We start from the raw sequence: 57,671 nt of genomic DNA on the forward strand, positions 1-57,671 counted from the left end.
CGACAGCCATGCCGACGACCCCGCCGTACGCGTGGTGGTGCTGACCGGCAGCGGCCGCAGCTTCTGCGCTGGCGCCGACCTGGCCGAATGGGCAGCCGCCGAAGCGGCGGGCACCCTGGAAAGCTACGGCTGGACCGAAACTGCCCATGCCCTGATGCTGCGCCTGCACAGCCTCGACAAACCCACCATCGCCGCCATCAACGGCACCGCCGTGGGCGGTGGCATGGACCTCAGCCTGTGCTGCGACCTGCGCATCGCCGCCGCCTCGGCGCGCTTCAAGGCCGGCTACACCAGCATGGGCTACAGCCCCGATGCCGGCGCCAGCTGGCACCTGCCCCGGCTGATCGGCAGCGAGCAGGCCAAGCGCCTGCTGTTCCTCGACGAGCTGTGGGGCGCCGATCGAGCCCTGGCCGCCGGGTTGGTCAGCGAAGTCTGCGCCGACGAGCAGTTGCCTGCCGTTACCGCCGAACTGGCCGGGCGCCTGGCCAATGGCCCGACCTTCGCCTATGCGCAGACCAAGCGGCTGATACGCGACGGTGCCCGGCGCACGCTGGCTGAACAGCTGGAAGCCGAGCGCCACGCCGGCCTGCTGTGTGGCCGCAGCCAGGATGGCGCCGAGGCCCTGCAAGCCTCGGTGGAACGTCGCGCCCCCCGTTTTACCGGCCAGTAATCCGATACCCGACCCTCATCAGGACCTTCGCAGATGAATTTCCAACTGACCCAAGAACAAGAAATGTTGGTGGAAGCGGTACGCAGCTTTGTTGCCAAGGAGCTGCTGCCCCATGAGGAAGCGGTGGACCGCGCCGACGCCGTGTCACCCGAGCTGGCCGCGCAGATCCGTGGCAAGGCCATCGCTGCCGGGTTCTATGCCTTCAACATGCCCGAGGAAGTGGGAGGGGGCGGCCTGGACTACCTGTCCCAGGCGCTGATCGAACGTGAGCTGTCCAAGGTGTCCTGGGCGCTGCATGTCTTCGTTGCACGGCCGTCGAAAATCCTCATGGCCTGCAAGGACGAACAGATCAACGACTACCTGCTGCCGTGCGTGCAGGGCGAGAAGGTCGACTGCTTCGCCCTCACCGAACCGGGCGCCGGCTCTGATGCCAACGCCATCAAGACCCGCGCCGTGCGCCAGGGCGATGACTTTGTCATCAACGGCAGCAAGCACTTCATCAGCCACGCGGGCCACGCCGATTTCGCCATTGTCTTCGCTGTCACCGACACCTATGAGCACAACGGGCGCAAGCGCAATGCGGTCACCGCCTTGCTGGTCGACCGGGGTACGCCGGGCATGACCATCCGCCGTGGTCCCAAGTGCGTGAGCAACCGTGGTTATCACACCTACGAGCTGTTCTTCGACGACTGCCGGGTGCCGGCCAGCAAGGTGCTGGGCGAAGTGGGCAAGGGCTGGGAAGTGGCCAACGCCTGGCTTACCGCCGGCCGGGTGATGGTCGCCGCCAACTGCGTGGGCCAGGCCCAGCGCGCCCTCGACCTGTCGCTGCAATGGGCCGCCGACCGCAAGCAGTTCGGCCAGGCCATCGGCAGCTATCAGGGGGTGTCGTTCAAGCTGGCCGACATGGCCACGCAGATCCGCGCGGCCGAGATGCTCACCCTGCACACCGCCTGGAAGATGGACCAGGGCAACATGACCGACGGTGAGGCCGGCATGGCCAAGCTGTTTGCCAGCGAGGTGCTGGGCAAGGTCGCCGACGAAGCGGTGCAGATCTTCGGTGGCATGGGCCTGATGGATGAAGGGCCGGTTGAGCGCATCTGGCGCAACGCGCGTATCGAGCGCATCTGGGAGGGCACTTCGGAAATCCAGCGGCATATCATCGCCCGCGAACTGCTGCGCCCGCTGCTGCGCTGAGCGCCAGGAGAACACCCATGTCGCAATCGATTCGTGACAACCTCAAGCGCCTGCTGGCGCCCCGACACCTGGCCTTCGTCGGCGGGCGCAGCATGGCGCGGGCGCTCAAGCGCTGCGCCGAAGGTGGCTTTGCCGGTGAGCTGTGGCTGGTCAACCCGCAGCATGAAAGCCTCGAAGGCATCCCCTGCGTGGCACGGGTGGCCGACTTGCCCTACGCCCCGGACGCGGTGTTCATCGCCACCAACCGTGAGCTGACCTTGCAGTGCGTTGCCGAGCTGGCTGCACGTGGCGCCGGTGGCGCCATCTGCTACGCCTCGGGCTTTGCCGAAAGCGGTGAGGAGGGCTGCCAGTTGCAGCAACGCCTGCTCGACGTCGCCGGCAACATGGCCTTGCTCGGCCCCAACTGCTATGGCTTGCTCGACTACCTGCACGGTGCCGCCCTGTGGCCGGTGGCGCATGGTGGCCAGCAGGTGGAGAAGGGGGTGGCGATCCTCACGCAAAGTGGCAACTTCGCCTATAACCTGTCCATGAGCGACCGCTCCCTGCCGGTGGCCTACATGGCCTCGGTCGGCAACCAGGCGCAACTGGGTGTGGCCGAGCTGATGGATGTGCTGCTCGACGACCCACGGGTAACCGCCATCGGCCTGCACCTAGAAGGCCTGAAGAACGTGCCGGGCTTCGCCCGCGCCGCTTGCAAGGCGCTGCAGCAGGGCACGCCGATCATTGCATTGAAGACGGGCGTTTCGCAGATCGGCGCTGAACTGGCGCTCAGCCACACCAGCTCGTTGTCCGGCTCCGATGCGTTGTACGACAGCCTGTTCCAGCGCCTGGGCGTGATCCGCGTCAGCGGCCCGGTGAGCTTTGTCGAAACGCTCAAGGCCGCAGCCTGCGGACGCTTGCCGGCAGATGGCGAGCTGATTGCGCTGGCCTGCTCAGGCGGCGATGCCGGGCTGATTGCCGACTATGCCGAACGCAACCAGTTGCAACTGCCGAAGCTCGCGCAAGGGCAGGTGGCGGCACTGGCCGAGGTGTTGCCGGGCTATGCCAACCTGGTCAACCCACTGGACTTCACCACTGCCATCTGGGGCGATGAAGCCGCCCTGCAACGCATGCTCGACAACACCCTGAGCGGCGCCGCAGGCGCGGCGATGCTGGTGCTGGACTACCCGGCGGCGTTCACCGGCGAGCGCAAGGAATGTGACCTGCTGCTGGGGCTGTACTGCGATGCCGTTGAACGCCACGGCAAGATCGGCTTCGTCACCTCGGCTTTCCCGGAACTGTTGCCTGCCAGTGCGCGTGAGCGCCTGCATGCGCGGGGCATCGCAGCCCTGCAGGGCGTGGAAGATGGCCTGGCGGCCTGGGGGCGCATCGTCGCTTACCAAAGGAACCGCCTGCGGTTGCTGGACCAGGGCGAGGCTGCGCGGGTACCGCTGTGCCCGCAGGCCCTCACGGGCGAAAGCCGACTGTTGGATGAATGGCAATCCAAGCAGGCCCTGCGCGCCTTCGGCCTGCCCGTGCCTGCGGGCGTGCTGAGTACGCCCGAACGCGCCGTGGCAGACGCCGCCCGCGTGGGTTACCCCTTGGTACTGAAGGCGGTCAGCGCGCAGCTGCCACACAAGACCGAAGCTGGCGCTGTGGCGTTGAACCTGCGTGATGCCCGCGCCCTGGAAGCTGCACTGGTGCAGATGCGCCAGTGCATCGCTGACTACGCCCCGCAGGTTGCGTTTGATCAGGTACTGCTCGAGCCCATGGCCGAGCCGCCCTTGGCCGAGCTCATAGTGGGCATCAAGCGTGAAAACGACTTTGCCCTGGCCTTGGTGATCGGTGCCGGCGGTGTGCTGGTCGAACTGCTCAAGGACAGTGTCAGCCTGTTGCTGCCCACTACCGACAGCGCCATCCGGGCAGCGCTACTGAGCCTGCGCAGTGCCAGCCTGCTGCAAGGCTTCCGTGGCCGTCCGGCCGCCAACCTCGATGCCTTGGTCTCGGCCATCCGCGCGGTGGCCGATTACGCCTGCGAAAACGCCGGGCAGTTGCTGGAGCTGGATGTGAACCCATTGATGGTCGGTGCCCTCGGCACCACCGCGGTCGACGCGTTGATCCGCCTCGGCCAGGCGCAAGGAGAACGACATGAATGACCTTACCCTGACGGCCGGCCAGGCGCTGGTGCGGTTGTTGGCCAACTACGGCGTGGAGACCGTGTTCGGCATCCCCGGCGTGCACACCCTGGAGCTGTACCGTGGCCTGCCGGGCAGCGGCATTCGCCATGTATTGACCCGCCACGAGCAGGGCGCCGGCTTCATGGCCGACGGCTATGCGCGGGTCAGTGGCAAGCCGGGGGTGTGCTTCGTCATTACCGGCCCAGGCGTGACCAACGTCGCCACCCCCATCGGCCAAGCCTATGCCGACTCGGTGCCGATGCTGGTGATTTCCAGCGTCAACCACACCGCCAGCCTGGGCAAGGGCTGGGGCTGCCTGCACGAAACCCAGGACCAGCGCGCCATGACTGCGCCCATCACGGCGTTTTCTGCGGTGGCCCTGCAGGGCGACGACTTGCCCGAGCTGATCGCGCGCGCCTGGGCAGTGTTCGACAGCGAACGACCGCGCCCGGTGCATATTTCGGTGCCCCTGGACGTGCTGGCGGCATCGGTCAGTCGGGACTGGAGCGGTGAGGTGGTACGCCGTCCCGGGCGTGGCCAGCCGTGCCGCGAAACCCTCGAGCAGGCTGCCCTGAAGCTTGCCGCCGCCCAGCGGCCGATGCTCATTGCCGGGGGTGGCGCGTTGCACGCGGCTGAGCAGTTGCAGCAACTCAGTACACGGCTGGCAGCGCCTCTGTTCACCAGCGTGGCCGGCAAGGGCTTGCTGCCACCAGACGCGCCACTCAATGCCGGCGCCAGCCTGTGCGTCGAACCCGGCTGGCAACTGATCAGCCAGGCTGATGTGGTGCTTGCCGTAGGCACCGAAATGGCCGACACCGACTTCTGGCGTGAGCGCCTGCCGATCCGCGGCGAGCTGCTGCGCGTCGACATCGACCCGCGCAAGTTCAACGATTTCTACCCCTGTGCCATTGCCCTGCAGGGCGATGCCCGGCAAACCTTGGACGGTTTGCTCGAACACCTGCCCGCACTTCAGCGTGACCCGGCCCAGGCCAGCGCGGCGGTGGCCACCCTGCGCCAGGCCATCCGCAATGGGCATGCCCCGTTGCAGGCCACGCACCAGGCCATTCTGGACCGTATCGCCGCCGTACTGCCTGACGATGCCTTCATCAGCAGCGACATGACCCAGCTGGCCTATACCGGCAACTACGCCTTCGCCAGCCGGGCGCCACGTAGCTGGCTGCACCCCACCGGTTACGGCACCCTCGGCTACGGCCTGCCGGCTGGCATCGGTGGCATGTTCGCCAGCGACCACCGCCCCGGCCTGGTACTGGTGGGTGATGGCGGCTTCCTGTACACCGCGCAGGAACTGGCCACTGCCGTCGAGGAGCTGCACCGGCCGCTGGTGGTGTTGCTTTGGAACAATGACGCCCTCGGCCAGATCCGCGACGATATGCTCGGCCTGGATATCGAGCCGGTCGGCGTGCTACCGCGCAACCCGGACTTCATCGGCCTGGCCCGCGCCTTCGGTTGCACAACGCACCAGCCACGCGACCTGGACGCGCTGCAGGCCGACCTGGCCAGCGGCTTCGCCACCGCCGGCGTGACGTTCATCGAACTCAAACACACCTGCGTCTGTTAAGGCGCGCACTACGACAAGAACACGAGTAATCACCATGCCCTTTCGCCGTACCCTTCTGGCTGCATCCCTGGCACTTTTGATCACCGGACAGGCCCCCCTGTATGCGGCACCCCCGTTGTCGATGGACAACGGCACCAGCACCCTGACCGTGCAGAACAGCAACGCCTGGGTCGAGGTCAGTGCCAGCGCCCTGCAACACAATATCCGCACCCTGCAGGCCGAGCTGGCCGGCAAGTCCAGGCTGTGCGCCGTGCTCAAGGCCGATGCCTATGGCCATGGTATCGGTCTGGTGATGCCGTCGATCATCGCCCAAGGCGTGCCCTGCGTGGCGGTGGCCAGCAACGAGGAGGCCCGGGTGGTCCGCGCCAGTGGCTTCACCGGGCAACTGGTGCGGGTACGCCTGGCCAGCCTCAGCGAGCTGGAAGATGGCTTGCAGTACGACATGGAAGAGCTGGTGGGCAGCGCGGAATTTGCCCGCCAGGCCGATGCCATCGCCGCGCGCCATGGCAAGACCCTGCGCATCCATCTGGCGCTCAACTCCAGCGGCATGAGCCGCAACGGGGTGGAGATGGCCACCTGGTCCGGCCGTGGCGAAGCGCTGCAGATCACCGACCAGAAGCACCTCAAGCTGGTCGCGCTGATGACCCACTTCGCCGTGGAAGACAAGGACGATGTACGCAAGGGCCTGGCGGCCTTCAACGAGCAGACCGACTGGTTGATCAAGCACGCGAAGCTCGACCGCAGCAAGCTCACCCTGCACGCCGCCAACTCGTTCGCTACGCTGGAGGTGCCGGAAGCGCGCCTGGACATGGTACGAACAGGGGGCGCGCTGTTCGGTGACACCGTGCCGGCGCGCACCGAGTACAAACGTGCGATGCAGTTCAAATCGCACGTGGCGGCGGTGCACAGCTACCCGGCCGGCAACACCGTGGGCTATGACCGCACCTTCACCCTGGCCCGTGATTCGCGGCTGGCCAACATTACGGTCGGGTACTCCGATGGCTACCGCCGGGTATTCACCAACAAGGGCCATGTGCTGATCAACGGCCACCGTGTGCCGGTCGTGGGCAAGGTGTCGATGAACACGCTGATGGTCGATGTCACCGACTTCCCTGATGTGAAGGGGGGTAACGAAGTGGTGCTGTTCGGCAAGCAGGCCGGGGGCGAAATCACCCAGGCCGAGATGGAAGAAATCAACGGCGCGTTGCTCGCCGATCTGTACACCGTATGGGGCAATTCCAACCCGAAGATCCTCGTCGACTGAAATTGCCATTGAAAGGAGATTGCCATGCGCTACGCCAAGCTCACCCAACGCATCGCCGGCGACGGCGCTGCGGCCTGGGACATCCACTACCGCGCCCTGGCGCTGCAGGCCGAGGGCAAGGACATCCTGCTGCTGTCGGTGGGTGACCCGGACTTCGACACTCCCGCGCCTATTGTCGAGGCGGCCATCGACAGCCTGCGCGCTGGCCATACCCATTACGCCGATGTACGCGGCAAGCTGGCGCTGCGCCAGGCCATCGCCAACCGTCACCGGCAACGCAGCGGCCAGGCGGTGAGCGCTGACCAGGTGACGGTGCTGGCGGGGGCCCAGTGCGCGTTGTACTGCGTGGCCCAGTGCATACTCGACCCAGGCGATGAGGTGATCGTTGCCGAACCGATGTATGTCACCTACGAGGCCGTGTTTGGCGCCTGCGGCGCCAAGGTGGTGCCGGTGCCGGTCAAGCCCGAGAATGGCTTTCGCGTTTGCCCGCGTGACGTCGCCGAGCGCATTACCCCGCGCACCCGCGCGCTGGCGCTGAACAGCCCGCACAACCCTTCAGGGGCGAGCCTGCCGCGCGCCACCTGGGAGGCGCTGGCCGAACTGTGCGTTGCCCATGATCTGTGGCTGATCTCTGACGAGGTCTACAGCGAGCTGCTGTATGAAGGCGAGCATGTCAGCCCCGGCAGCCTGCCGGGCATGGCCGAGCGCACTGCAACGTTGAACAGCCTGTCCAAGTCGCATGCCATGACCGGCTGGCGCATGGGGTGGGTGGTCGGCTCGACAGCACTGGCCACGCATCTGGAAAACCTCGCCCTGTGCATGCTCTACGGCTTGCCGGACTTCGTCCAGGATGCCGCCGTGGTGGCGCTGGAGCAGCCGTTGCCCGAGCTGGACGCCATGCGCGAAGCCTACCGCGAGCGGCGCGATCTGGTGTGCGAGCAGCTGGCCGGCTGCCCGGGCCTCAAGGCATTGAAGCCCGATGGTGGCATGTTCGTGATGGTCGACATCCGTGAAACCGGCCTTAGCGCACAGGCTTTCGCCGACTACCTGTTGGACAGCCAAGGCGTGTCGGTGCTCGCCGGCGAGGCATTCGGCCCGAGCGCTGCCGGGCATATCCGCCTGGGCCTGGTGCTGGGCAATGAGGCGCTGGCCGATGCCTGCCAGCGCATCGCCCGCTGCGCCGGCGAACTGATGCGCGGGCAGACGGATGCGTGAGCACACCGTCCAGCGTACGCGCCGCCCGGGCCAGGAGGAAGGCGCGCGCTGCTGAACCACTGCGGCAAGATAACCTGTTTTGTGTGAGGAGAATGCTTGTGAATGTACTGATCGTCCACGCTCACCCCGAGCCGCAATCGTTCACGGCTGCCCTGCGTGACCAGGCTGTGGATACCTTTCGCGCCCAAGGCCATCAGGTGCAGGTCAGCGACTTGTACGCCATGGGCTGGAACCCGGTGGCCAGTGCCGATGACTTTACCCAGCGCGAGAACCCCGAGTACCTCGTGTATGCGCTGGAGCAGCGTCAGGGCGTCAAGCGCGGTGCCATTGCCGCAGACATCCAGCAGGAGCTGGACAAGTTGTTGTGGGCCGATTTGCTGGTGTTGAACTTCCCGATTTTCTGGTTCTCGGCCCCGGCCATGCTCAAGGGCTGGATCGACCGGGTGCTGGTGTCGGGGGTGTGCTATGGCGGCAAGCGCTTCTACGACCAGGGCGGGTTGGCCGGCAAGAGGGCGCTGGTGACCGTGACCCTGGGCGGGCGCGAGCACATGTTTGGCGACGGCGCGATTCACGGGCCGCTGGAGGACATGCTGCGGCCGATCCTGCGGGGCACGCTGGCCTATGTCGGGTTCGAGGTGCTGCCGCCGTTCGTGGCGTGGCATGTGCCGTACATCAGTGCTGATGCGCGGCAGGACTTTCTGCAGCAATACCGGCAGCGTCTGGAGCAGCTCTCGGACGACCAGCCACTGGTGTTCCCGCGCCTGGCGCAGTTCGATGAAGCGTTGTACCCGCTGACGTGACCTTTCTCCTGTACTAAACACTGGGGCCGCGTTGCGGCCCTTTCGCGACACAAGGCCGCTCCCACAGGATTGCCGCCAGCTTCGAAGGCTGCGCCGTCCTCCCACAGGATTACCACCAGCTTCGAAGGCTGCGCCGTCCTTGTGGGAGCGGCCTTGTGTCGCGAAAGGGCTGCAAAGCAGCCCCAACATTTTGTCAGCATACGATGTTCTGCAAACCTTCCAGCGCCACCTGCCAAAAAACGACCACCCACACATTCGGGGTATGTCACCCCTGGGCGAATCCACCGATAGTGAACCCATCGGCTCGATCCGGAGCACTCACACGATGGAGTTGCCATGCGCAAGGTACTGAAGGTGATTGGCGGTCTGCTGCTGGCGTCTGGCGCCAGCCTGGCCCAGGCGGCAGAGGTGGACAGCGGTAACACGTTACGGTTGTACAACTGGACCGACTACATCGGTGAAACCACCCTGGCCGACTTCGAGAAGGCCACCGGCATCAAGGTCATCTACGACACCTTCGATGGCTACGAAACCGTGCAGACCAAGCTGCTCACCGGCCGTTCCGGCTACGACCTGGTCATGCTCAACGCCTCGCTGGTCCCCCCGCTGATCAGCGCCGGTGTGTTCCAGGCACTGGACAAGCAGCAACTGCCCAGTTGGCACAACCTCGACCAGCAGGTGGTGAACGACCTGCAGGGCTACGACCCTGGCCTGAAGTATTCGGCGCCCTACACCTGGGGCAGCTCGGGGGTCACCTACAACGTCGACAAGATCACCGCACGCATGCCCGACGCGCCGATCGGTTCGCTGGCCATGCTGTTCGACCCCAAGATCGTCTCGCGCTTCGCCGACTGCGGTGTCACCCTGATGGACGCGCCCACCGAGGTCATCCCGCTGGCCTTGCAGTACCTGGGCAAGGATCCGCGCAGCGCATCGCCGGCCGACCTCAAGGCGGCCGAACAATTATTGCTGGGCATCCGCCCTTACATACGCAAGTTCGATTCGGTGAATTACCTCACCAGCCTGCCCAATGGTGATGTCTGCCTGGCGCTGACCTGGTCCGGTGACTATGCCACCGCCCAGGCCCGCGCAGTGGAAGCGAAGAAGGACATCAAACTGTCGTTCTTCATCCCCAGGGAAGGTTCGCTGATCTGGTTCGACAACCTGTACATCCCCAAGGATGCGCCGCACGCGGCCAACGCCCACCGCTTCATCGAGTTTCTGCTGCAGCCGCAGACCATGGCCAAGGTCACCGACTACATCCATTACGCCAACAGCAACGCTGCCGCTACCGCGCTGGTGCGTGATGACATTCGCCAGGACCCGGCCATCTACCCCGACGCACCCACCCGCGAACGCCTGTTCGCGCAGAAAACCCAGAGCCCGAAGGACATGCGCGCCATCACCCGGGTCTGGAGCACGGTCAAGACCGGTTTCTGAACACTGCCCAAAAATTCTCGCCAAGGAGCTGCCCATGGCCACCCCAAGCAAAGCATTCGCCATTGCCCACGACCCACTGGTGGAAGCCGACAAGGCCCACTACATGCACGGCTACCATGTGTTCGACGAGCACCGCGAGCAAGGTGCGTTGAACATCGTCGCCGGTGAAGGCGCCTACATTCGCGACACCCACGGCAACCGTTTCCTTGATGCCGTCGGCGGCATGTGGTGCACCAACATCGGCCTGGGCCGCGAGGAAATGGCCCTGGCCATCGCAGACCAGGTGCGCCAGCTGGCGTATTCCAACCCGTTCTCCGACATGGCCAACGACGTGGCCATCGAACTGTGCCAGAAGCTTGCGCAGCTGGCGCCGGGCGACTTGAACCATGTGTTCCTCACCACCGGCGGCTCGACCGCTGTCGACACCGCCTACCGGCTGATCCAGTACTACCAGAACTGCCGAGGCAAGCCGCACAAGAAGCACATCATCGCCCGTTACAACGCTTACCATGGCTCCACCACCCTGACCATGTCGATTGGCAACAAGGCCGCCGACCGGGTGCCGGAGTTCGATTACCACCACGACCTGATCCACCACGTCTCCAACCCCAACCCGTACCGCGCGCCAGACGACATGGACGAGGCGGAGTTCCTCGACTTCCTGGTGGCCGAGTTCGAGGACAAGATCCTCTCGCTGGGTGCCGACAACGTGGCGGCATTCTTCGCCGAGCCGATCATGGGCTCGGGCGGGGTGATCATTCCGCCCGAGGGGTACTTCCAGCGCATGTGGCAGCTGTGCCAGACCTACGACATCCTGTTCGTCGCCGACGAAGTGGTGACCTCGTTCGGGCGCCTGGGCACCTTCTTCGCCAGCGAGGAACTGTTTGGCGTCATCCCTGACATCATCACCACCGCCAAAGGCCTGACCTCGGCGTACCTGCCGCTGGGTGCGTGTATTTTTTCCGAGCGCATCTGGCAAGTGATTGCCGAGCCGGGCAAGGGCCGTTGCTTCACCCACGGTTTTACCTACAGCGGCCACCCGGTGTGCTGCACGGCGGCGCTGAAGAACATCGAGATCATCGAGCGCGAGCAACTGCTCGATCATGTCAAGGACGTGGGGGGTTACCTTGAGCAACGCTTGCAGAGCCTGCGCGACCTGCCGCTGGTGGGGGATGTGCGCTGCATGAAGCTGATGGCCTGTGTCGAGTTCGTCGCCAACAAGGCCAGCAAGGCGCTGTTCGCCGATGAGGTGAACATCGGCGAGCGCATCCACAGCAAGGCGCAGGAAAAAGGGCTGCTGGTGCGCCCGATCATGCACCTGAACGTGATGTCGCCACCGTTGATCATCACCCATGCGCAGGTGGACGAGATCGTCGAGACCCTGCGCCAGTGCATCCTCGAAACCGCGCGTGAACTCACGGCGCTTGGCCTGTACCAAGGCCGATGAACCTGGCGCAAAGGGCTGTGCGCGGGCGTGCCTGGCAGGCTAGACTGCCGGGCATGACCCAGGCCTCCCCCGATACCCCGCTTACCCTCACAATGGGCGCGCTGCAGCAGTGGCACGCGGCGTTGCAGCGCGCCCTGGCCCATGGCGAAACCCCCGAGGCGCTGGAGTATGTGGCCGCTGCCATCGGCCAGTTGGTGCAGGTGGAGTCGATGATGATCAGCCTTGAGTGCCAGGGGCGGGCGCCGCAGTTGCTGTACCAGCAAGGCATCCCCGAACGGCATCGGGCCGCCGTGCTGGAGCGCTATTTCAGCGCCGGCTACCTGCTGGACCCCTTCTGCCTTGCCGTGCAAAGCGGCCTGGCCGAAGGCTTCTACCACCTGCAGGAAATCGCCCCCGACAACTTCTTCGACAGTGACTACTACAAGGCCTATTACCTGGGTACAGGTTGCAGTGAAGACAGCTACTACATCGTTGACCTCAGCGCAGGCCGCAAGCTGTCGCTGAGCCTGTTCCAGGGCTGCAGCGGCACGCGCCTGAACGCCGGGCAGGTCGACCTGTTGCGTGCGCTGGAGCCGATGGTACGCGAACTGCTGGGGCGCTATGCCCGGTACAACCTGGAACCGGGCGCTGCATCAACCGAGCGCGGCAGCCTGCAGGCAGCGTTCGACAGCTTTGGCTGCCAGGTGCTGACCGACCGCGAGCGGGAAGTGGCGCACATGATCCTGCGCGGGCACTCGGTGAAATCTACTGCGCTGGAGTTGGGTATCTCGCCGGAGACCGTGCGCATGCACCGCAAGAACCTGTACATGAAGCTTGAGATCAACTCGCAATCGGAGTTGTTTGCACGGTTCATCGACTGGTTACGCGGTGATCATTTGCCGATGATTTCTGATTGACTGTCTTGAGCCCTGGCGATTCACGTGTCGCAGCATGAAACAGCTCAATGGGAGCATCCCTATACCGATGGGTATACGGGGCAGGCATAGGCAATAGGGCAGGGCTATACAGCCCCTGTGGGCACGGTGTGTTCATATTGCCTGTTGCTCGATCAACGCCAGGCACCGCTGCACGATCGGGCTTACATCACCTTTGCGCCGGCTGAGGATGATCGGGCTGACGGCGCCGCTATCAAGCAGGCCGACATACTCGATATCGGGACGGTGCTGCTGCTGTACCGATGCTGGCACCAGGGTCACCCCGACGCCAACCGCTACCAGGCCGATGGCGGTCTGCAGTTCGTTGGCCCACTGGCTGACACGAATGCTCATGCCGTGGTGGGCGAACAGCGCCAGCACGTGGTCGGCATAGCTGGGCCGGGGATTGGCCGGGTAGAGGATGAACGCTTCGCCAGCCAGCTGGGCCAGACTGAGCGGGCTGCCCGCCAGGGGGTGGCCCTTGGGCAGCACGGCCACCAGCGGGTCCTCGCACAGCACCTGCTGGTGAATCACCGGGTCGTCGATGCGAATGCGGCCGAAGCCAATGTCGATACGCCCGCTTTTCAGCGCCTCCACCTGTTGCAGTGTGGTCATCTCGTTCAGGCCCAGTTCCAGCTCGCTGTCCTGGCGAAGTTCGCGGATCAGCTCCGGCAGCACGGTGTACAGGGTAGAGGGCGCAAAACCGATGCCCAGCCACTGGCGCTGGCCCTGGCCGATGCGGCGGGTGTTGTCGCTGATGTTCTGCAACTGCTGCAGCACGGTGCAGGTCTGTTCGTAGAAGAAACGGCCGGCCTCGGTCAGCCGCAGCGGACGTTCGCGAACCACCAGCAGGGTGCCGAGCTGGTCCTCCAGCTGGCTGATCTGCCGGCTCAGGGGTGGCTGGGCGATGTGCAGCAGCTCGGCGGCGCGGGTGAAGTTCAGGGTCTCGGCCAAGACTTTGAAGTAACGCAGGTGGCGCAGCTCCATCAGACCTCCAGGGTATGGTGGGAGATTCATTTGATATTGGACGGTCGTCAGGGTCTCGCGCAATCCTTCAACAATCAAGTAAACGCATCACTCGGGCCTACGACTGTAAGCCCGACCTGACGGGACCTGGCAACAATGACAAGCGCGCTGATTGAACACATAGATGCAATTATCGTCGATCTCCCGACCATTCGCCCGCACAAGCTGGCGATGCACACCATGCAGCAGCAGACCCTGGTGGTATTGCGACTGCGCTGCAGCGATGGCGTGGAAGGCATCGGTGAAGCCACCACCATCGGTGGCCTGGCGTATGGCTACGAAAGCCCCGAAGGCATCAAGGCCAACATCGACGCGTACCTCGCCCCGGCGCTGATCGGCCTGCCGGCAGATAACATCAATGCCGCCATGCTCAAGCTGGACAAGCTGGCCAAGGGCAACACCTTCGCCAAGTCCGGCATCGAAAGCGCCTTGCTCGACGCCCAGGGCAAACGCCTGGGCCTGCCGGTCAGCGAACTGCTGGGTGGCCGCGTACGTGACAGCCTGGAGGTGGCCTGGACCCTGGCCAGCGGCGACACCGCCCGCGACATCGCCGAAGCCCAGCACATGCTGGACATTCGCCGGCACCGCGTGTTCAAGCTGAAAATCGGCGCCAACCCGGTGGCCCAGGACCTCAAGCACGTGGTCGCGATCAAGCGCGAGCTGGGTGACAGCGCCAGCGTGCGGGTCGACGTCAACCAGTACTGGGACGAGTCCCAGGCCCTCCGCGCCTGCCAGGTATTGGGCGACAACGGCATCGACCTGATCGAGCAGCCGATTTCGCGCATCAACCGCGCTGGCCAGGTGCGCCTGAACCAGCGCAGCCCGGCACCGATCATGGCCGATGAGTCGATCGAAAGCGTCGAGGACGCCTTCAGCCTGGCCGCCGACGGCGCCGCCAGCATCTTCGCCCTGAAAATCGCCAAGAATGGTGGCCCGCGCGCGGTGCTGCGCACTGCACAGATCGCCGAGGCCGCTGGCATCGCCTTGTACGGCGGCACCATGCTCGAAGGTTCGATCGGCACCCTGGCTTCGGCCCATGCATTCCTCACCCTGCGCCAGCTCACCTGGGGTACAGAGCTGTTCGGGCCGCTGCTGCTGACCGAGGAGATCGTCAACGAACCGCCGCAATACCGCGACTTCCAGCTGCACATCCCCCACACCCCCGGCCTGGGCCTGACGTTGGACGAACAGCGCCTGGCGCGCTTCGCCCGTCGCTGATCAGCAAGCAAGGAGATAATCATGTTGTTCCACGTGAAGATGACCGTGAAGCTGCCGGTCGACATGGACCCGGCCAAGGCCGCCCAGCTCAAGGCCGATGAAAAGGAACTGGCCCAGCGCCTGCAGCGCGAAGGCACCTGGCGCCACCTGTGGCGCATTGCCGGGCATTACGCCAACTACAGCGTGTTCGATGTGCCCAGCGTCGAGGCGTTGCATGACACGTTGATGCAGCTGCCGCTGTTCCCGTACATGGATATCGAGGTCGACGGCCTGTGTCGGCATCCCTCGTCTATTCACAGCGACGATCGCTGATTCGCACCTGTATGCCTGACAAGAACAATACGAGGTAAGCACGATGACCGTGAAAATTTCCCACACTGCCGACATTCAAGCCTTCTTCAACCGGGTAGCTGGCCTGGACCATGCCGAAGGAAACCCGCGCTTCAAGCAGATCATTCTGCGTGTGCTGCAAGACACCGCTCGCTTGGTCGAAGACCTGGAAATCACCGAGGACGAGTTCTGGCACGCAGTCGACTACCTCAACCGCCTGGGCGGCCGTAATGAGGCAGGCCTGCTGGCTGCTGGCCTGGGTATCGAGCACTTCCTCGACCTGCTGCAGGATGCCAAGGATGCCGAAGCCGGCCTTGGCGGCGGCACCCCGCGCACCATCGAAGGCCCGTTGTACGTTGCCGGGGCGCCGCTGGCCCAGGGCGAAGCGCGCATGGACGACGGCACTGACCCAGGCGTGGTGATGTTCCTTCAGGGCCAGGTGTTCGATGCCGACGGCAAGCCGTTGGCCGGTGCCACCGTCGACCTGTGGCACGCCAATACCCAGGGCACCTATTCGTACTTCGATTCGACCCAGTCCGAGTTCAACCTGCGTCGGCGTATCATCACCGATGCCGAGGGCCGTTACCGCGCGCGCTCGATCGTGCCGTCCGGGTATGGCTGCGACCCGCAGGGCCCAACCCAGGAATGCCTGGACCTGCTCGGCCGCCACGGCCAGCGCCCGGCGCACGTGCACTTCTTCATCTCGGCACCGGGGCACCGCCACCTGACCACGCAGATCAACTTTGCTGGCGACAAGTACCTGTGGGACGACTTTGCCTATGCCACCCGCGACGGGCTGATCGGCGAACTGCGTTTTGTCGAGGATGCGGCGGCGGCGCGCGACCGCGGCGTGCAAGGCGAGCGCTTTGCCGAGCTGTCATTCGACTTCCGCTTGCAGGGTGCCAAGTCGCCTGACGCCGAGACGCGAAGCCATCGGCCGCGGGCGTTGCAGGAGGGCTGAGTTCGAGGTTTTGTCACTGTGATTTTGCCTGGGGCTTTCCGTGCGGGGAGGCCTCGGGCTTTTTGTCGCCAGGGGCGGGTGATCTAGAATCGTCTTTTTGTTCAGGCCCCCACACCATGCTCCCCATCGCGCTGCTGCCAACCACCATCGACCAGGCGTCGCTGATCCGCAATCTCTACCAGTTCTATTGCTACGAGTCCTCCGACTGGGAGCAGGAAGACGTCGAGGCGGACGGCCGTTTCTACATCCACGAGGAGCACCTGCAACGCTACTGGCAGGACGACGGCTGGGGCGCGTATCTGGTGCTGGTGGACGGCTTCATCGCCGGCTTCGTGCTGGTCGAGCGCAGCGAGCTGCCTGGCATCGTTGCGCAGGAGCTTGCCGACCTGTTCATCTTGAAGAAGTACCGTCGCCAGGGCATCGGCCGAGCGGTGGCGTTGCAGTTGCTGGGGGGCGAGGGTGACTGGCTGCTGCGTTGCTACGCACAGGATCTGCCCGCCGTGGCTTTCTGCAATGCCGTGCTGGCGAGCCTGCCGCGGCCGGCGCAGGCTATCGCCCTGGGGGATGAGCCGGACTTGCTCAACTTCCTGGTGACCGGCACCCGCCATTGAGGGCGGGGCGCTTTCGTTCGTCCAGATAAGGGATAGCGCCATTTTTGTGATGTGCTTCACAAAATGCTCACGAGCGGCATAATGCCATCATCGCTTTCCAAGACCCGGCCGCCGCTTGCCGGGGTCCCTTTTCATGCGCTTCGAAGGTTCAGGTAAAGTTCATGTCGCTCGCAGCAAACCCCGACATCATGTACCGGCTGTTGATCCAGAGCGTGGTGGATTATGCCATCTACCTGCTCACCCCTGAAGGTATCGTCGCCAACTGGAACCCCGGCGCCCAGCGCGCCAAGGGGTACCGTGCCGAGGAAATCGTCGGCCAGCACTACTCGCTGTTCTACACCGATGCCGAGCGCGCAGCCGGGTTGCCGGCATTCAACCTGGAGCAGGCGCGCAGCACCGGACGCTTTGAGGAAACGGGTGCACGGCTGCGCAAGGACGGCACGGCCTTCCACGCCCATGTGGTCATCGAAGCGGTTTACGACGATGCCGGGCAACTGGTGGGTTTCGCCAAGGTCACCCGCGACATTTCCGAACGCCACCGCCAGGAGCTCGAATTGCTGCAGGCCAAAGAGCTGGCCGAGCAGTACAGCCAGGAAATGGCCAAGCTGTCGCAGTTTCTCGATTCGGTCATTGCCAACATTCCCGCGAGCGTCATCGTCCAGGACCTAGAAAGCCAGCGCATCCTGTTGGCCAATCAGCAGGCCGAACGCCTGTTCGGCGGGCCTCAGCACAGCATGATCGGCCAGTTGCCCAAGGAATGCCTGGCACCGGCTGCCGGTGACTACCTGGAGCAGCAATTCGTGCGGGGTGCCCGCAGTACCAAGGGGCATGCCGCCGAAACCCGCGTCGACACCGCCCGCGGCCCACGCACACTGCGTAGCCGTACCCTGCTCAGTCAAAACCGCGAAGGGCAGGCCGATTACGTGTTGTTCGTGGCCGAAGACGCCACCGAAGAGCTGGCCGCCCATGCGCAGATCCACCACATGGCGCACCATGACGCGCTCACCGGGTTGCCCAACCGTACGCTGTTCCACGAACGGCTGCGCCAGGCCCTGTTGCGCGGCAGCGAAAACACCAAGCTGACCGCTGCCCTGTGCCTGGACCTGGACAACTTCAAGAACATCAACGACTCCCTTGGCCATGCCTTTGGTGACAAGCTGCTACGCGAGTTGGGCAAGCGTCTGCGCCGCGAACTGCGTGAGCACGACACCTTGGCCCGCCTGGGTGGCGACGAGTTCGCCGTGGTGCTGACGGGCCTGGAGGGGCGGGATGCCGCGTGCAATACCGCGCAGCGCCTGATCAAGGCCATCAGCCCGCCGTTCCGGATCGAAGGGCATCAGTTCGCGGTGGGGGTGAGCATCGGCATCGCCATCGCGCCTGATGACCATGACCAGGCAGAGCAACTGCTGGGCTACGCCGACATGGCGCTGTACCAGGCCAAGCGTAACGGCCGTAATCGTTATGAATGCTTCGATGTCGAACTGGACGTTGCCGCCCGCCAGCGCCGCCTGGTGGAAACCGACCTGCGCACAGCGCTGCACCTGGGGCAGTTGCAGTTGCACTACCAGCCGGTAGTCGATCATCAGACCAGCAGCGTTACCGGTTATGAGGCGCTGCTGCGCTGGGAACACCCGACCCGTGGCATGGTCATGCCGATGGACTTCATCCCCATTGCCGAAGAAACCGGGTTGATCCACGAGCTGGGCAACCGTGCGCTGAACCTGGCCTGCCAGGAGGCCGCCAGTTGGGACAGTGAGCAGACGGTGTCGGTCAACCTGTCGGCGGTGCAGTTCAAGAACGGCGATCTGGTGCATACCGTCGCCCTCGCGCTGGCCGACTCGGGCCTGCCGGCGCAGCGGCTGGAGCTGGAAATTACCGAGTCGGTACTGCTGGGCAACAGCGAGGAAAACGTGCGCACCTTGCGCGCGCTGAAAGACCTGGGTGTGTCCATTTCACTGGATGACTTTGGTACCGGCTACTCATCGTTGGGCTACCTGCGTTCGTTCCCGTTCGACCGGATCAAGATCGACAAGTCGTTCGTGCATGACATGTGCGACAGCCGCGAGGCCATGTCGATCATTCGCGCCATTACCGAGCTGTCCAACAGCCTGATGATCAAGATCACGGCTGAAGGCGTGGAGTCGGAGGAGCAGATGCGCCGGCTCGCGGCGGAAGGCTGTTCGCACTTCCAGGGCTACTTTTACGGGCGGCCGGCACCGGCGAGCGAGCGGTTGAAGCAGGTCATCACCCAAGAACAATGACTTGCGCGGCGACCTCAGCTGTTCCAGTCCGGGGCAAACGGCGGGCTAACCACGCGCTGGTCTTTCGGCAGCCCGGCAATGGCTGTGCGGTCTTCGTCATCCAGCTGCACGGTCAACGCGGCCAGGTTGGCCAGCTGGTTTTCGCGGCTGCTGGCTTTGGGGATCGCCGCCACGCCGTCCTGGTCCAGCAGCCATTTCAGCGCCACCTGGCTGGGCAGCACGCCATGCTTGCGGGCGATCGCCTGGATCACCGGCTGCGCCGCTGCCTGGCCGCGTGCCAGCGGGGTATAGGCGGTGAGCAACAAATCATGGCTGCGGGCGAAGTCGAGTAGCGGTTGCTGGCTGAGCAGAACATGGTATTCCACCTGAATCGCCGACAACGGCGCGCCCAGGGTTTCCACCACCTGGCGCAGTAACCCCAACGGGAAGTTGGCCACGCCAATGTGGCGCGCCTTGCCTTCGTCACGCAGCGCTACCAGGGTGTCGATGCTGCGGGCCAGGTCCCAGTCCGTGCCTGGCCAGTGGATGTGGAACAGGTCGACCTGTTCGGTACCCAGCGCGCGCAGGCTGTCTTCCAGCGACTGACGCATGGCTTTGGGCTCCAGGCGGTCCCACCAGACCTTGGTGGTCAGGTGGATCTGCTCGCGTGGCACGTCGCTGTCGCGCAGCGCCTGGCCAACGGCCGCTTCGTTTTCGTAGGCGGTGGCGGTATCGATGTGCCGGTAACCCACGTCCAGTGCCTGGCGCACGGCCTGGGTGCATTCACTGCCGGTCATTGGCCAGGTGCCCAGGCCGATGGCGGGCAGGTCCAGGCCGGTGCGGGTGCTGAGCCTTTGCATGTAAATTCCTTGTAGGGTGTGCAGGGTCGGTCGATGGTCGGCGATCAACCGTGTACGGGCCATGCAGACAAGGTGGAAAGTGGTCGATCAGCGAACAGAAATTGCACTTGGCCGGGGCAAGCGGCAAATGAACTTCCTTATTCTGCGCCATCTCTTCTAGAATCCCAGCTGTTACATCCGCCAGGCAATGCCTGCGCGGCCTTCCTTGGGCGAGGCATGTTGCCCCGCCGTCATCGAGAGAGCCATGAGTTCCAGCACACCGCTGTCCGGCGTCAACCAACCCCTGCGCGGCATCGCGTTGGTGGTGGTGGCGACGTTCCTGTTCGCCAGCCACGATGCCTTGTCCAAATTCCTGGGTGGCCTGTACCCGATAGTCATGGTGGTGTGGGCGCGTTATGTGGTGCACACGTTGCTGATGGCCGGCATCTTCCTGCCCAAGTCTGGGCTCAACGTATTGCGCACCCGCCGGCCGGTATTGCAGACCTTGCGGGCCCTGAGCCTGCTGAGCACCAGCCTGCTGTTCACGACCGGCTTGCAATACCTGCCACTGGCCGAGGCCACGGCCGTCAACTTCCTTGCCCCGGTGCTGGTCACCGCGTTGTCGGCGCCGCTGCTCAAAGAGCGAGTGACAGTGGGGCAGTGGGTGGCGGTGGTGATGGGCTTTATCGGCGTGCTGGTGGTGGTGCACCCTGGCGGGGCGATGTTTACCCCGGCCATTCTGTATCCGTTCGGTTCGGCATTGGGCTTCTGCTTCTATCAGTTGCTGACGCGGATTCTGGCGGCGCATGACAGCCCGACCACCAGCAACTTCTATGCGGGTTTGTGCAACACCTTGGCAATGAGTGCCCTGGTGCCGTTCTTCTGGGAGGTGCCGCGCTGGGATCATGCCCTGTTGATGCTGGCACTGGGCGGCTTTGGCATGACTGCGCACCTGCTGTTGACCCAGGCCTTCCGCCATGCGGCGCCGGCGTTGCTGGCGCCGTTCAGCTATTGCCAGATCGTGTTTGCCGGGTTGCTTGGCTTCGTGGTGTACAGCCAGGTGCCGGATACCCTGAGCCTGGTGGGGATTTTGGTGATCTGCCTCAGTGGGCTTGGTGCAGCCTGGATGCAGCGCGGCAAATAGCAGCCGCGTGCTTCAGGCTGTACGACCGGTAGGCGCAGCGTTGCGCTGCGAAGAGGACATCACTGCGTGGCCATGAACTGCAGGATGCGGTCGCGCAGCCAGCGCTCGGCGGGGTCGTTGTCCTGGGCGCCGCTCCAGACCATCGACAGCTCGGCCTCGGTGATGTCGAACGGCGCCGGGTCGGCGCGCAAGCTGCCGTCGTCGGCGAGGGCACACGCGGCATAGTCCGGCACCGTGGCGATCAGCTCGGTGTTGCGCAGCAGGGCGCGCAGGCTACCGAACTGCGGCACCGCCAGCACCACCTTGCGGCAACGCCCGATGCGTGCCAGGTCGAGGTCGATGTTGCCGCTCATGTCACCGGAGAACGACACCATCACATGCGGGCGGGCGCAGTATTCGTCGAGGGTCAGCGGCCCCGGGCGGTCGTCGGCGCGCAGCACCCGTACACCGATGTCGCGCAGCTTGCGGCGTTTGGCGGTGGCCGGCAGGTCGGTGGTATAGCTCACACCTACCGAGATCTCGCCGCTGGCCAGAAGGCCCGGCATCAGCAGGAAATTGGCCCGCCGCACTACCACGCTAATGGCGGGGGCTTCTTCACGCAGGGCCTGCAGCAGGGCCGGAAACAGGCCGAACTCGGCATCGTCAGAAAGGCCCAGGCGGAACACGTTGCAGCTGTTGGCCGGGTCGAACTCGCGGGCGCGGCTGATGGCAGCGGAAATCACGTCCATGGCCGGGCCCAGTTCAGCAAAGATCTGCATGGCCCGCGGGGTGGGTTCCATGGCCCGGCCGCTGCGGATCAGCAGCGGGTCGTCGAACAGCTCGCGCAGGCGGGCGAGGGCGGCGCTGACGGTGGATTGGGTGATAAACAGCTTTTCACCCACGCGGGTCAGGTTGCGTTCGATCATCAGGGCTTCGAACAGCACCAGCAGGTTCATGTCGACGCGGCGCAGGTCGTTGCGGTTCATGAGGGCTCGGCGTCCTGGGCAAAGGGTATGGCTGTGTATTGAAGCATGGCGTGGGGCCTTGTGCCTTGTATGGATGTGCCGGCCTCATCGCGGGCTTGACCGCGATGAGGCCGATACAGGCCTGCGCCTGACAGAGCCAGCCTATCAGGCTCCAACAGCCACTCTATTAGAACTCTGCCCAAGCTCGGCTAGTCTTTCTCGTGGCCCCGCGAATTCCGCGACAGGGCAGCGCGTCAGCACCTGCGTGCAAGACCGTGCCCCCCCCGCCGTGACAGCTTCGCAAGCCCCGTGTACACCTGATGAGGGGTAGTACGAGCCCACCCGCTCGGCTGAAAGAACACTGGCATAGACCGGAAATCTGGATAACCGACCCAAAGGTACCCGCAGATGTCGAACGAATCGAAATGCCCGTTCCATCAAACCGCAGGTGGCGGCACCACCAACCGTGACTGGTGGCCTGACCAGCTCAACCTGAGAATTCTTCACCAGCATTCCTCCAAGTCCAGCCCCGACCCGGACTTCGACTATGCCAAGGCGTTCAAGAGCCTCGACTTCCAGGCCCTGAAGAAAGACCTCACCGCCTTGATGACCGACTCGCAGGATTGGTGGCCGGCCGACTTCGGCCACTACGGCCCGCTGTTCATCCGCATGGCCTGGCATAGCGCCGGCACCTACCGCATTGGTGATGGCCGCGGTGGTGCGGGCTCTGGCCAGCAACGCTTCGCCCCGCTCAACAGCTGGCCGGACAACGTCAGCCTGGACAAGGCCCGGCGCCTGCTGTGGCCGATCAAGCAGAAGTACGGCAACAAGATTTCCTGGGCCGACCTGATCGTGCTCACCGGTAATGTTGCCCTCGAATCCATGGGCTTCAAGACCTTCGGCTTCTCCGGCGGGCGTGCCGATGTGTGGGAGCCGGACGAAGACGTGTACTGGGGGTCGGAAAAGGTCTGGCTAGGGGGTGATACCCGTTACGGCAAGGATCAGGTCAAGGCGCAGCCGCCGGGGCAGGGTGACCTGGTGGCCGAGCCGGCCAAGCATGGTGAAGAGCAGAATCGCGACCTGTCGGCCGAGCGTAACCTGGAAAACCCGCTGGCCGCCGTGCAGATGGGCCTGATCTACGTGAACCCGGAAGGCCCGGAAGGTAACCCCGACCCCGTGGCCTCGGGCAAGGACATCCGTGAAACCTTTGGCCGCATGGCCATGAACGATGAAGAAACCGTGGCCTTGATCGCCGGTGGCCACGCGTTCGGCAAGACCCACGGTGCCGGCCCCGCCGACAACGTCGGCCCCGAGCCGGAAGCGGCAGGCCTGGAGATGCAGGGCCTGGGCTGGCACAACACGTTTGGCTCCGGCAAAGGCGGGGATACCATCACCAGTGGCCTGGAAGTGACCTGGACCTCCACCCCGACCCGGTGGAGCAACGAGTACCTGAATAACCTGTTCGACTTTGAATGGGAGCTGACCAAAAGCCCGGCCGGCGCGCACCAGTGGCGGCCGAAAGATGGCAAAGGCGCAGGCATGGTGCCCGATGCACACGATCCCGGTAAAAGGCATGCACCGTCGATGTTGACCTCCGACCTGGCATTGCGCTTCGACCCCATTTACGAGCCAATCGCTCGCCGCTTCAAAGAAAACCCTGACCAGCTGGCGGATGCTTTTGCCCGTGCGTGGTACAAGCTGATCCACCGCGACATGGGCCCGCTGGCGCGCTATCTGGGCCCGGAAATGCCCAATGAAGAGTTGCTGTGGCAAGACCCGTTGCCCAAAGCTGACCCAGCCACGATCAGCGAGCAAGACATCGCGACCCTCAAGGCCAGGATCCTGGCCTCGGGTTTGAGCGTGGGTGAACTGGTCTCCACCGCCTGGGCATCCGCGTCGACCTTCCGCGGCTCCGACAAGCGCGGTGGTGCCAACGGCGCGCGTTTGCGCTTGGCGCCACAGAAGGACTGGGCTGCAAACCAGGGCGTGGACAAGGTGCTGGCGGCATTGGAGAAGATCCAGGGCGAGTTCAACAGCAGCGGCAAGAAGGTTTCCCTGGCTGACCTGATCGTGCTGGCCGGTACCGCGGCAGTCGAAAAAGCTGCCAAGGATGCGGGCTACAGCGGCAGCGTAGGGTTCCGCCCGGGCCGAGTCGATGCGTCGCAGGAGCAGACTGACGTCGAGTCGTTCGCCGTGCTGGAACCGCTGGCCGATGGCTTCCGCAACTTCACCAAGGCACGCTACAGCGTCAAGGCCGAGAAACTGTTGCTGGACAAGGCGCAGTTGCTGACCCTGACCGCGCCAGAGCTGACCGTGCTGATCGGTGGCCTGCGGGTGCTCGGTGCCAACCATGGTGGTAGCAAACTCGGCGTGTTCACCGACAAGCCGGGGACGCTGAGCAACGACTTCTTCCGCAACTTGCTGGATATGAGCGTGGAGTGGAAACCGACCTCGGCGGACAACGAAACCTTTGAAGGCCGTGACCGCAAGACCGGGCAGGTGAAGTGGAGCGGTAGCCGGGTCGATCTGGTGTTCGGTTCGCATGCCCAGTTGCGGGCGTTGAGCGAGGTGTATGCCAGCAGTGATGGCGGTGACAAGTTTGTCCGGGACTTTGTGGCCGCCTGGCAGAAGGTCATGGAGCTGGACCGCTTTGATCTGAAATAGCGTTGCCTGGCGGGGGGCGCTCAGCGCCCCCTTGGCCAGTGGTCATCCCGCCAATTCCAGGTCGGATAGATACAAAAGTGTCCTCGTCGGTTCTGTTGCAATGCTTCTCAGGCGGCCGGCCTGAACAGCGTGCTCACAACGACAAGGAACCCCGACCATGCAAATGCCCAAGACCCTGAAAATCCGCAATGGCGACAAGGTGCAGCCAACCTTCTCCGCTCAGGAATACGCTGCTCGCCACGCCCGGCTGCGGGCCTATATGGCCGAGCAGGACATCGAGGCGGCAATCTTCACCTCGTATCACAACGTCAACTATTACAGCGATTTCCTCTACTGCTCGTTCGGCCGCCCTTATGCGCTGGTGATCACCCAGGACAAGGTGGTCTCGATCAGCGCCAACATCGACGGCGGGCAACCCTGGCGGCGCACGGTGGGCACTGACAACATCGTCTACACCGACTGGCAGCGCGACAACTATTTCGTCGCCATCCAGCAGGCGTTGCCGCTGGCCTCGCGCATCGGCGTGGAGTACGACCACCTGAACCTGCAGAACCACGGCAAATTCGCCGCCTGCTACCCCAAGGCCGAGCTGGTGGACATCGCTGCGCCGTGCATGCGTATGCGCATGATCAAGTCGGCCGAGGAGCAGGCGCTTATCCGTCACGGTGCACAGGTGGCCGACATCGGCGGAGCGGCAGTGGTCGAGGCCCTGCGTGAGCAGGTGCCCGAGTACGAGGTGGCACTGCATGCCACCCAGGCGATGGTGCGCGAAATTGCCAAACGCTTCCCGGACGCCGAGCTGATGGACACCTGGACCTGGTTCCAGTCCGGGCTCAACACCGATGGCGCACACAACCCGGTCACCAGCCGCCGTGTGGGCAAGGGCGAGATCCTCAGCCTCAACTGTTTCCCCATGATCGCCGGTTATTACACCGCGCTGGAGCGCACCCTGTTCCTTGACCACTGCCCGGACGAGTACCTGCGCCTGTGGCAGGCCAACGTCGAAGTGCACGAAGCCGGGCTGCAACTGGTGCGCCCAGGCATGCGCTGCAGCGATATCGCCCGCGAACTGAACGAGATCTTCCTGCGCCACGACCTGCTGCAGTACCGCACCTTCGGCTATGGCCATTCGTTCGGCACGCTCAGCCATTACTACGGCCGCGAGGCGGGGCTGGAGCTGCGCGAGGACATCGATACCGTGCTGGAACCGGGCATGGTGGTGTCGATCGAGCCGATGATCATGCTGCCTGAAGGGCGGCCGGGGGCGGGCGGTTATCGCGAGCATGACATCCTGATCGTCAACGACAGCGGCGCCGAGAACATCACCAAGTTCCCGTATGGGCCGGAGCACAACATCATTCGCAAATAAGCATCGGCGTCGGCTGCTTCGCGGGCAAGCCCGCTCCTACGGGGATTTCACCGTTGTCGTAGGCGCGGGGTTTCCTGCGAAAAGGCTGGCCCAGACAACAACAAGATCCCCGTATGACCACCAGACCCTGCCTCCAATTAAAAGAACCAGAGGGTACCCGTCATGTCCAGCACCACCCTAGACCCATCCGCCATCACCGGCCCCGCACACAACGCCGAACGCCAGGCGCTGCGCAAGGCCGCCCGGGCCAGCTTCATGGGCAACTTCGTCGAGTGGTTCGACTACGCCGCCTACGGCTATCTGGCCACCATCATCGCCGCCACCTTCTTCCCGCAAACTGACAAGACCACCGGTTTGCTGGCCACCTTTGCGGTATTCGCCCTGTCGTTCCTGGTGCGCCCGCTGGGTGGCATCGTCTGGGGCCATTTCGGCGATCGACACGGTCGGCGAAACGCGCTCTCGTGGTCGATCCTGATCATGTCGGTATCCACCTTCTGCATCGGCTTGTTGCCGGGCTATGCGCAGATCGGGCTGTGGGCACCGGCCTTGCTGTTGCTGATCCGCCTGGTACAGGGGTTTTCCGCCTCGGGTGAGTACGCCGGGGCCGCTGCGTTCCTGGCCGAGTACGCGCCGCCTGGGCGGCGTGGCTTGTACACCAGCATCGTGCCGGCCAGCACGGCGGCGGGGTTGTTGTTCGGTGCGGCGTTCGTCGCGGTGTTGCATGAGCTGCTCAGCAGTGAAGCCCTGCATGAGTGGGGCTGGCGCCTGCCGTTCCTGCTGGCGGCGCCGTTCGGCCTGGTAGGGCGCTATATCCGCATGAGCTTGCAGGACACGCCCAAGTTCCTGGAGATGGAGCAGCGCCTGGAAACCAAGGCCGGCATGGCCACGACGCCGCTGCGCGAACTGCTGGGCCAGCACCGGCGCAGTCTGGCGATCGGCATGGGTGTCACCTGCCTGAATGCGGTTGCGTTCTACCTGTTGCTCAGTTACATGCCGACCTACCTGTCCAGTGAAATGGGCATGAGCGAGCGGGATTCGTTCATCGCCTCGACGGTGTCGCTGGCCACCTATATCGGCTTGATCTTCCTGATGGGGCGGCTGTCCGACCAGTTTGGTCGCAAGACCATGCTGGTGGTGGCCTCGCTGTTGTTCCTGGGGTTGACCGTGCCGTTGTTTCGCCTGCTGGACGGTCAGCCGCTGCTGGTGATTCTGGCCATCCAGATCCTTTTCGGTGCGATGCTGGCGATGAACGACGGGACCTTGCCGTGCCTGCTGGCCGAAATCTTTCCGACCCGGGTGCGCTTCAGCGGGTTTGCCCTGAGCTTCAATGTGGCCAATGCGCTGTTTGGCGGGACTGCGCCGTTCATTGCCACCTGGCTGATTCAGGTGACGGGCAGCAAGCTGGCCCCGGCAGGATACTTGCTGGCGGCAGCACTGGTGGCGCTTGTGGCCATGCTGATGTGTCGGGAGACGGCGCACGCGGCCCTTGAAGATTAGTTGACCTGCACTGGCCTCTTCGCGGGCAAGCCCGCTCCTACAACGGCCTGTGGCGGACCACCGATGTGCGTGTAGGAGCGGGTTTACCCGCGAATACGGTGGCGGCGGCAACGGTGAGCGGCGGGTGGAGATTGGCCAGCAGGCCCGGCCCTTTCGCGGGTGAACCCGCTCCTACAAAAGCCTGTGGCGGACCACGTGCGTGTAGGAGCGGGCTTGCCCGCGAAGAGGCCAGCCAAGCCAATACATGACCCCATTCAATGGAGAGAGGCCTGCCGCCGCTCCCCTAAAGGCGACAGCCCGAAGAACCGGCTATAACTCTTGGAGAAATGCGCAGGCGAACTGAAGCCGCAGGCCAGCGCCACCTCACGCACTTGCACGTCGCTGCGCAGCAGTAACTCCCGCGCCCGCGACAGCCGCAGCTCCAGGTAATACTGGCTGGGCGTGCGCTGCAGGTACTTGTGGAACAGCCGCTCCAATTGGCGCACGGTCACGTCGTTGAGGCTGGCCAGTTCCTCCAGCCCCAGCGGTTCCTCCAGATTGGCCTCCATGATCGCCACCACCTGGCTCAGTTTGGGCTGAGCGCTGCCGAGCAGGGTGCGCAGCGGTACACGCTGGCGCTCACGCTCACCGCGCACGCGGTCGCACAGCAACAGCTCGGCGGCCTTGGCCGCGATGTCCTGGCCGCCCGTGTCCCGGGCCACCAGTTGCAGCATCATGTCCATGGCCGCCACGCCGCCTGAGCAGGTGTAACGGTCGCGGTCCAGTTCGAACAGCTGGCTGGAGATCACGATACCGGGGAAGTGCGCCTGCAACGTCGGCAGGTCTTCCCAGTGGATGGTGCAGCGGTAACCCTTGAGCAATTCGGCCTTGGCCAGCAGGTAGCTACCGGTGCAGATACCGCCCAGTGGCAAGCGCTGGCGGGCCAGTTGGCGCAACCAGTCGATCAATGGGCGGTTGCTACGGCTTCGGTCGATCGGGTTGGCGCCGACCACCAGCAAGGCATCCAGCGCGGGGGCGTTGGTGATGTTGTAGTCGGGCAGTACGCGCATGCCGTTGCTGGCCACCACCGGCGCGTCGTCTGCGGCGATCAGCACACTGCGATACAGTGGCTTGCGCGCGGCCAGGTTGGCCATGCGCAGGGTCTCCACCGCCGACGCAAGGCCGATAGTGGTGAAATTGGGCAAAATCAGGAAGCCAAAGGTCTTTGCCGAACAATTCTTTACACTAGACGGCGATAGGTTTGCAGAAGCGGGGTGGACCATTGCGCTGTTCCTGTGCAAGCTGAGGCCTGGTTGGTCAGGGGCAGTGAGAAAGCAGAGCCTCGCGTGGTTCTTGTTGTTATGGGTCGTTGCCGGGTCGATCATACACCTCGGATGCAGCGGCCAGGAATGGCGCCGCCGGCTGGCGGGGCCGACAGTGATTGCACAGAGAAGGTGAGCGTCAGTGAACCCCGAAACCATGCTGGCGGGCTTGCCAGGCTATGCCATGGCCCCCGAAGCGATCCAGGTGCTGCCCGATGCCAGGGCTTACCGCGCCTGCTTGTTCGAGCGCATCCGTACGGCGACTCGGCGCATTGTTATCGTTGCGCTGTACCTGCAGGAGGACGAGGCCGGCCAGGAAGTGCTGGATGCCTTGTACCAGGCCAAGGCCGCGCGGCCAGGCCTGGAGATCACCATCGTGGTCGACTGGTTCCGCGCCAGGCGCGGGCTGCTGGGGGCCGGGCGTCAGCCGGGCAATGCCGCCTGGTACCAGGCCCAGCGCCAGTTGCACGGGCTGGACATCGCGATCCATGGCGTGCCAGTGCAGACCCGCGAACTGTTCGGGGTGTTGCACCTCAAAGGCAGCATCATCGACGATTGCGTGATCTACACCGGCGCCAGTCTGAACAACGTCTACCTGCATCGTTTCGACCGCTATCGCCTGGATCGCTACCACCTGTTCCAGTCACCGGCACTGGCTGATGCCATGGTCGGCCTGGTTCAGCGTTTGCTGCACCATACCGCCACACCGCGCCTCGACCTGCCGGCGCCACCTTCTACCCGCAGTTTGCGCGGCGACATTCGGCGTTTGCGCGCACGGCTGCGGCGCATGGACTACGAGGTACCGGCCAGCGTGCCGGGGCAGGGCCTGCAGGTGATCCCGCTGCTGGGTGTGGGCCGTGGCAATCCGCTGAACCGGGCGCTGTGCGCCTTGCTGGCAGTGGCGCGCACGCAGATCATCATCAGTACGCCGTATTTCAACCCGCCGCAGGTCGTGATGCGCGAACTTGACCATGCCCTGGCGCGGGGGGTTGGGGTGGAGCTGATTGTCGGTGACCGCACCGCCAACGACTTCTACATCGCCCCTGGCGAACCGTTCAGTGCCAGTGGTGCATTGCCCTATCTGTACGAGGACAACCTGCGCGCCTTCGCCCACCGCCGCCACGCCGCGATTGCCAGCGGCCAGTTGCAAGTACGCATCTGGAACGATCCCGGGCATACCTTCCATGCCAAGGGCGTTTGGATCGACCAGCGTTATTCGCTGCTGACCGGCAACAACCTCAACCCGCGCGGGTTCAACCTGGACCTGGAGAACGGCCTGCTGATCGACGACCCGCAGGGTCAATGGCTGGCGCCACGGGAAGCGGAGTTGAGCGAGCTGCGGCGCTTTGCGCCGAGAATCGGCTCGGCAGAGGCGCTGGGGGCGAAGGCCGAACATCCCAAGCAAGTGCGCAAGTTTCTGCGTCGGCTGCGCTATAGCCGGCTGGAACCGTTGATCAAACGGGTGCTCTGACGTCGCCTGCAATGGCCCTGTCGCCGGCAAGCCAGCGAAGGGCCAGAGTGGTACGCATCGCGCATTGATGTCATTATGATATTGCTGCCCACGGCCCTTTGTCAGGGGCTGGTTTACAATGTGCAGGCAACCTTGCAAGGCCCCTCTGAACGTGATCACGATCGCATACAGTCGGGCCTTTTCCCGTTAACCAGACAGGCCAATGCGTATATGGCGTTAGATCCACCCACGATGCTGACTATTTCAGTCGCTTTGGCCGCTGCGGCCGCCTTGTACCTGGCGATTGAATGGCGCAGTGTGCGCGAAACCTCGTTGCTGTACTGGAGTGCGGGTTTCGCCACGATTACGGTTGGTAGCACCCTGGCATTGTTGCGCGGGGTCGGCTTTCTGTTCATCGGCATCTGGTTCGCCAATGGCTTGCTGGTGGTGGCCCACGTTTTTTTCCTGATCGGCGTGCTGCGCTTCACCCAGGAGCGCTTGTCACGCGCCTGGATGATGGTTGTGGTGGTCTGGTTTGCCTTGCTGCTGCTGCCCGTGGGCCCGCAGTGGTCGAAGGTGATGCTGATGGTCAACTCGTTGTTGGTGGCCTCGCTGACGCTCAAGGCCAGTTTCCTGCTGCGGCCACATGGCAAATCGCTGAGTGTCGGGGCCGTGCAACTGCGCTATGTGTTGCTGATCCATGGGCTGTTCTATGTGGCCAAGGCGGCCATCGCGATCACGCCAGGCACGCTGATTGACCTGGCGACCTTTGGCGGGCTGATCATTCAGGTTTCGCTGGTGGAAGGCGCGATGGCGATCATGCTGATTGCCTTGTCGATGACCGGCACCGTACGTTACCGGCGGGAAGAGCGTATTGCCCGGCTGGCAGCCCGTGACCCGCTGACTGCGCTGTACAACCGGCGTGCACTGGAGGTGCGGGCGGGGCATTTCTTCAAGGACGTGAGCCCGGCGCAACCCGGGGCATTGCTGTTGATCGACATCGACAACTTCAAACTGGTCAACGACCTGCACGGGCATATCGCCGGCGACCGTTTGCTGATTGCCTTGAGCGAGATGATCCGTACGGCGCTGCCCGAGCGCTCGCTGGCGGCGCGGTTAGGCGGGGATGAGTTCGTCATCTTGCTCAGTGGCGCGAGCAGTGAACGGGTCATGGAACTGGGGAGTGGGCTGCGTGAGCAGTTCCAGCAGTACGCCGACAAGACCGTGCCTACGCCCCAGGCGGTTACCTTGAGCATTGGTGCCAACGTGTTCGATCAGCCGCCGGCGAGCCTGGCGGCGTTGATCGAGCAGGGGGATGTGGCGTTGTACCAGTCCAAACGTGGGGGGCGCGACAGCATTCGGTTTTTCGAGCGGGCGCTGGTTGAACTCCGGCAATGAGCGAATTACCTAGGTGGGTGAGCTTTCATGTAACCCCTGTGGGTGATCCATACAGGCGCTCCCGTCACCCGGCCCCCGCGTTTGACGGGCATCCGTGCCCGTCATCAGCAAAACAGCGTGGTCAGGTCGCTACCTGATAGCACGGTACATACTCCGCGCCGCCGGGCAGCTTCATCCGGTGCTGGTCGACGAATGCCTGCAGCAGCCGGCCCAGCGGGTCCAGTACGGCGCTGTCACCGTGGATCTGATACGGCCCGTGTTCCTCGATCAGGCGGATGCCTTTGTCCTTGACGTTGCCTGCGACAATCCCGGAAAACGCCCGGCGCAGGTTGGCCGCCAGTTCATGGGGCGGCAGCTCGCGGCGCAAGTCCAGGTCGGCCATGGCCTGGTGGGTCGGGTCGAACGGTCGCTGGAAGCTCTCCTCGATCTTCAGCAGCCAGTTGAAGTGGAAGGCATCGTTGCGCTCGCGGCGGAACTGCTTGACCGCCTTGAGGCCTTCGACCATGTGCCGGGCGACTTCCGCCGGGTCATCAATGATGATTTCGTACAGGCGATGGGCCGCTTCACCCAGCGTGGCGCCGACGAAAGCGTGCAACTGTTGCAGATAAGGTTCGGCGCTGCGCGGGCCGGTGAGCACCACCGGGAACGGCAGGTCGTGGTTGTCCGGGTGCATGAGGATGCCCAGCAGGTAAAGGAACTCCTCCGCCGTGCCGGCACCGCCCGGGAAGATGATGATGCCGTGGCCGACACGCACGAAGGCCTCCAGGCGCTTCTCGATGTCTGGCAGGATCACCAGTTCGTTGACGATCGGGTTGGGCGCCTCGGCGGCGATGATGCCGGGCTCGGTCAGGCCCAGGTAGCGGCTGCCATGCATGCGTTGCTTGGCGTGGGCGATGGTGGCGCCCTTCATCGGGCCTTTCATCACGCCCGGGCCGCAGCCGGTGCAGACATCCAGCTTGCGCAGGCCCAGTTCATGGCCGACCTTCTTGGTGTACTGGTATTCCTCGGTGCTAATCGAGTGGCCGCCCCAACACACCACCATCTTCGGCTCCACGCCTGGGCGCAGGGTGCGCGCGTTGCGCAGCAGGTGGAAAACGTAGTCGGTGATGCCCTGGGAGCTCTCCAGGTCGATGCGCTGGCTGGCCAGCTCGCTTTCGGTGTAGACGATGTCGCGCAAGGCGCTGAACAGCATTTCACGGGTGCTGGCGATCATTTCGCCATCGACGAAGGCGTCTGCCGGGGCGTTCAGCAGCTCCAGGCGCACGCCGCGGTCCTGTTGGTGGATACGCACCTCGAAGTCTTTGTAGGCCTCAAGGATAGTCTTGGCATTGTCGACATGGGCGCCAGTGTTGAGGATTGCCAGGGCGCACTGGCGGAACAGTGTGTAAAGGCTACCGGTACCGACTTCACTCAGTTGCTGCACTTCACGTTGTGACAGCGTCTCCAGGCTGCCTTTGGGGCTGACGGATGCATTGATGACATGGCGTTGAGGCATCTAAGTCTTTCCTGTGCGGGTAAAACATCCTTCTTTGACACCACCATACCTAGAAATGTGGACGGCAACGAGGGGGGGTGTGAAAAACCTTGAGACCGAGCTGCCTGCTTCGCGGGTGAACCCGCTCCTACAGGGGCGTTGCCATCTTCAGGGCAGCACCCACCTGTAGGAGCGGGTTTACCCGCGAAGCAGCCGACTCGGTCTCCCGTCAGCCCAACAGCTTCTGCACCCCCAGGGTAATCGCCAGCCCCCCGCCAACCAGCCACAGGTTGAGGATCGCCCCGGTCGCCAGCGCCCGTGGCCCGGCCTGGCGAATCTGGCTGAAGCGGGTTTCCATGCCCAACGCCGTCATGGCCATGGTCAAGGCAAAGGTGTCCAGGCTGTTCACGGCCTGGGTCACGCTGCCAGGCAGCACTTGCAGTGAATTCACCAGGACCAGTGCCAGGAAGCCGAAAGCGAACCAGGGCATGGCAATGCGCCCGTTGCCCTGCGCCTGGCCAGCCTTGCGCGAACGGCTGATCCACAGGCCCACCACCAGCAGTACCGGCACCAGCAGCATGACCCGGGTCATCTTGACGATGGTGGCGACATGCGTGGCTTCGGGGCTGACATTGCTGGCCGCGCCTACCACCTGCGCCACTTCGTGGACAGTGCCTCCCAGCAGCAGCCCCGCGCCCATGGTATCCAGATGCAGCCAGCCGGCATTGATCGCCAGTGGGTAAAGGAACATCGACAAGGTACCGAACAGCACTACGCTTCCGACTGCCATGGCGCTTTTATGGGGGGCGCTGCGCAGCGCCGATTCGAATGCCAGCACGGCGGCGGCGCCGCAGATGGCGCTGCCGGCGGCGGTCAGCAACGCGGTATCGCGGTCGAGCTTGAACACTTTCATGCCACACCACAGGCCGATCAGCAGGGTACTGGTGACTACCAGTACCGAGACGATAAGCCCCGACCAGCCGACTTCGGCAATTTCCTGCAGGCTTACCCGCAGGCCAAAAAATGCCACGGCAATGCGTAACAGGCCGCGAGCGGAAAAATTGATGCCTGCCGCCCAGCTTGCCGGTACGCCGTCACGCAGCGCGTTGCCATACAGGGCACCTGCGACGATACCCACGATCAGCGGGCTGATGCCCAGGTTGGCGATAGCGGGTATGGCCGCCAGTTGCGTGACTGCGACCGCGAACAGCGCGACGAACAGAATGCCATTGAGCCGCCCTCGGGTGGAGAGGGTAGGGGCAAAGGCAGGGTTGGACGGAACCGTGGCCATGTGAGTCCTCCGGAAAAGGTGTTTCGACAAGGCCTACGTTAATCTGGTTATAAGCTTATAAAAAATCGTAATTTAGGATGGCAAATATCCGTATAGCTGATATTTTTGAATCATGACCCCAGAACAGCTGATAACGTTCGCCACGGTTGCCGAACACGGCAACATCAGCCATGCGGCCCAAACCCTGCATCTGTCGCAGCCGGCGGTGTCCGGCCAGCTCAAGCTCTTGCAAGAGGCATTTGGCGAACCCCTTTACCAACGTGCCGGCCGCGGCGTGCGGCTGACTGCGGCCGGTGAGCAGTTGCTGGCGCATGCCGAGCGCCTGCGCGAAACCTTCCGCCAGGCGCAAGCGCTGCGCGAGGCCATGCGCGGGCTGGAGCGCGGCACCGTGCGCATCGGCGCCAGTACCACGCCTGCCAGTTACCTGCTGCCTTACCTGATCGCCGATTTTCACGGGCGTTATCCAGATGTGCTGGTCAGCACCTCGCATGGCAACACGGCGGAGATCGTCGCCGCCCTGGACAGTGTTGATATCGCTCTGATCGAGGGGCCGCCCGGGCAGGAATTGCCGTTGGGTACGCAAGTGACGCCGTGGCGCGAGGACGAGATCGTGGCGATTGTGCCCCGTGGGCATCCGCTGGCAGGCAGTGACCAGCAGACGCTGGCGGCGCTCGGCGCCTACCCGTTGGTACTGCGTGAAAGCGGCTCGGGTGTGCGGCAGATCGTCGAGCGGGCGTTTGCCCGTGATGGCGTGGCGATGCGTGTGGCGTTGGAGATCGCGGGCGTTGAAGGGGTAAAAGAGGCGGTCCGGGCCGGGATGGGGGTTGGCTTTGTGTCGGCGATGTCCATTCGCCATGAGGATGGGGCGCTGCACCGGCTGCAGGTAGCGCCGCAGGCGCTGGTGCGGCGTTTTTCCATTCTGTTGCCGCATGCGGCTACGCCTTCGCGGGCTGCCTCGCGGTTTCTTGAATTGTGTGTAGCCATGCAAGAGGCGGGTTGACTGTACTGGTCTCTTCGCGGGCGTGCCCGCCACAGGTACAGCACAGATTTTTGAAGACGGTGCTGTATCTGGACTGCCCCCAGGAAGTTGGACGCCAATTCAACCCTTGGTGGCTTCTGAACATAGGGTATTGGCTATATGGATCGGCGTGTATGCTTTGCAAGGCAGCCTTCGGTATCGAGTTAGCAACGGAGCCCCAGATGGAGTTTTCTGCCCACAAAGGCACTACGTCGATCAGCCTCGTGCGGGACGCACTTCAAGGAGCAGAACTGCGTGGCCTGGATGTCGCTACTGTGCTCAGCCACGCGCATATTGATCCACACCTGCTGGACCAGCGCTATGCCAGGGTACCTGCTGGTACGTTCTCCAGATTGTGGATTGCGTTAGCGGATTTGCTCGACGATGAGTTTTTTGCGGCAGACAGTCATCCCCTTCGCAGAGGTAGCTTCAAGCTGATGGCGCAATTGGCCCTCGGCTGCGACACCATTGGGCAGGCGCTCAAGCGGATTCTGGCGTTTCTCAGGACTGCCCTTGATGACATCTACGGGTCGGTGGAATGCGAGGGAGAGCATGCTGCAATTATCATTCATGATCATGGTGAGTTGCGAAGGGTGTTTTGTTACGGTGCCTGGCTGGTGCTCGTGCACGGCCTGCTTTGCTGGCTGTGCGACAGGCGCATTCCTATTGTGAAGTTATCGATGCGTCCTCCTCAGCCGGTGGACGACAGCGACTATCGAATGCGCTTTTGTGAGGAAATCGAGTGGAGGGCCGATAGAACCTCCGCTGTGTTCGAGAAGAGCTTTCTGGCGTACAAGGTTTGCCAAACGCCCGCTTCTCTTCCTGCCTTTCTAAAAGGCACGCCAAGTAACTTCCTTGTGAAATACCGTAACGACGACAGTACGAGCATTATGATCCGGCGGCGATTAAAACTGCTCTCTCCACACACGTGGCCTGAACTCGATGAGCTCGCCCGCGACTTGAGCATGTCCAGTTCCACCCTACAGCGAAGGCTCTATGCTGAGGGTTTCACCTACCAACGGCTCAAAGATAATCTACGGCGGGATATTTCCATCAGTCTGCTGTGCCGGGCAGGTATGACGGTGGATGGCGTTGCGTCAGAGGTTGGCTTCATTGAGACCAGTGCGTTCCACAGGGCATTCAAGAAATGGACGGGTATCACTCCTGGTGCTTACAGACGCTCGTTGCGTAGCCCTCGAGGAGACTAGTCCGCTGCGCTTGGGCTGATCACCCTCTGTTCGGAGCCATCCGGTTTTCCAAAAACTGCCCGTTCCGGTCAAGCAGAATGATGCCATTGGGCATGGTTGGCGCTTGCCATAAGGCCTACGATTTTTCTCGGGCGCCGTCTAGTTGGTGCCTCTCAACTCTCCCGACTCACACGCGGAACCATGCGTACCTGTGCGTGTGGTCGAGTTGTGCCAGATCGCTATACGTATGTGGACTTCAAAAACACAACAATAAGATTGAAGGAGACACGGTATGAGTTCTTTGAATATGTACACGTTGACCGAAGAGTCGAAGTTCAACCGCTTTCATGGACTTATTCTATTCTGGTGCGTGTTGATTCTGATTATTGATGGTTACGACTTGGCAGTGGTGGGGGCTGCCCTGCCAGCCATCATGGCCGATATGCAAATTGACGCAACCAGCGCCGGGGTAATGGCTGGCTCAGCATTGTTCGGGACAATGCTGGGCGCCATTTTTTTAGGCACATTGGCAGATCGAATTGGCCGGCCGAAAATGATCGCGATGTGTGTCGCGCTGTTCAGCATTTTCACCGCTGCGGCAGGGTTCACTGACAGCCCGCTGACCTTCAGTATCATGCGCTTTATCGCCGGCTTGGGAATTGGCGGTGTGTTGCCCATCTGTACGGCGCAGATGGGTGAGTTCTCGCCCTTGAAAGTTCGCACCCGGCTGGTGACCATCGTTTTCGCAGGCTATTCGGTGGGCGGAATTCTGGTAGCGCTGACGGGTAAACAACTGATCGAAAGCTACGGTTGGCAATACGTGTTTTACGTGGCAGTCCTGCCAGTGGTATTGATTCCTTTCATTCTCAAGACAATGCCCGACTCTATTGGCTTTATGTTGAAGCAGGGGCGACAAGACGAGTTGAAAGTCATCGCGCGTCGCCTTCGTCCCGACCTTGTGATCAAGGATGACACGCAGTTCGTTGGCAATCCGCAGATTATCTCTGCTCAAGACAAGCCGGTACGAAGCCTTTTCCTGGAAGGCCGTGGATACAGCACGGTCATGATCTGGATGGCATTCATGACCGGGCTGTTCATGGTGTATGCGCTCAATTCGTGGCTCACCAAGTTGATGGCCATGGCGGGTTTCAGCCTCGGTTCAGCCCTGAATTTCGTCATCGTGTTCAACCTCGGTTCGATCTTCGGTGCAATTCTGGGTGGATGGCTTAGCGATAAATTCAGCATCAAACACGTCTTGGTGGTGTTCTATGTGGTGGGCGCGGTCGCACTCACGTTGCTGGGATATACCCGCTCCACCGAACTGCTCTTTGTCGTCGTGTTCATCGTGGGGGCCTCGACCCTTGGCACCCAGCTTCTGGCCTATGCATACGCCGGCGATTTCTATCCCTCCACCATCCGTTCGACTGGCGTCGGTTTTGCATCGGGGGTCGGTCGCGTCGGGGCGATTGTCGCACCTGTTTTGATTGGTGCCTTGGTATCGATGGCGTTGCCGCTGGAGCAGAACTTCATGGCAATCGCGCTCGCCGGCCTGGTAGGGGCTGTTGCAGTGACCATGATCAACCAATCTCGCTCGGACTCCGCTGTAGTGAGGAAGAAGGCCACGGTTGCGCACGAGTTGACCTGACCGTAATTCTGAGAGACAGGTGCCAAGTATGCTTATTGATCGCTTGCGCGAATCACCGGTAGGTTCGGACGAAGCAGCCCGTTTGATCGACTGGGCAATTGTCTCACGTCGGAGCATCAGGTCGTTCCTCCCAACCCCAGTTCCGCTAGAGGAAATCGAAGCGATGCTGAACGTTGCTCGCTTTAGCGCAACAGGCGTCAACCTGCAGCCCTGGAATGTGCATGTTGTTACCGGTGATATGAAGGCACGGTTGTCCGCAGCACTTGCTGAGGTTGATGACCATCCGGCTGATGACCAACGCTTTTCTGATCCCTACGCGTATTACCCCAGGGAGTGGACGTCTCCCTACATCGAGCGGCGCAGGGAGGTAGGGTGGGGGCTCTATAGCTTGTTGGGCATCAGTCGAAGCGATAAACAAAGGATGCATGAGCAACACGGCCGGAATTATCGCTTCTTCGGGGCGCCTGTTGGCCTGTTCTTCACGATTGACCGCGTGCTTCAGGAAGGGAGCCTGCTGGATTATGGCATGTTCCTGCAAAGCCTCATGATTGCCGCACGGGGAAGAGGCTTGCACACCTGCCCACAGGCAGCATTCCTTAAATATCACAGCATCATCACTGAAATGCTGGAAATACCGAAGAGCCAAATGCTCGTCTGTGGGATGAGCTTGGGTTATGCCGATGATGGCAGCATTGAGAACACGTTGGTTACTGGCCGTGAGCCCGTGCGTGCATTCACTACCTTTCACTCAGAATAAAAACTGGCGTGCACCCTGTCCAAGTTTGGCGTCGGGCAGGGTGATACTGTTTCGATCATTCCGCTAAAGCGGGCCTTAACCCATTTGTAGAACTGGCATTGCATGGGGCGCTTAGCGGCGGACCATGCTCAAGCACACAACAAGAACAAGGTGCCTGTGATGTCTATTGCTTTTAAAAAAACGTTGGCTTGTTCAGCAACACTGCTAGTCGCGCCTTATGCTTCTGCCGCGTTCGTGGAAGACTTCAAAGGCAGCCTTGAGCTCCGGAACTTTTACTATAATCGGGATTTTCGCAATGATGGCGCCACTCAGTCCAAGCGCGATGAGTGGGCGCAAGGTTTTATCTTGAACCTGCAATCCGGTTTTACAGAAGGGCCAGTGGGCTTCGGTATTGATGCGATGGGCTTGCTGGGGGTGAAGCTTGATTCCAGCCCGGACAGAACGGGATCAGGGCTGCTGGCCTACGATTCCAACAGGCAGGTTGAGGATGAATACGGTAAGTTCGTGGCCACCGCCAAAGCGAGGATGGGTAAGACGGAGTTGAGGATAGGGGGGGTAAACCCTCTGATGCCTCTACTCTGGAGTAATAACAGCCGCTTGCTGCCTCAGGTCTTTCGCGGTGGTTCGCTGACCGTCAACGATATCGATAAATTGACGGTAACGGCTACAAGAGTCAACGCAGTGAAGCAGCGTAATTCCACCGATTTCGAATCACTCACAGCCACTGGCTATGCCCCGGTTGAGGCGGACCACTACAACTACCTGGCATTTGACTTCAAGCCTGCGAAGGACATGACCTTCAGTTTGCACGCCGCCGAACTTGAAGATCTCTATAAATCCTACTTCGCCGGCATTAAAGTCATCAAGCCGTTGTGGGAAGGCAATGTGATCGCGGATGTTCGCGTGTTCGATGCCAGCGAGACGGGCTCCAAAAAACTGGGTGAGGTGGATAACAGAACGCTGAGCAGCTACTTCGCCTACAGCATCAAGGGACACACCATCGGTGGCGGTTACCAGAAGGCCTGGGGCGACACCTCGTTTGCGTTCGTGAACGGCACGGATACCTATCTGTTCGGCGAATCGCTGGTCAGTACATTCACTGCCCCTGAGGAGCGAGTGTGGTTCGCAAGGTACGACTTTGATTTCGCCGCGTTGGGTGTACCGGGCTTGCTGTTCACCACTCGGTACATGAAAGGTGATGATGTCAATCCTGATCTGCTGACCAGCCGCCAAGCTGCTTCACTCCGCCTCAACGGGGAGGATGGCAAAGAATGGGAGCGGGTCACTGATATCTCTTATGTCATTCAGAGTGGTCCGGCGAAGGGTGTTTCGTTCCAGTGGCGTAACTCCACGAACCGCTCGACCTACGCTGACAGCGCTAATGAAAATCGCCTGATCATGCGCTACACCTTCAACTTCTAAATAGCGAAACGGGCCGGCCTTCTGGCGCCGGCCCCTTTTGTGCCATTCATTCCCAATCGAAGGGTTCGCTGTTTTCCGCCTGAATTGCACCAGGCGTTCGGACGCCTGCACCCAGCCGTTTCATCTTTTGCTGCGAAAGGCCAGTACCGATTAAGCCACTGCTGCCAGCTTGGCGCTGGTCTGCCGACGACGGTAGGCACTGTCACGGCTCGCCAGCCACCAGTACAGCGGCGAGGTGATCGCCAACCCTACCAGCCAGGACAGGTCAGCCCCGTTGATGTGCTCGGAAATCGGCCCGACGTACAGCGGGGTGTTCATGAACGGTATCTGCACCACGATACCCACAGCGTAGGCGATCAGTGCCTGCGGGTTGTAGCGCCCATAGATCCCACCATCGACCTGGAAGATCGACTGGATGTCGTAGTCACCTTTGTGAATGGCGTAGAAGTCGATCAGGTTGATCGCCGTCCACGGCACCAGCACCACCAGCAGTACCAGCACCATGTCAACGAAGTGGCCGATGAAGTCTGCCGAAGCGAACACCGCTACCACGCAGCAGGCCGACAGCACGATCAGCGACAGCACTGCCCGGCTTTTGGCGGTGGGGATCCAGCGGTAGGCGAACGTTTGCACCAGGGTGATGATCGACAGCACCGCGCCATACAGGTTGAGAGCGTTATGGCTGATCACGCTGAGCAGGAACAGCACCAGCATGATCGGGCCGAGCGTACCGGTGGCCAGCTTGACCGCGTCCATGGTGTCCATGCCGGCTGGGATCGCCAGCACGGCCACGGCGCCGAAGATGAACGACAGGCTTGAGCCCAGGGCCGAACCCAGGTAAGTGGTCCAGAAGGTCGAGCTGACTTTGACATCTGCCGGCAGGTAGCGCGAGTAGTCCGACACATAGGGCGCAAAGGCGATTTGCCACAACGCCGCCAGCGACACGGTGGCCAGCCAGCCGGCCAGGTTGAAGCTGCCACGGGTGAGGAAATCGTCGCTTTGTACATGGGTGAAGATGTAGCCGAAGCCGACCACGATACCGATACCCAGTACCCAGGTGCCAATGCGATTGAGCACGTGGATGAAGCGGTAGCCGATAATGCCGATGATGCCTGAACCCAGCGCCCCGATGACGATGCCCACCGGTACCGGAACGGCGTCGACCACGCCATGCAGGGACTTGCCGGCAAGGACGATGTTGGATGCGAAGAAGCCGATGTACATGACGCCGGCGATCACCACCACCAGCAGCGCGCCGAGGGTGCCGAACTGGGCGCGGCTCTGGATCATCTGCGGAATGCCCATTTGCGGGCCCTGGGCTGAGTGAAGGGCCATCAGCACCCCGCCGACCAGGTGGCCGACAAGGATGGCGACGATGCCCCATACCAGGTTCAGGTGGAACAGCTGCACACCCAGCGCGCCGGTGACGATGGGCAACGGCGCGATGTTGCCGCCGAACCAGAGTGTGAACAGATCCCTTACCTTTCCATGGCGGTCTTGCGGGGGCACGTAGCCGATCGTGTGTTTTTCTATCAGGGGTGCCGAATTGGCTGCACTGGTCATGACTGACTCCAAGGCAAGGTAGGGCATTGGGAACTGCCCGGGGGCGTGCCGGCGGTGGGCGACGCGTTCTTGTTGGAGCGATGATGAGGGGCGCGGGGATAACGAGAAATTAGTAAATATGTGCCCATAAGCGTTAAAAAAACTAAGGCTGACAAAAGCTTAAGCGGGTGACGGTAGCAAGGAGAGTGCCAGCTGGCTGAAGGCCTTGGGGTAGAGGGACGGCGGGGGTGGCAACCGGATCACGGTGGGCTGGGTTGGTGCGATGTGCGCGTTTTCAGGGCAGATGAAAGGTTGCCTGGGCCGGCCTCTTCGCGGGTAAACCCGCTCCTACAACGGGCTACGTCACCTTTGCAGGAGCGGGTTTACCCGCGAGGGGGCCGGCACAAGAGGAAACAGCTACATGGGTAGCAACCGATCCTGAATCACTTCCTTCATCACCAAGGTCGAGCTCAAGCGTTTCACATTGGGAATACTGGTCAGGTGCTCGTCATACAGCTTCTGAAACGCCGGCAGGTCCTTGGCTACCACATGCAGCAGGTAATCCGGGTCGCCGAACAGCCGCTGCGCTTCGACAATCTGCGGGATCTGCGCCAGTGCCGTTTCAAAGTCCGCCACCGGCTGGCGGGTTACCTCGCGTAGCGTCACGAATACCAGCGCGGCAAAGTTCAGCCCAAGGGCGCTCGGTGCCAGCCGTGCGTGATAGCCCAGAATGGCTCCGGACTCTTCCAGTGCCTTCAAGCGCCGATGACAGGGTGACAGGCTAAGCCCCACGCGGTCGGCCAGTTCGGTTACCGACAGGCGCCCGTCTTTTTGCAGCTCGGCAAGGATTTTTCGATCAGTTCTATCCATTGGGAAGAATCTTCCAATTCATGAATGCCAAGGGGAAATATACGAAAGAATATCCCCGAGCGAAATCCGTAATCTTTCGACATCCCAATGCAGTAGATAAGGAAGATTCAAGTGGCTATCAGTGTGCTGACGGCGTTCTGGGCTGTGTCGATGCTGTTCGTGATTACCCCGGGTGCAGATTGGGCCTATGCCATCTCTGCAGGCATGCGCGGTCGCTGGGTGATGCCAGCGGTGGCGGGGATGTTGTCGGGGCATTTCCTGGCCACGCTGGTGGTGGCGGCCGGGGTTGGCAGCCTGCTGGCTGGTCACCCGTTGGCGCTGACCTTGCTGACCCTGGCGGGGTGCACCTATTTGCTGTGGCTGGGCGGTAACCTGTTGCTCAGCCCGTCCTTGCCGGCGGCCGGGCAGGGCGGCGCGGGGGAGTCGGGCTCGCGCTGGGCGTTGAAGGGTTTTTGCGTCAGCGGCCTGAACCCCAAGGTATTCCTGCTGTTCCTGGCCCTGCTGCCGCAGTTCACCGACCCGCAGTCGAGCTGGCCCGTACCGTTGCAGATCTTGTTGCTGGGGCTGGTCCATCTGTGCAGTTCGCTGGTGATCTACACGCTGGTCGGCTATGGCGCCAAAGCGGTGCTGAGCACCCGGCCGGGGGCGGCAAAGCTGGTCGGGCGGGTGTCGGGGATGGCGATGATTACCGTGGCCCTGGGCTTGATAGCCGGGCAAATGACCTGAATTTACCGGTTCAGAATGACTTCAGATACACTCGCTGCACCCTCATGCACAACCAGGAAGTGCCCCCATGCCCGAAACCACGCAACTGCTCACGTTCGCCCTGATTTGCCTCGGCATGGTCCTGACCCCAGGGCCGAACATGATCTACCTGATTTCCCGCTCGATCTGCCAGGGCCGCCAAGCCGGGTTGATTTCGCTTGGCGGTGTGGCTCTGGGCTTCGTCATCTACATGTTCTGCGCGGCAATGGGCATCACGGCGCTGGTGATGGCAGTACCCTTTGCCTACGACGCGCTGCGCATCGGTGGCGCGCTGTACCTGTTGTACCTGGCCTGGCAGGCGCTGCGGCCGGGTGGCCAATCGCCGTTCCAGCTCCGTGAACTGCCCGCCGACAGCCCGCGGCGGCTATTCACCATGGGGTTTGCCACCAGCCTGCTCAACCCCAAGATTGCCGTCATGTACCTGTCGCTTATGCCGCAATTCATCGAACCGGGCCACGGCAGCGTGCTGTTGCAGTCGCTGGTGCTGGGTTCGACGCAGATCGCCATCAGCGTTACGGTCAACGCGCTGATTGCGATCATGGCCGGCTCCATCGCCGTGTTCCTGGCTGGCAGGCCACTGTGGCAACAGGTTCAGCGTTGGTTGATGGGAACGGTGCTGGCGGGGCTGGCGGTGCGCATGCTGGCAGAAGGGCGCCGTTGATCGCCCATTGCGACAAGTATCAGTGGCCGAGTACTTGCCCGAGCATCTGGCACACCTGTTCTGCCGAGTAGGGTTTGGCCAGGAAGGTGAACCCTTGGTGCCCGCCTTCGGCAATCGCATCGCTAAAGCCCGAAGTAAGGATCACCGGCAACTGCGGGCGCTGGCGGCGAAGTTCGCGGGCCAGTGCCAAGCCACCCATGCCGGGCATGACCACATCGGAAAACACCGCATCAAAATCACCTGCCGGGCCAGTCAACTGCGCCAGCGCTTCTTCTGCCGAACGCGCATAGCTGATTTGGTAGCCGTGGTCCTCGAGGAACTGAGCCGTGAAGCTGCCCAGGTCGGGGTTGTCTTCTACCACCAGTATTCGTCGCCGCTCGCCCTGTACCTGCGGCTGGCTGCCGGCCGAGGCGTCTTCGGGCAAGGCCGCAGGTGAGTCCTCCTGCGGCAGGTACAGGGTAAAGGTGGTGCCCTGGCCGGGGATGCTGTTCACCTGTACATCGCCCCCGGATTGCTTGGCGAAACCGAACACCTGCGACAACCCGAGCCCGGTACCTTCACCTGGGGCCTTGGTGGTGAAGAACGGGTCGAAGATGCGCTCCAACAACTCGCTGGCAATACCGACGCCGCTGTCGCTCACCGATATTGCCGCGAACGGGCCAGGCAGCGAAGGCTGACCGCGCAAGGCAGGCACTGGTCGGCCTGCAGACGCAGCTGCAAGGCACCTTCGCCAGCCATGGCATCGCGGCCATTGAGCATCAGGTTGATCACCGCGGTTTCCAACTGGCTGAGGTCGGCGCGGATGTGGCAGGGCGCTTGCGGTAACTGCAGCTCGACCCGAATGCGCGCGCCAGTGACGGTGTCGAGCATGTCGGCCATGGCCTCCAGCCGAGGCCCGGCCTCGAACACCTGTGGGCTGAGGGCCTGGCGACGGGCGAAGGCCAGTAGCTGGCCGGTCAGTTTGGCACCACGGTCGACCGTGTCGGACATGGTCTTGAGGTAGCGCTCGCGGCGCTCCTCGGCCAGGTTGGGGCGCTGCAGGAAGTGCAGCGACGAGCGGATGATGGTCAGCAGGTTATTGAAGTCGTGGGCTACGCCGCCGGTCAGCTGGCCAATGGCTTCCAGCTTCTGGGCTTGGCGCAGCACGGCCTCGGTGTGCAGCAACTGAGTGGTGCGTTCTTCGACGCGATGTTCCAAGGTGGTGTTGAGCGCTTCAAGGGCCGCCATCGCTTCGCGCACTTCGGCATGGGCCTGGGCCCGTTGTATGTGTGCCCAGCATCGTTCGGTCACTTCGCTGATAAGTGTTTGCTCGTAATCGGTCCATGCCCGGGGTACGCGGTCGTGAATCGCCATCAGCGCGGTCAGTCTGCCACCCTTGATCAGTGGCATGCAGATGGTGGCCGTAATGCCGATGGCCTGAAAAGTCGCCGCCTCGTCAGCGGCCAGTTCGCGCAGGTTGTCATTGATCACCAGGGCCAGGCCGCTGCGCAGGCGGCTGACAGCCAGGCGGCCGAAGTCATGCAGGTGATAGTGGCCCACCAGGCGTGGTGAACCGGGGGTCACCGCATCGCCGCAAATGGTGAAACCGTCCTCGTCGTGGTCCATCACCGCATAGGCGCAGCTGGACAGGCCAAGGTGCTCGACCAGCATGCGGGTGGTTATGGCCATGATCTGGTCCGGGTCGGTCGCCTCGGTCACGGCTCGCCCGAGGGTATCGAGAAAGTTCAGGCGTTGGTTGGTGACCACGCTGGCGGTGGTTTCGGTGACCGTGTCGAGCATGCCCAGAATCTCGCCATCATGGCCGCGAATCGGGCTGTAGCAGAAGGTGAAATAGGCCCGCTCCAAACCTCCGTTGCGGTCGATCATCAGCGGGAAGTCTTCGATGTACACCGCTTCACCGGCCAACGCACGGTCCGCCATGCTGCTGATTTCATCCCAGGCTTCGTGCCACACGTCGCGGAAGGGGATGCCCAAGGCCAGGGGCTTGCGACCGAGTATCGGGGTGAAGGCGTCGTTGTACAGGGTGATCAAGTCCGGGCCCCACAGCACGGCCTGCGGAAAGCGCGAGGCCAGGCACAGAGACATCGTGGTTTTCAGGGCGTCGGGCCAATGTTCCAGCGGGCCCAGGGGAGTGCTGGCCCAGTCGTGGTTGCGGATGCGTTCGGCCATTAGCCCGCCGCCGTCTAGCCATCTAGCCATGTGCTTTGCCGGTCCTCTTTCTCAAGGCCCTTAGGGTGCACCGAGAATAGACCGTTGGCGAGGGTTTTGTGAGGGGCTGTGCCACTGCACGAGCCTCTGCCACTGCGCGATCCGGGGGAGTGCAGATTCACCTGCGAAGAGGCCGGACAGGCTAGCGCATGAAGTGCACTTTGCCGGTGTCATCATTGCCCATGTAAATGCCATACACCCCGGCCTGCCGCTCGAGGATGTAGCGCTCGAGAATTTGCCGGATAGCCGGGTAGTAGATTTCATCCCAAGGGATTTCATCCGGTTCGAAGAACTTGTACGCCAGCGTCTCCGGCCCATACTGCCCGGTCTCTTCGGTGACGATGGCACGGAAGATGATGTACACCTCGCTGATCTTTGGCACGCTGAAGATCGAATACGGCGAGACGATGTCCGCACGTACCCCGCTTTCTTCCCATACCTCGCGCAGCGCCGCCTGTTCGGTGGTTTCGCCAGCCTCCATGAACCCGGCAGGCAAGGTCCAGGTGCCGGGGCGAGGGGGGATGGCGCGCTGGCACAGCAGGTACTTTCCATCGCGCTCGATGATGCAGCCGGCGATGATCTTGGGGTTGATGTAATGGATGTAGCCGCAGCCGGTGCAATGCAGGCGTTCGTGGGTATCGCCTGTGGGAACGCCCCGGGCCAGTTCCTTGGTGCAGTGCGGGCAGTAGCGCGGGGCATTGGGCATGATCAGCGACCTATGCGGGGTTCCTTCAGGGCCAAGGGTTCGACAATGTCGCGCACCTTGGCGTTGTCATCCTGCTTCTGGCGCAGGTAGTCCAGGGCCACCTTGGCGGCGGCGCGGACGTGGTCGACCGAGGCCTGGTGGGCCACCAGCGGGTCGCCGCCCTTGATGGCCTCGACGATCTTTTCCATTTCGCGGTTGCTGGCGCCGCGGCGGTTTTCCTGCGATACCGAGGTGGCGCGCAGGTAGCTGATGCGTGCTTGCAACTGGCGCAGCTGCTGGGCCGCCACCTGATTGCCAGAGCCTTCCAGCAGCACATCGTAGAAACCTTGTACCGAATCCAGCACCTGTTGCAACTCGCCTTCTTCCAGTGCTTCGCGGTTCACTTCCAGCGCGCGTTCCAGCGCACGGATGTCCTTGGCCTTGGCGTTGAGGGTGAACAGTTGCACGATCAGGCCTTCGAGCACACAGCGCAGCTCATAGATGTCACGTGCGTCTTCCAGGGTGATGATGGCCACGCGCGGGCCTTTGGCGTCGGCAAACTCGACCAGGCCTTCGGACTCCAGGTGACGCAGCGCTTCACGTACCGAAGTGCGGCTGACGCCGAGGCGGTCGCACAGGTCGCGCTCGACCAGGCGGTCGCCGGGCAACAGGTGAAAGTTCATGATTGCGGTGCGCAGCTTGTCGAGCACGATTTCGCGCAGAGTAACGGGGTTGCGGTTGACCTTGAAGCTGTCGTCGAGTGGCTGGCGTTTCATCAGGTGCGCTCTTTATGAGGCTGTTGCGCCAACATCGCGGAATGCCCCGAACCGAGGCTTTCCATGCAGTGGTTCGAACAGCCCGTTGTTAACGGGTTGGCTCCGCATCGGCTTCGGCAAAGGCTTCACGGGCCAGGCGGAAACTGTCCACCGCCGCGGGTACGCCGCAATAAATGCCGACCTGGAGCAGGATTTCGCGAATCTGTTCACGGCTCAGCCCATTGCGCAGGGCACCGCGAATGTGCAACTTGAGCTCGTGGGGCCTGTTGAGCGCGGAAATCATGGCCAAGTTTATCATGCTGCGCTCTTTCAGCGACAAGCCTTCGCGGCCCCAGACGTGACCCCAGCAATACTCGGTGACCAGCTCCTGCAACGGTTTGGTGAATTCATCTGCGTTCTGGATCGAGCGGTTGACGTAGTCCTCGCCCAGTACCTGGGTGCGGATTTTCAGGCCCTTTTCGTACTTTTCATTGCTCATGTGCAGTACTCCGGCATAAAAAAGGGGCCGCAACCGAGGGTGAGACGATTAGCGCGACCCCTGAAAACAGGGGCATCGGTGTTGGCTTCTTCGCGGGCTTGCCCGCTCCCACAGCTTCCGGAATCTGTGCGATACCTGTGGGAGCGGGCAAGCCCGCGAAGAGGCCAACACCGACTCAAGATGTATCAGCCAAGTGGCGGCAGGGCGCCGAGCTTGCCCTTGTGGTACACCATCGGGGTCATCGGCTGCTCAGGCAACACCAGGTTCTTCACCGCGCCGACAATGATCGCGTGGTCACCGCCGTCGTACTCGCGCCACAATTCGCACTCGATGATCGCCGTGGCCTTGGCCAGCAGAGGGTTGCCCAGCTCGCTCAGGTGCCATTCGACGCCCTTGGCCTTGTCCTTGCCCTTGCCTGCGAAGGCATACGCCTCGGCAGTCTGGTCGGCGGACAGCAGGTGGATGGCGAACTGCTTGCTGTCGCGCAGGATCGGGTAGGTGTCGGAGGCGTAGTTGGGGCAGAACAGCACCAGCGCCGGGTCGATCGACAGCGCGCTGAACGCACTGGCGGTGATGCCGACGATGCCGCCGTCGGCGTCCAGGGTGGTCACTACCGTGACGCCTGACGGGAAGGAGCCCATCACGTCTTTGTAGATGCCGGGTTCGATCATCTCGTGTTCCTCCTAGCGCATCACGAACGGGTCGGGCATCGGCGCGGTGGACAAGTTGATCCACACGGTCTTCAGCTCGGTATAGGCCAGCACCGAATCGATGCCGCTCTCACGGCCGTAGCCGCTGTTCTTGAAACCACCTATCGGTGCCATGGCCGACACGGCGCGGTAGGTGTTGACCCAGATGATCCCCGAACGCACGTCGCGGGCCAGGCGGTGGGCACGGCCCAGGTCGCGCGTCCAGATGCCGGCAGCCAGGCCGAACTGCGAGTCGTTGGCCATGGCCAGGGCTTCTTCTTCGGTCTTGAAGCGGATCACTGCGGCGACCGGGCCGAACACTTCTTCCTGCATGATGGTCATCGCGTTGCTGTCGCACTCGAACAGGGTCGGCTCGTAGAACCAGCCGTCACCTTCAACGTCGGCACGCTTTCCGCCCATATGCAGTTTGGCGCCTTCGGCCTTGGCCGCAGCCACCAGGCCTTCGACGACTGCCAGCTGCTGTGCGGTGGCCATCGGGCCCATTTCGCTGGCGTCGTCCTGCGGGTTGCCGATGCGGATGCGCTTGGCGCGGGCAATCAGGCGCTCGACAAACACGTCGAAGATTTCATCCTGCACCAGCAGGCGCGAACCGGCCACGCAGCTTTGACCGGACGCGGCATAGATGCCGGCCACGGCGCCATTGATGGCGCTGTCCAGGTCGGCGTCGGCGAAGATGATGTTCGGCGACTTGCCGCCCAGTTCCAGCGACAGCTTGGCGAAGTTTTCGGCGCTGCTGCGCACCACGTGGCGGGCGGTGGCGGCACCGCCGGTGAAGGCGATCTTGCGCACCAGCGGGTGGCGGGTCAGCGCCGCGCCGGTGCTGGGGCCGTAGCCGGTGACCACGTTGACCACGCCGGCCGGGAAGCCGGCCTCAAGGGCCAGTCGGGCCAGCTCGAGGATGGTCGCCGAGGCGTGCTCGGACGGTTTGAGCACGATGGTGTTGCCGGCAGCCAGGGCAGGGGCCAGCTTGATCGCGGTGAGGTACAGCGGGCTGTTCCACGGGATGATCCCGGCAACCACGCCGATCGGCTCGTGCACGGTGTAGGCGAACAGGTCGGGTTTGTCCAGCGGCAGGGTACCGCCTTCGAGCTTGTCGGCCAGGCCCGCAGTGTAGTGGAAGAACTCCGGCAGATAGCCGACCTGGCCGCGGGTTTCGCGGATCAGCTTGCCGTTGTCACGGCTTTCCAGCTGGGCCAGGTGCTCCTTGTTCTCGGCAATCAGGTCACCCAGGCGACGCAGCAGCTTGCCGCGGGCGGTGGCGGTGATGCTGCGCCACGCCTTGCTGTCGAAGGCACGCTGGGCGGCCTGAACGGCCAGCTCCACATCGGCTTCATCGGCGTCGGGCAGTTGCGCCCAGGCCTGGGCGGTGGCCGGGTTAAGGCTGTCGAAGGTCTTGCCGCTCTGGGCATCGCGCCATTGGCCGTCGATGCACATCTGGAAACGAACGAGGGTCATGCAACAATCCCCTTGGCGGATTCGGTGAGGGTGCGGGCTTGGGTGAGGAAGTCCAGCAGCATCTTGTTGACTTCACGCGGTGCTTCCACCGGCATCATATGCCGTTGCTCGGCGAGGACCACACTGCGTGCGCCAGGAATGCAGGCGGCGAGCTGGCGGGTCATGGCCGGGGTGGAGCCCGAGTCGAGTTCGCCGGTGGCGATCAGCGTCGGCACCTGGATACTGCCCAGGTCGTCGGCGCGGTACATGTCCTGAGTGGCGAACAGCGAATAAGTGGTGTGGTAGCCCTGCGGGTCGTTGCTCGCCAGCACCTGGCGAATGGCGGCGACCTGCGCCGGGTTGGCAGCCTTGTATTCACGGCTGAACCAGCGGTCCAGGGCAGCATCGACGTTGGCGTCTGGGCCCAGCTCCGCCGCTTGGGCAGCGCGGGCGATCACCCCGGCACTCTGCTCGGGGGTGCGGTTGAACACGCTGTTGAGCACAACCAGTGCAGCCAGGCGCTGCGGGTAATTGAGGGCGAATGCACGGGCAACCAGGCCGCCCATGGAGAAGCCGATCACGGTGGCTTGTGCAATTTGCAGGTGGTCAAGCAGTTCGGCGAGCTGGTCGGCATAGCCTTCCAGCGGTGTGTCGGCAGCCGGTACGCGGCTTTGACCGTGGCCGAGCATGTCGTAGGCGATGACGCGGTAGTCGTTGGCCAGGCCAACGAACTGACCGCCCCACATTTCCTTGTTCAGGCCCACGCCGTGGATCAGTACCACGGGTTGGCCCTGGCCGACATCCAGATAGCTGGTGCCGGCAGGTGTGCGTTCAGCGACAGGCTGAATCATGGAGGGCGCTCCTTGAAGGTCGGGCGCGGCGGGTAAGCACGCCACGCCCCGGCCCGTCTTGGTTGTTGTTATTGAGCGTTGGCTTTTTCGGCAGCCAGTTCTTCCAGGTCGATGTAACGGTTGCCGATGCGCGGGTGCAGGCGGCCGCCATCGGCTGCGCCCAGGACCACGACGATTTCATCGGCACGCGGGGCATCTTCGATCTGCATTTCCAGGGTGATGTAGTGCGAACGCAGGCCTTCGTCGTCCTTCTGCATCATCGGGATCTGGATCGAAGTGCCTGGGCCGCCGCGCTTGTTGGTGAAGCTCAGGTAGCTCTTGGCCTGAACTGCCTCGCGGTAGTGGTTGCCGAAGCGCAGGGTATGGATCACGGCCGAGGCGTGCTCGATTTCGCCATCAGCGCCGACGACAGCGGCTTTACCGTAGGCCTCGATCTTGTCGGCGCCGCCAATGGCAGCAGTCAGGCGCTCGACCATCAGGGCACCCAGCTCCGAGCAGTTGGCGCGAATTTCCGGCTTCAGATCTTCAACGAAACCGCGACCGGCCCATGGGTTCTTGATCACGACAGCCAGGCCGACCATGGTCACTGGCTTGTCAGTGGCCTTGCCGCCTTCGATGCGGGTCTCTTCGGAGTAGGTGACGATCTTGCGGATTTCGAAACTCATGGGTGGCTCCTGGTGAGGGTTATCAGCTCTTGTTGTCTGATGGTATACCATAATATTTGTTGTGCAAGAGGTGTCAGGAAATTTCTCTTGCCGGGGGACGAAAGGTGGCCTGATGCCTTGATTTCTCTGTTGTCTGTACTGGCCTCTTCGCGGGCTTGCCCGCTCCCACAGGGACTGCACAGGTTTCAAAAAAAAGCCCGCTCACGCAGGCCGAAGGGGCCCACGGGAGCGGGCGCGTCCCGCAATGATTCAGGCAATGGGAATTCAGGCGAACGCCGGCACCACTTCCTTGATGAACAGCTCGAGCGACTTTTTCTTCTCGGCGTGGGGCAAGCTGTTGTCGCACCAGAAGCTGAACTCGTCGACGCCCAGTTCCTGGTAGTACTTGATGCGTGCGATGATCTCTTCCGGCGTGCCGATCATGGTGTTCTTGCGGATGTTCTCCAGCTGGAACGCCGGCACTTCGGCGAATTTCGACTCCGGGCTCGGCTCCAGGAAGCCATTCACCGGGGTCGTCTTGTTGCCGAACCAGGCATCGAAGGTGCGGTAGAAGCGCGAGATCGCCTGGGCGCCGACCTTCCAGCCTTCCGGATCAGCCGGGCTGTGCACATGGGTGTGGCGCAGCACCATCAGTTGCGGGCGCGGCACGCCTGGGTTGTTGTCCAGGGCGGCCTGGAACTTGTTCTTCAGGTCCAGCACTTCTTCGTCCCCCTTCATCAGCGGGGTGACCATGACATTGCAACCATTGGCAACGGCGAAGTTGTGCGAGTCCGGGTCGCGGGCGGCGATCCACATGGGCGGCGTGGCGTTGAACGGCTTCGGTACGCTGGTGGAGGTCGGGAACTTGTAGACTTCACCGTCGTGGGCGTAGTCGCCTTCCCACAGCTTGCGCACCACCGGCACCATCTCGCGCAGCGCCTTGCCGCCGTCGGTGGCCGGCATGCCACCTGCCATGCGGTCGAACTCGAACTGGTAGGCGCCGCGGGCCAGGCCCACTTCCATGCGGCCGTTGCTGATCACGTCGAGCAGGGCGCATTCGCCAGCGACGCGGATCGGGTTCCAGAATGGCGCAATGATGGTGCCGGCGCCCAGGCGGATCTTCTCGGTGCGCGCGGCCAGGTAGGCCAGCAGCGGCATCGGGCTTGGCGAAATGGTGTATTCCATGGCGTGGTGTTCACCGATCCACACGGTGCTGAAACCGCCGTCTTCGGCCATCAGGGTCAGTTCGGTCAGGTCTTCGAACAGCTGGCGGTGGCTGACCTGTTCATCCCAACGTTCCATGTGTACGAACAACGAAAATTTCATGGGTTTTTCCTCAACGCTTGTTATTGCCCGTCAGTCAATCGGGCTTCAATTTGGGAGCGGGCTGCGTCCAACTGCAGGCTTCAGGCAAAGGCCGGCAGGCTGGCCATCTTGCCGCGGCAGTACACCATGGGCCGTGGTGCTTCTGCCGGGACGATCAGGTTGTGCACCTTGCCGACCATGATGGCGTGGTCGCCACCTTCGTATTCACGCCACAGTTCGCATTCGATGACGGCGGTGGCACCGGCCAGGATCGGATTGCCCAGTTCACTCAGGCTCCACTCGATACCGCTGGCCTTGTCCTTGCCCTTCTTGGCGAACGCGTAGGCTTCTGCCTGCTGTTCACCCGAGAGCAGATGAATGGCAAAGCGCTTCTGCTTGATCAGTACCGGGTAGGAGTCGGAGGTGTAGTTGGGGCAGAACAGCACCAGTGGCGGGTCCATCGACAGGGAGGAGAAGGCGCTGGCAGTCAGGCCGACGACCGAGCCGTCGTCGTCCTGGGTGGTGATGACGGTAACGCCGGACGGGAAGGAGCCCAGAACGTTCTTGTAGACAGTTGCGTCGATCATCGGGAGTACCTCTGAAGGGCTGCGGTGGTCCGCGGTTTTTATCGTTGATGTGTCTGATGGTATACCGTAATACCTATTTTGCAAGCGGAATTTTCAACCCTAGGTTTTCGCGATGAACGGCCCAAAGCCACGAAAACCGTGGCCTTGAGCGGTGAGGCGGTTTGTCGCAGGGGTTTTGCAAGCGGATCAGTGGCCGTTTTTTCATGCGGATCAGTGTTGTCAAAAGTTTGGAATACCATAATATGGTCCGCAGCTGAGAGGCCGCCTTGATGCGGTTTCCTTACAAAGATAAAAACGACCTTTCGAGCTGAAAACCATGTCCCAACCGTCGTCGCAACACCAGTTTGTCGAGAATCACACGGTCGATTACGTTCCACCTGCCGAGCGCCACGGGAAGGCGCGCGACCTGTTCACCCTCTGGTTCAGTACCAACATTGCGCCACTGCCCATCGTCACCGGTGCCATGGTGGTCCAGGTGTTTCACCTGAACCTGTTGTGGGGGTTGATAGCCATCGTCCTGGGCCATCTGGTCGGGGGCGTGGTCATCGCCCTGGCCTCTGCGCAGGGGCCGCAGCTGGGCATTCCACAAATGGTGCAAAGCCGTGGCCAGTTCGGCCGTTACGGCGCCTTGCTGATCGTGTTCTTCACCGCGCTGATCTATGTCGGCTTCTTTATTTCCAACATTGTCCTGGCAGGCAAGACCATCCACGGCATCGCCCCGAGCGTGCCGATGCCTGGCGCAATCGTGATAGGCGCCCTGAGCGCTACTGCCATCGGCGTGATCGGCTATCGTTTCATCCACATTCTCAACCGCATCGGTACCTGGGTGATGGGTTCGGCTTTGCTGGCCGGTTTCATCATGATGTTCATCCAGGACCTGCCGGCAGACTTCTTCAGCCGCGGCGCATTCAACCTGTCGGGCTTTATCGCCACCGTGTCGCTGGGCACCATCTGGCAGATCAGCTTCTCGCCGTACACGTCAGACTATTCGCGCTATCTGCCGCGTGAAGTGGGCATTGCCAAACCGTTCTGGGCTACCTATCTGGGCGCCACCCTGGGCACCATCCTGTGCTTCAGCTTTGGTGCAGTGGCCGTGTTGTGCGTCCCGCAAGGCACCGACGCAATGGACGCGGTGAAGCAGGCTACCGGCTGGCTGGGCCCGATCCTGATGGTGCTGTTCCTGCTCAACATCATCAGCCACAACGCCCTCAACCTGTATGGCGCGGTGCTGTCGATCGTGACCGCAATCCAGACCTTCATGGCCGAGTGGACGCCGAGCGTCAAGGTACGGGTGATCCTGGCCTCGGTCATTCTGGTGGGCTGCGGGATGGTGGCACTGAATGCCTCGGCGGACTTCATCGGCCAGTTCATCGGCCTGATCCTGGCGCTGCTGCTGGTGCTGGTGCCGTGGGCTTCGATCAACCTGATCGATTTCTACCTGATCAAGAAGGGCCAGTACGACATCGCCTCGATCTTCAGTGCAGACGGCGGCATCTATGGCCGCTTCAACCACCACGCGATCATTGCCTATGCCTGCGGCATCCTGGTGCAGCTGCCGTTTGCCAATACTTCGCTGTATGTGGGGCCGTACTCGAACATTGTCGAAGGGGCCGACCTGTCGTGGCTGTTCGGCTTGCTGGTGACGGTGCCGCTGTATTACTGCCTGGCCACACGCGGAAAGGCGGTTAACAGTGCGCGGGTTATCAGCGTCAACGACTGACAACTGCAACATGGGGCTGCTAAGCAGCCCCGACTATGGCCGCTTGGTCGATTTCCGCGCTTTGCTGGGTCAGGCATGCCCGCGCCCGTCATGCTGCCTGCGATACGCCCCCGGCTGCACCCCCACTGCCTTGGCGAACGCCCGGGTGAATGCGGCCACCGACTGATACCCCACCTGCGCGCCCACCTGCTCAACGGTATGCCCCGCCTGCAGCAACTGGCTGGCATGGCGCATGCGCAGCGCCAGCAGCACTTGTCCCGGTGACTGCCCGGCCAGCTCGCTGAAACGCTTGAAAAAAGCCGACCGTGACAACCCGGTGCAAGCGGCCATGTTCTCCATGGTCCAGGTTTGCCCCGGTTGCTCGATCAATTGCTCAAGCAATCCGGCAAATGCCGGCTGGCGGGCGAGGGCGACCAGCCCGCCCAGCGATTGCCCTGCGTGCACCTGCTGGCGCAGCACGTACAGGAACAACAAGTGCGTCAGCCGTTCCAGTAGCATCTGTGATGGCCCAGCATCTCGCCGGCATTCTTCCAGGATCAGCCCGAACAGCGCCCGCGCTGCGCTGCCGCTGGGATCTTCAGCGCGTAACAAGATCCAGTCAGCGAGACCCTCGACAATCAGCGAGCAGAGGCCCGACTGAAAATGGAAGAAGCCGCAGACCAAGCCAACGCCGTCGGCGGCCTGGCTATCCAGCGCCTGCATGGCCTGGCGCGGCTGGGAACAGGCGTCGACCTGGTCCTGATCGCTGGACAAGCGATAGGCCAGGTCGCGCAGCAGGAACACGGCATCACCTTTCTCCAGGCGAATGGCCTGCGGCTGGCCGTCAATGTGCAGCCAGCAATGGCCTTGCACCACCAGATGAAAGCTGGCCCGGCCCATGCCTTGGGTACTGGCATGCCAGCCGCCGCAATAGCGGCCTACATGAAACAGGCTGGCATCGAGCTCCAGGCTTTCTAATAACCAATCGACAAGCGGGCTGGACGAAATCATCTAATGCAAAGACTCAGGAGCAAGGGAAGGCGACTGACGAATATGGAGGGTAGTTCTTATAACCAACAGACTGTAGTGACACTCATCAAAGGAGATCACTGCATGTCCGCGCGCATTACTTTACACACGCTGCAGAGCGCCCCGGAAGCGGCACGGCCGTTCCTTGAGAACGCGCAGAAGAATTCCGGCTTCATCCCCAACCTGCTTGGTGTGCTGGCCAACGCCCCGGCGGCGCTTGAAACCTACGTGACCGTTTCGGCACTCAATGGCAAGTCTGAGCTTGGCCTGGCCGAGCGTGAAGTGGTGCAACTGATCGCGGCCACCCAGCATGGCTGCGACTTTTGCGTGGCCGGCCATACGGCCGTCGCGCTGAACAAGGCCAAGCTGCCGCAGGAGGTGGTCGATGCTCTGCGTGCCCGTGGCGAACTCCCGAACGCCCGCTACGAAACCCTGGCCGCCTTTGCCCGCGAAGTGATCGCCACCCGTGGCAATGTCAGCGAAGCCACCTACCAGGCCTTTCGTGAGGCCGGCTTCAGTGAAGGCAACGCCTTGGAGGTGATTCTGGGTGTAAGCCTCGCAACCCTGTGCAACTTTGCTAATGTTTTCGCCCAGACGCCACTCAACGAAGAGCTTGGCAAATACCGCTGGCAGCCTTCTGCGTAGTCCACCTGTGATAATGGCCATTACCAGGCCGTTGTAGGAGCGGCCTTGTGCCGCGAACGGGCCGCAGAGCGGCCCCGGCGTTATCAAAGGAGCAAGACCATGCAAGATTGTGCATTTCGACACTGGCTGGATGCCAATGCCGAGGCCATCGACCGGGGCCTGTGCGAGCCGCAGCAGGTGTTGGCGCAGATCGCAGAATCGCAGCTGCTGCGCACGGGGGTCGACCCAGCGCTGGGCGGTACGGGCGGGCAGGTGACCGACGCGGTCGAGGCCATCGCCGCCATTGCCAGCCGCTCATTGGCCGCGGCTTTCGTCTG

At 62.6% G+C, this 57,671-nt stretch carries 49 protein-coding genes and 1 pseudogene (2 of these 50 cut by a window edge); 31 read left to right on the forward strand and 19 right to left on the reverse strand.

The genetic code is table 11. From position 1 onward, the window contains the following. From N5D53_RS10575 to N5D53_RS10620, 10 genes are all read left to right on the forward strand, one after another. Window positions 1–670, forward strand: the 3' portion of a protein-coding gene (locus tag N5D53_RS10575; protein WP_104961424.1) for an enoyl-CoA hydratase-related protein. 125 nt of this gene lie to the left of the window's left edge; the window shows 670 of its 795 coding nt (coding positions 126–795); its start codon lies off the left edge, out of view; it ends in the stop codon at window positions 668–670. 33 nt (window positions 671–703) lie between these two features. After that, a complete protein-coding gene (locus tag N5D53_RS10580; RefSeq protein ID WP_010954560.1) occupies window positions 704–1,864 on the forward strand; it encodes an acyl-CoA dehydrogenase family protein in 1,161 nt (386 codons plus the stop codon). Window positions 1,865–1,881: 17 nt separating this feature from the next. After that, the gene (locus N5D53_RS10585; RefSeq protein WP_190869461.1) at window positions 1,882–3,999 is read left to right on the forward strand and encodes an acetate--CoA ligase family protein; all 2,118 of its coding nucleotides are present in this window, start codon (window positions 1,882–1,884) and stop codon (window positions 3,997–3,999) included. Next, window positions 3,992–5,599 (forward strand): 5-guanidino-2-oxopentanoate decarboxylase, encoded by a 1,608-nt coding sequence (locus tag N5D53_RS10590; RefSeq protein WP_266023845.1) that lies wholly within the window; start codon window positions 3,992–3,994, stop codon window positions 5,597–5,599. The genes N5D53_RS10585 and N5D53_RS10590 overlap by 8 nt, the downstream gene beginning before the upstream one ends. A 34-nt stretch (window positions 5,600–5,633) precedes the next feature. Further along, on the forward strand, window positions 5,634–6,863 hold the full coding sequence (gene alr / locus N5D53_RS10595; RefSeq protein ID WP_279840274.1) for an alanine racemase: 1,230 nt from the start codon (window positions 5,634–5,636) through the stop codon (window positions 6,861–6,863). Between the two features lie 24 nt (window positions 6,864–6,887). Continuing rightward, window positions 6,888–8,078 (forward strand): pyridoxal phosphate-dependent aminotransferase, encoded by a 1,191-nt coding sequence (locus N5D53_RS10600; RefSeq protein ID WP_190869460.1) that lies wholly within the window; start codon window positions 6,888–6,890, stop codon window positions 8,076–8,078. A gap of 98 nt (window positions 8,079–8,176) precedes the next feature. Continuing rightward, window positions 8,177–8,878 carry an NAD(P)H-dependent oxidoreductase gene (locus tag N5D53_RS10605; protein ID WP_104961429.1) on the forward strand — a complete coding sequence of 234 codons (702 nt, stop codon included), beginning with the start codon at window positions 8,177–8,179 and terminating at the stop codon, window positions 8,876–8,878. A gap of 336 nt (window positions 8,879–9,214) precedes the next feature. Next, window positions 9,215–10,318 (forward strand): polyamine ABC transporter substrate-binding protein, encoded by a 1,104-nt coding sequence (locus N5D53_RS10610; RefSeq protein ID WP_129932059.1) that lies wholly within the window; start codon window positions 9,215–9,217, stop codon window positions 10,316–10,318. 34 nt (window positions 10,319–10,352) lie between these two features. Further along, window positions 10,353–11,765, forward strand: coding sequence for an aminotransferase (locus tag N5D53_RS10615; RefSeq protein WP_104961431.1), 1,413 nt, complete (start codon window positions 10,353–10,355; stop codon window positions 11,763–11,765). A gap of 53 nt (window positions 11,766–11,818) precedes the next feature. Further along, window positions 11,819–12,661, forward strand: coding sequence for a helix-turn-helix transcriptional regulator (locus N5D53_RS10620; RefSeq protein ID WP_223843536.1), 843 nt, complete (start codon window positions 11,819–11,821; stop codon window positions 12,659–12,661). A gap of 132 nt (window positions 12,662–12,793) precedes the next feature. Here the strand turns inward: N5D53_RS10620 and catR are convergent, their stop codons facing one another. Beyond that, window positions 12,794–13,666 (reverse strand): HTH-type transcriptional regulator CatR, encoded by an 873-nt coding sequence (gene catR, locus N5D53_RS10625; protein WP_010954552.1) that lies wholly within the window; start codon window positions 13,664–13,666, stop codon window positions 12,794–12,796. Window positions 13,667–13,801: 135 nt separating this feature from the next. Between catR and N5D53_RS10630 the strand changes: the two genes are divergently transcribed. From N5D53_RS10630 to N5D53_RS10650, 5 genes are all read left to right on the forward strand, one after another. After that, window positions 13,802–14,923, forward strand: a complete 1,122-nt coding sequence (locus N5D53_RS10630) for a muconate cycloisomerase family protein (protein WP_104961433.1) — start codon at window positions 13,802–13,804, stop codon at window positions 14,921–14,923. A gap of 21 nt (window positions 14,924–14,944) precedes the next feature. Beyond that, on the forward strand, window positions 14,945–15,235 hold the full coding sequence (catC, locus tag N5D53_RS10635) for a muconolactone Delta-isomerase (protein ID WP_003256111.1): 291 nt from the start codon (window positions 14,945–14,947) through the stop codon (window positions 15,233–15,235). Window positions 15,236–15,278: 43 nt separating this feature from the next. Continuing rightward, on the forward strand, window positions 15,279–16,214 hold the full coding sequence (catA, locus tag N5D53_RS10640; RefSeq protein ID WP_104961434.1) for a catechol 1,2-dioxygenase: 936 nt from the start codon (window positions 15,279–15,281) through the stop codon (window positions 16,212–16,214). A 116-nt stretch (window positions 16,215–16,330) separates the two neighbouring features. After that, complete coding sequence (locus tag N5D53_RS10645; RefSeq protein ID WP_010954548.1) at window positions 16,331–16,825, forward strand: GNAT family N-acetyltransferase; 495 nt, start codon at window positions 16,331–16,333, stop codon at window positions 16,823–16,825. A gap of 161 nt (window positions 16,826–16,986) precedes the next feature. Beyond that, window positions 16,987–19,086, forward strand: a complete 2,100-nt coding sequence (locus N5D53_RS10650) for an EAL domain-containing protein (protein WP_266023851.1) — start codon at window positions 16,987–16,989, stop codon at window positions 19,084–19,086. A 14-nt stretch (window positions 19,087–19,100) separates the two neighbouring features. On the opposite strand, the gene N5D53_RS10655 is transcribed toward N5D53_RS10650, so the two are convergent. Then, window positions 19,101–19,925, reverse strand: a complete 825-nt coding sequence (locus N5D53_RS10655; RefSeq protein ID WP_129932053.1) for an aldo/keto reductase — start codon at window positions 19,923–19,925, stop codon at window positions 19,101–19,103. Between the two features lie 244 nt (window positions 19,926–20,169). On the opposite strand from N5D53_RS10655, the gene N5D53_RS10660 reads away from it, so the two are divergent. Then, window positions 20,170–21,048 carry a DMT family transporter gene (locus tag N5D53_RS10660; RefSeq protein WP_010954509.1) on the forward strand — a complete coding sequence of 293 codons (879 nt, stop codon included), beginning with the start codon at window positions 20,170–20,172 and terminating at the stop codon, window positions 21,046–21,048. Between the two features lie 59 nt (window positions 21,049–21,107). Here N5D53_RS10660 and N5D53_RS10665 read toward each other — a convergent pair whose 3' ends face one another. After that, the gene (locus N5D53_RS10665; protein ID WP_020192324.1) at window positions 21,108–22,013 is read right to left on the reverse strand and encodes a LysR family transcriptional regulator; all 906 of its coding nucleotides are present in this window, start codon (window positions 22,011–22,013) and stop codon (window positions 21,108–21,110) included. A 387-nt stretch (window positions 22,014–22,400) separates the two neighbouring features. On the opposite strand from N5D53_RS10665, the gene katG reads away from it, so the two are divergent. From katG to N5D53_RS10680, 3 genes are all read left to right on the forward strand, one after another. Continuing rightward, on the forward strand, window positions 22,401–24,656 hold the full coding sequence (katG, locus tag N5D53_RS10670) for a catalase/peroxidase HPI (protein WP_266023855.1): 2,256 nt from the start codon (window positions 22,401–22,403) through the stop codon (window positions 24,654–24,656). Between the two features lie 157 nt (window positions 24,657–24,813). After that, window positions 24,814–26,025 (forward strand): M24 family metallopeptidase, encoded by a 1,212-nt coding sequence (locus N5D53_RS10675; RefSeq protein WP_020191657.1) that lies wholly within the window; start codon window positions 24,814–24,816, stop codon window positions 26,023–26,025. Window positions 26,026–26,187: 162 nt separating this feature from the next. Next, window positions 26,188–27,522: an MFS transporter gene (locus tag N5D53_RS10680; protein ID WP_064493070.1), complete on the forward strand. Its 1,335-nt coding sequence runs from the start codon at window positions 26,188–26,190 to the stop codon at window positions 27,520–27,522. A 254-nt stretch (window positions 27,523–27,776) separates the two neighbouring features. Here the strand turns inward: N5D53_RS10680 and N5D53_RS10685 are convergent, their stop codons facing one another. After that, window positions 27,777–28,784 carry a GlxA family transcriptional regulator gene (locus tag N5D53_RS10685; protein WP_019751089.1) on the reverse strand — a complete coding sequence of 336 codons (1,008 nt, stop codon included), beginning with the start codon at window positions 28,782–28,784 and terminating at the stop codon, window positions 27,777–27,779. Window positions 28,785–28,965: 181 nt separating this feature from the next. Here N5D53_RS10685 and pssA point away from each other — a divergent pair, with 181 nt between their 5' ends. Beyond that, window positions 28,966–30,294, forward strand: coding sequence for a CDP-diacylglycerol--serine O-phosphatidyltransferase (gene pssA, locus N5D53_RS10690; protein WP_266023859.1), 1,329 nt, complete (start codon window positions 28,966–28,968; stop codon window positions 30,292–30,294). 231 nt (window positions 30,295–30,525) lie between these two features. Continuing rightward, entirely contained in the window at window positions 30,526–31,671 is a 1,146-nt protein-coding gene (locus N5D53_RS10695) for a GGDEF domain-containing protein (RefSeq protein WP_266023861.1), read from the forward strand. Between the two features lie 121 nt (window positions 31,672–31,792). Here N5D53_RS10695 and ppnN read toward each other — a convergent pair whose 3' ends face one another. Both ppnN and N5D53_RS10705 read right to left on the reverse strand, forming a co-directional pair. Continuing rightward, window positions 31,793–33,166 carry a nucleotide 5'-monophosphate nucleosidase PpnN gene (ppnN, locus tag N5D53_RS10700; protein ID WP_014590577.1) on the reverse strand — a complete coding sequence of 458 codons (1,374 nt, stop codon included), beginning with the start codon at window positions 33,164–33,166 and terminating at the stop codon, window positions 31,793–31,795. A gap of 208 nt (window positions 33,167–33,374) precedes the next feature. After that, window positions 33,375–34,436, reverse strand: coding sequence for a YeiH family protein (locus tag N5D53_RS10705; protein ID WP_104961441.1), 1,062 nt, complete (start codon window positions 34,434–34,436; stop codon window positions 33,375–33,377). Between the two features lie 112 nt (window positions 34,437–34,548). Between N5D53_RS10705 and N5D53_RS10710 the strand changes: the two genes are divergently transcribed. From N5D53_RS10710 to N5D53_RS10730, 5 genes are all read left to right on the forward strand, one after another. Then, complete coding sequence (locus N5D53_RS10710; protein WP_266023864.1) at window positions 34,549–35,436, forward strand: LysR family transcriptional regulator; 888 nt, start codon at window positions 34,549–34,551, stop codon at window positions 35,434–35,436. A gap of 200 nt (window positions 35,437–35,636) precedes the next feature. Beyond that, a complete protein-coding gene (locus N5D53_RS10715) occupies window positions 35,637–36,662 on the forward strand; it encodes an AraC family transcriptional regulator (protein WP_104962869.1) in 1,026 nt (341 codons plus the stop codon). A 271-nt stretch (window positions 36,663–36,933) separates the two neighbouring features. Next, window positions 36,934–38,286 (forward strand): aromatic acid/H+ symport family MFS transporter, encoded by a 1,353-nt coding sequence (locus N5D53_RS10720; RefSeq protein ID WP_064493012.1) that lies wholly within the window; start codon window positions 36,934–36,936, stop codon window positions 38,284–38,286. A 28-nt stretch (window positions 38,287–38,314) separates the two neighbouring features. Continuing rightward, entirely contained in the window at window positions 38,315–39,043 is a 729-nt protein-coding gene (locus N5D53_RS10725) for a nitroreductase (RefSeq protein ID WP_020192108.1), read from the forward strand. Between the two features lie 102 nt (window positions 39,044–39,145). After that, complete coding sequence (locus N5D53_RS10730; RefSeq protein ID WP_198748081.1) at window positions 39,146–40,465, forward strand: OprD family porin; 1,320 nt, start codon at window positions 39,146–39,148, stop codon at window positions 40,463–40,465. Between the two features lie 150 nt (window positions 40,466–40,615). Here the strand turns inward: N5D53_RS10730 and N5D53_RS10735 are convergent, their stop codons facing one another. Continuing rightward, window positions 40,616–42,028: a cytosine permease gene (locus N5D53_RS10735; protein ID WP_014590635.1), complete on the reverse strand. Its 1,413-nt coding sequence runs from the start codon at window positions 42,026–42,028 to the stop codon at window positions 40,616–40,618. 396 nt (window positions 42,029–42,424) lie between these two features. Next, complete coding sequence (locus N5D53_RS10740) at window positions 42,425–42,877, reverse strand: Lrp/AsnC family transcriptional regulator (RefSeq protein ID WP_003256079.1); 453 nt, start codon at window positions 42,875–42,877, stop codon at window positions 42,425–42,427. 111 nt (window positions 42,878–42,988) lie between these two features. Here N5D53_RS10740 and N5D53_RS10745 point away from each other — a divergent pair, with 111 nt between their 5' ends. Both N5D53_RS10745 and N5D53_RS10750 read left to right on the forward strand, forming a co-directional pair. Continuing rightward, complete coding sequence (locus tag N5D53_RS10745) at window positions 42,989–43,603, forward strand: LysE family translocator (protein WP_064493008.1); 615 nt, start codon at window positions 42,989–42,991, stop codon at window positions 43,601–43,603. Window positions 43,604–43,670: 67 nt separating this feature from the next. After that, entirely contained in the window at window positions 43,671–44,303 is a 633-nt protein-coding gene (locus N5D53_RS10750) for a LysE family translocator (protein WP_003256077.1), read from the forward strand. A gap of 19 nt (window positions 44,304–44,322) precedes the next feature. Here N5D53_RS10750 and N5D53_RS10755 read toward each other — a convergent pair. The 10 genes and pseudogenes from N5D53_RS10755 to N5D53_RS10800 form a co-directional block, all read right to left on the reverse strand. Then, window positions 44,323–46,502 (reverse strand): annotated as a pseudogene (locus tag N5D53_RS10755) (ATP-binding protein). A gap of 151 nt (window positions 46,503–46,653) precedes the next feature. Beyond that, complete coding sequence (locus tag N5D53_RS10760; protein ID WP_010954491.1) at window positions 46,654–47,217, reverse strand: NUDIX hydrolase; 564 nt, start codon at window positions 47,215–47,217, stop codon at window positions 46,654–46,656. A 2-nt stretch (window positions 47,218–47,219) separates the two neighbouring features. Further along, window positions 47,220–47,972 (reverse strand): GntR family transcriptional regulator, encoded by a 753-nt coding sequence (locus N5D53_RS10765; protein ID WP_010954490.1) that lies wholly within the window; start codon window positions 47,970–47,972, stop codon window positions 47,220–47,222. Window positions 47,973–48,060: 88 nt separating this feature from the next. Continuing rightward, the gene (locus N5D53_RS10770) at window positions 48,061–48,450 is read right to left on the reverse strand and encodes a carboxymuconolactone decarboxylase family protein (RefSeq protein ID WP_003256073.1); all 390 of its coding nucleotides are present in this window, start codon (window positions 48,448–48,450) and stop codon (window positions 48,061–48,063) included. Between the two features lie 185 nt (window positions 48,451–48,635). Next, window positions 48,636–49,121, reverse strand: a complete 486-nt coding sequence (locus tag N5D53_RS10775; RefSeq protein ID WP_014590641.1) for a flavin reductase family protein — start codon at window positions 49,119–49,121, stop codon at window positions 48,636–48,638. A 12-nt stretch (window positions 49,122–49,133) separates the two neighbouring features. Then, entirely contained in the window at window positions 49,134–50,615 is a 1,482-nt protein-coding gene (locus N5D53_RS10780; protein WP_064493006.1) for an aldehyde dehydrogenase, read from the reverse strand. Then, window positions 50,612–51,445, reverse strand: coding sequence for an alpha/beta fold hydrolase (locus N5D53_RS10785; RefSeq protein WP_020193431.1), 834 nt, complete (start codon window positions 51,443–51,445; stop codon window positions 50,612–50,614). The genes N5D53_RS10780 and N5D53_RS10785 overlap by 4 nt, the downstream gene beginning before the upstream one ends. A 68-nt stretch (window positions 51,446–51,513) precedes the next feature. Continuing rightward, entirely contained in the window at window positions 51,514–52,110 is a 597-nt protein-coding gene (locus N5D53_RS10790) for an amino acid synthesis family protein (RefSeq protein WP_003256068.1), read from the reverse strand. 264 nt (window positions 52,111–52,374) lie between these two features. Next, complete coding sequence (locus N5D53_RS10795; protein ID WP_019438211.1) at window positions 52,375–53,415, reverse strand: LLM class flavin-dependent oxidoreductase; 1,041 nt, start codon at window positions 53,413–53,415, stop codon at window positions 52,375–52,377. Window positions 53,416–53,495: 80 nt separating this feature from the next. Then, window positions 53,496–53,981, reverse strand: a complete 486-nt coding sequence (locus tag N5D53_RS10800; protein WP_010954485.1) for a flavin reductase family protein — start codon at window positions 53,979–53,981, stop codon at window positions 53,496–53,498. Between the two features lie 316 nt (window positions 53,982–54,297). On the opposite strand from N5D53_RS10800, the gene N5D53_RS10805 reads away from it, so the two are divergent. Beyond that, a complete protein-coding gene (locus N5D53_RS10805; protein WP_104961447.1) occupies window positions 54,298–55,701 on the forward strand; it encodes a cytosine permease in 1,404 nt (467 codons plus the stop codon). A 69-nt stretch (window positions 55,702–55,770) separates the two neighbouring features. Here N5D53_RS10805 and N5D53_RS10810 read toward each other — a convergent pair whose 3' ends face one another. Next, the gene (locus tag N5D53_RS10810; protein WP_190869458.1) at window positions 55,771–56,691 is read right to left on the reverse strand and encodes an AraC family transcriptional regulator; all 921 of its coding nucleotides are present in this window, start codon (window positions 56,689–56,691) and stop codon (window positions 55,771–55,773) included. 102 nt (window positions 56,692–56,793) lie between these two features. Between N5D53_RS10810 and N5D53_RS10815 the strand changes: the two genes are divergently transcribed. Further along, on the forward strand, window positions 56,794–57,354 hold the full coding sequence (locus N5D53_RS10815; protein WP_029615376.1) for a carboxymuconolactone decarboxylase family protein: 561 nt from the start codon (window positions 56,794–56,796) through the stop codon (window positions 57,352–57,354). A 99-nt stretch (window positions 57,355–57,453) separates the two neighbouring features. Next, window positions 57,454–57,671: the 5' portion of an acyl-CoA dehydrogenase family protein gene (locus tag N5D53_RS10820; protein WP_104961450.1), read on the forward strand. 847 nt of this gene lie beyond the right edge of the window; the window shows 218 of its 1,065 coding nt (coding positions 1–218); it begins with the start codon at window positions 57,454–57,456; its stop codon lies beyond the right edge, outside the window.

This window comes from Pseudomonas sp. GD03862 (assembly GCF_029840855.1).
Classification (GTDB): domain Bacteria; phylum Pseudomonadota; class Gammaproteobacteria; order Pseudomonadales; family Pseudomonadaceae; genus Aquipseudomonas; species Aquipseudomonas alloputida.

Coding starts and splice junctions, on each gene's coding strand:
- N5D53_RS10800 (WP_010954485.1), bottom strand. CDS start 53,981: ATGATCGACGCAACTGTCTACAAGAACGTTCTGGGCTCCTTCCCGTCC.
- N5D53_RS10665 (WP_020192324.1), bottom strand. CDS start 22,013: ATGAACCGCAACGACCTGCGCCGCGTCGACATGAACCTGCTGGTGCTG.
- N5D53_RS10740 (WP_003256079.1), bottom strand. CDS start 42,877: ATGGATAGAACTGATCGAAAAATCCTTGCCGAGCTGCAAAAAGACGGG.
- N5D53_RS10770 (WP_003256073.1), bottom strand. CDS start 48,450: ATGAGCAATGAAAAGTACGAAAAGGGCCTGAAAATCCGCACCCAGGTA.
- N5D53_RS10600 (WP_190869460.1), top strand. CDS start 6,888: ATGCGCTACGCCAAGCTCACCCAACGCATCGCCGGCGACGGCGCTGCG.
- N5D53_RS10620 (WP_223843536.1), top strand. CDS start 11,819: ATGACCCAGGCCTCCCCCGATACCCCGCTTACCCTCACAATGGGCGCG.
- N5D53_RS10630 (WP_104961433.1), top strand. CDS start 13,802: ATGACAAGCGCGCTGATTGAACACATAGATGCAATTATCGTCGATCTC.
- N5D53_RS10675 (WP_020191657.1), top strand. CDS start 24,814: ATGCAAATGCCCAAGACCCTGAAAATCCGCAATGGCGACAAGGTGCAG.
- N5D53_RS10785 (WP_020193431.1), bottom strand. CDS start 51,445: ATGATTCAGCCTGTCGCTGAACGCACACCTGCCGGCACCAGCTATCTG.
- N5D53_RS10750 (WP_003256077.1), top strand. CDS start 43,671: ATGCCCGAAACCACGCAACTGCTCACGTTCGCCCTGATTTGCCTCGGC.
- N5D53_RS10655 (WP_129932053.1), bottom strand. CDS start 19,925: ATGCAAAGGCTCAGCACCCGCACCGGCCTGGACCTGCCCGCCATCGGC.
- N5D53_RS10645 (WP_010954548.1), top strand. CDS start 16,331: ATGCTCCCCATCGCGCTGCTGCCAACCACCATCGACCAGGCGTCGCTG.
- N5D53_RS10795 (WP_019438211.1), bottom strand. CDS start 53,415: ATGAAATTTTCGTTGTTCGTACACATGGAACGTTGGGATGAACAGGTC.
- catA (WP_104961434.1), top strand. CDS start 15,279: ATGACCGTGAAAATTTCCCACACTGCCGACATTCAAGCCTTCTTCAAC.
- N5D53_RS10590 (WP_266023845.1), top strand. CDS start 3,992: ATGAATGACCTTACCCTGACGGCCGGCCAGGCGCTGGTGCGGTTGTTG.
- N5D53_RS10760 (WP_010954491.1), bottom strand. CDS start 47,217: ATGCCCAATGCCCCGCGCTACTGCCCGCACTGCACCAAGGAACTGGCC.
- N5D53_RS10805 (WP_104961447.1), top strand. CDS start 54,298: ATGTCCCAACCGTCGTCGCAACACCAGTTTGTCGAGAATCACACGGTC.
- catR (WP_010954552.1), bottom strand. CDS start 13,666: ATGGAGCTGCGCCACCTGCGTTACTTCAAAGTCTTGGCCGAGACCCTG.
- N5D53_RS10715 (WP_104962869.1), top strand. CDS start 35,637: ATGGAGTTTTCTGCCCACAAAGGCACTACGTCGATCAGCCTCGTGCGG.
- N5D53_RS10610 (WP_129932059.1), top strand. CDS start 9,215: ATGCGCAAGGTACTGAAGGTGATTGGCGGTCTGCTGCTGGCGTCTGGC.
- N5D53_RS10725 (WP_020192108.1), top strand. CDS start 38,315: ATGCTTATTGATCGCTTGCGCGAATCACCGGTAGGTTCGGACGAAGCA.
- N5D53_RS10710 (WP_266023864.1), top strand. CDS start 34,549: ATGACCCCAGAACAGCTGATAACGTTCGCCACGGTTGCCGAACACGGC.
- N5D53_RS10780 (WP_064493006.1), bottom strand. CDS start 50,615: ATGACCCTCGTTCGTTTCCAGATGTGCATCGACGGCCAATGGCGCGAT.
- N5D53_RS10580 (WP_010954560.1), top strand. CDS start 704: ATGAATTTCCAACTGACCCAAGAACAAGAAATGTTGGTGGAAGCGGTA.
- N5D53_RS10650 (WP_266023851.1), top strand. CDS start 16,987: ATGTCGCTCGCAGCAAACCCCGACATCATGTACCGGCTGTTGATCCAG.
- N5D53_RS10815 (WP_029615376.1), top strand. CDS start 56,794: ATGTCCGCGCGCATTACTTTACACACGCTGCAGAGCGCCCCGGAAGCG.
- N5D53_RS10660 (WP_010954509.1), top strand. CDS start 20,170: ATGAGTTCCAGCACACCGCTGTCCGGCGTCAACCAACCCCTGCGCGGC.
- ppnN (WP_014590577.1), bottom strand. CDS start 33,166: ATGCCTCAACGCCATGTCATCAATGCATCCGTCAGCCCCAAAGGCAGC.
- N5D53_RS10720 (WP_064493012.1), top strand. CDS start 36,934: ATGAGTTCTTTGAATATGTACACGTTGACCGAAGAGTCGAAGTTCAAC.
- N5D53_RS10730 (WP_198748081.1), top strand. CDS start 39,146: ATGGGGCGCTTAGCGGCGGACCATGCTCAAGCACACAACAAGAACAAG.
- N5D53_RS10790 (WP_003256068.1), bottom strand. CDS start 52,110: ATGAGTTTCGAAATCCGCAAGATCGTCACCTACTCCGAAGAGACCCGC.
- N5D53_RS10765 (WP_010954490.1), bottom strand. CDS start 47,972: ATGAAACGCCAGCCACTCGACGACAGCTTCAAGGTCAACCGCAACCCC.
- N5D53_RS10585 (WP_190869461.1), top strand. CDS start 1,882: ATGTCGCAATCGATTCGTGACAACCTCAAGCGCCTGCTGGCGCCCCGA.
- katG (WP_266023855.1), top strand. CDS start 22,401: ATGTCGAACGAATCGAAATGCCCGTTCCATCAAACCGCAGGTGGCGGC.
- N5D53_RS10735 (WP_014590635.1), bottom strand. CDS start 42,028: ATGACCAGTGCAGCCAATTCGGCACCCCTGATAGAAAAACACACGATC.
- N5D53_RS10680 (WP_064493070.1), top strand. CDS start 26,188: ATGTCCAGCACCACCCTAGACCCATCCGCCATCACCGGCCCCGCACAC.
- N5D53_RS10775 (WP_014590641.1), bottom strand. CDS start 49,121: ATGATCGAACCCGGCATCTACAAAGACGTGATGGGCTCCTTCCCGTCA.
- N5D53_RS10615 (WP_104961431.1), top strand. CDS start 10,353: ATGGCCACCCCAAGCAAAGCATTCGCCATTGCCCACGACCCACTGGTG.
- N5D53_RS10685 (WP_019751089.1), bottom strand. CDS start 28,784: ATGGTCCACCCCGCTTCTGCAAACCTATCGCCGTCTAGTGTAAAGAAT.
- N5D53_RS10695 (WP_266023861.1), top strand. CDS start 30,526: ATGCTGACTATTTCAGTCGCTTTGGCCGCTGCGGCCGCCTTGTACCTG.
- catC (WP_003256111.1), top strand. CDS start 14,945: ATGTTGTTCCACGTGAAGATGACCGTGAAGCTGCCGGTCGACATGGAC.
- N5D53_RS10705 (WP_104961441.1), bottom strand. CDS start 34,436: ATGGCCACGGTTCCGTCCAACCCTGCCTTTGCCCCTACCCTCTCCACC.
- N5D53_RS10810 (WP_190869458.1), bottom strand. CDS start 56,691: ATGATTTCGTCCAGCCCGCTTGTCGATTGGTTATTAGAAAGCCTGGAG.
- alr (WP_279840274.1), top strand. CDS start 5,634: ATGCCCTTTCGCCGTACCCTTCTGGCTGCATCCCTGGCACTTTTGATC.